This window comes from Nocardiopsis sp. FR4 (genome assembly GCF_009830945.1).
Classification (GTDB): domain Bacteria; phylum Actinomycetota; class Actinomycetes; order Streptosporangiales; family Streptosporangiaceae; genus Nocardiopsis.
Genome location: NZ_VWVV01000015.1, coordinates 114,084 through 156,498, shown reverse-complemented (window position 1 = coordinate 156,498; position 42,415 = coordinate 114,084). Strand labels below are relative to the sequence as shown.

40 protein-coding genes and 1 pseudogene (1 of these 41 running past the window's edge) are annotated in these 42,415 nt (G+C 61.6%); 16 read left to right on the top strand and 25 right to left on the bottom strand.

Annotation, left to right across the window (positions count from 1 at the left end):
• The 6 genes and pseudogenes from FYW95_RS16275 to FYW95_RS16250 form a co-directional block, all read right to left on the bottom strand.
• Window positions 1-114: LacI family DNA-binding transcriptional regulator (locus FYW95_RS16275; protein ID WP_159943650.1), on the bottom strand; the 114-nt coding region annotated here is incomplete at its 3' end.
• Between the two features lie 31 nt (window positions 115-145).
• The gene (locus FYW95_RS16270) at window positions 146-3,751 is read right to left on the bottom strand and encodes a LamG-like jellyroll fold domain-containing protein (RefSeq protein ID WP_160050496.1); all 3,606 of its coding nucleotides are present in this window, start codon (window positions 3,749-3,751) and stop codon (window positions 146-148) included.
• A 310-nt stretch (window positions 3,752-4,061) separates the two neighbouring features.
• Complete coding sequence (locus FYW95_RS16265) at window positions 4,062-4,298, bottom strand: GyrI-like domain-containing protein (protein WP_370462402.1); 237 nt, start codon at window positions 4,296-4,298, stop codon at window positions 4,062-4,064.
• A 152-nt stretch (window positions 4,299-4,450) separates the two neighbouring features.
• Window positions 4,451-6,061, bottom strand: coding sequence for a right-handed parallel beta-helix repeat-containing protein (locus FYW95_RS16260; protein WP_160050495.1), 1,611 nt, complete (start codon window positions 6,059-6,061; stop codon window positions 4,451-4,453).
• 147 nt (window positions 6,062-6,208) lie between these two features.
• Window positions 6,209-7,653: pseudogene (locus tag FYW95_RS16255) on the bottom strand (polysaccharide lyase family 1 protein).
• Window positions 7,654-8,706: 1,053 nt separating this feature from the next.
• Entirely contained in the window at window positions 8,707-8,934 is a 228-nt protein-coding gene (locus tag FYW95_RS16250; RefSeq protein ID WP_159943655.1) for an SDR family NAD(P)-dependent oxidoreductase, read from the bottom strand.
• Window positions 8,935-9,609: 675 nt separating this feature from the next.
• Between FYW95_RS16250 and FYW95_RS28270 the strand changes: the two genes are divergently transcribed.
• On the top strand, window positions 9,610-10,047 hold the full coding sequence (locus FYW95_RS28270; protein ID WP_160050494.1) for a helix-turn-helix domain-containing protein: 438 nt from the start codon (window positions 9,610-9,612) through the stop codon (window positions 10,045-10,047).
• Between the two features lie 55 nt (window positions 10,048-10,102).
• Here the strand turns inward: FYW95_RS28270 and FYW95_RS16240 are convergent, their stop codons facing one another.
• The 10 genes from FYW95_RS16240 to FYW95_RS16195 form a co-directional block, all read right to left on the bottom strand.
• A complete protein-coding gene (locus FYW95_RS16240; protein WP_160050493.1) occupies window positions 10,103-11,047 on the bottom strand; it encodes an LD-carboxypeptidase in 945 nt (314 codons plus the stop codon).
• Window positions 11,048-11,073: 26 nt separating this feature from the next.
• A complete protein-coding gene (locus FYW95_RS16235; protein ID WP_160050492.1) occupies window positions 11,074-11,697 on the bottom strand; it encodes a histidine phosphatase family protein in 624 nt (207 codons plus the stop codon).
• 4 nt (window positions 11,698-11,701) lie between these two features.
• Entirely contained in the window at window positions 11,702-12,235 is a 534-nt protein-coding gene (locus FYW95_RS16230; protein ID WP_160050491.1) for a hypothetical protein, read from the bottom strand.
• A 60-nt stretch (window positions 12,236-12,295) separates the two neighbouring features.
• Complete coding sequence (locus FYW95_RS16225; protein ID WP_160050490.1) at window positions 12,296-13,474, bottom strand: hypothetical protein; 1,179 nt, start codon at window positions 13,472-13,474, stop codon at window positions 12,296-12,298.
• Complete coding sequence (locus FYW95_RS16220; RefSeq protein ID WP_160050489.1) at window positions 13,471-14,679, bottom strand: hypothetical protein; 1,209 nt, start codon at window positions 14,677-14,679, stop codon at window positions 13,471-13,473. Before FYW95_RS16220 ends, FYW95_RS16225 begins: the two co-directional genes overlap by 4 nt.
• Window positions 14,669-15,469, bottom strand: a complete 801-nt coding sequence (locus FYW95_RS16215) for a hypothetical protein (RefSeq protein ID WP_160050488.1) — start codon at window positions 15,467-15,469, stop codon at window positions 14,669-14,671. The genes FYW95_RS16220 and FYW95_RS16215 overlap by 11 nt, the downstream gene beginning before the upstream one ends.
• Window positions 15,470-15,588: 119 nt before the next feature.
• Window positions 15,589-16,884 (bottom strand): adenylyltransferase/cytidyltransferase family protein, encoded by a 1,296-nt coding sequence (locus FYW95_RS16210; RefSeq protein ID WP_160050487.1) that lies wholly within the window; start codon window positions 16,882-16,884, stop codon window positions 15,589-15,591.
• Between the two features lie 3 nt (window positions 16,885-16,887).
• A complete protein-coding gene (locus FYW95_RS28935) occupies window positions 16,888-17,418 on the bottom strand; it encodes an SIS domain-containing protein (protein WP_160050486.1) in 531 nt (176 codons plus the stop codon).
• An 878-nt stretch (window positions 17,419-18,296) separates the two neighbouring features.
• Window positions 18,297-18,827 (bottom strand): hypothetical protein, encoded by a 531-nt coding sequence (locus FYW95_RS16200; protein WP_160050485.1) that lies wholly within the window; start codon window positions 18,825-18,827, stop codon window positions 18,297-18,299.
• Window positions 18,828-18,973: 146 nt separating this feature from the next.
• On the bottom strand, window positions 18,974-20,110 hold the full coding sequence (locus FYW95_RS16195) for a hypothetical protein (RefSeq protein ID WP_160050484.1): 1,137 nt from the start codon (window positions 20,108-20,110) through the stop codon (window positions 18,974-18,976).
• A gap of 424 nt (window positions 20,111-20,534) precedes the next feature.
• On the opposite strand from FYW95_RS16195, the gene FYW95_RS16190 reads away from it, so the two are divergent.
• On the top strand, window positions 20,535-20,774 hold the full coding sequence (locus FYW95_RS16190) for a helix-turn-helix domain-containing protein (protein ID WP_160050483.1): 240 nt from the start codon (window positions 20,535-20,537) through the stop codon (window positions 20,772-20,774).
• A gap of 20 nt (window positions 20,775-20,794) precedes the next feature.
• Here FYW95_RS16190 and FYW95_RS16185 read toward each other — a convergent pair whose 3' ends face one another.
• From FYW95_RS16185 to FYW95_RS16165, 6 genes are all read right to left on the bottom strand, one after another.
• A complete protein-coding gene (locus tag FYW95_RS16185) occupies window positions 20,795-22,654 on the bottom strand; it encodes a DUF7380 domain-containing protein (protein ID WP_160050482.1) in 1,860 nt (619 codons plus the stop codon).
• Between the two features lie 243 nt (window positions 22,655-22,897).
• A complete protein-coding gene (locus tag FYW95_RS16180; protein ID WP_201294886.1) occupies window positions 22,898-25,708 on the bottom strand; it encodes a restriction endonuclease in 2,811 nt (936 codons plus the stop codon).
• Window positions 25,692-27,320 carry a site-specific DNA-methyltransferase gene (locus tag FYW95_RS16175; RefSeq protein ID WP_236572205.1) on the bottom strand — a complete coding sequence of 543 codons (1,629 nt, stop codon included), beginning with the start codon at window positions 27,318-27,320 and terminating at the stop codon, window positions 25,692-25,694. Before FYW95_RS16175 ends, FYW95_RS16180 begins: the two co-directional genes overlap by 17 nt.
• 25 nt (window positions 27,321-27,345) lie before the next feature.
• Window positions 27,346-27,666 (bottom strand): hypothetical protein, encoded by a 321-nt coding sequence (locus FYW95_RS27740; RefSeq protein WP_201294885.1) that lies wholly within the window; start codon window positions 27,664-27,666, stop codon window positions 27,346-27,348.
• A 417-nt stretch (window positions 27,667-28,083) separates the two neighbouring features.
• Window positions 28,084-28,281: a DUF397 domain-containing protein gene (locus FYW95_RS16170; protein WP_236572200.1), complete on the bottom strand. Its 198-nt coding sequence runs from the start codon at window positions 28,279-28,281 to the stop codon at window positions 28,084-28,086.
• Window positions 28,278-29,162, bottom strand: a complete 885-nt coding sequence (locus tag FYW95_RS16165; RefSeq protein ID WP_160050481.1) for a helix-turn-helix domain-containing protein — start codon at window positions 29,160-29,162, stop codon at window positions 28,278-28,280. The genes FYW95_RS16170 and FYW95_RS16165 overlap by 4 nt, the downstream gene beginning before the upstream one ends.
• A gap of 253 nt (window positions 29,163-29,415) precedes the next feature.
• Here FYW95_RS16165 and FYW95_RS16160 point away from each other — a divergent pair, with 253 nt between their 5' ends.
• The 4 genes from FYW95_RS16160 (at window position 29,416) to FYW95_RS16145 (ending at window position 31,309) form a co-directional block, all read left to right on the top strand.
• Window positions 29,416-29,745 (top strand): hypothetical protein, encoded by a 330-nt coding sequence (locus tag FYW95_RS16160; RefSeq protein ID WP_160050480.1) that lies wholly within the window; start codon window positions 29,416-29,418, stop codon window positions 29,743-29,745.
• A complete protein-coding gene (locus FYW95_RS16155; protein WP_160050479.1) occupies window positions 29,742-30,065 on the top strand; it encodes a recombinase family protein in 324 nt (107 codons plus the stop codon). Before FYW95_RS16160 ends, FYW95_RS16155 begins: the two co-directional genes overlap by 4 nt.
• Complete coding sequence (locus FYW95_RS16150; protein WP_236572199.1) at window positions 30,065-30,658, top strand: ATP-binding protein; 594 nt, start codon at window positions 30,065-30,067, stop codon at window positions 30,656-30,658. The genes FYW95_RS16155 and FYW95_RS16150 overlap by 1 nt, the downstream gene beginning before the upstream one ends.
• A 321-nt stretch (window positions 30,659-30,979) precedes the next feature.
• Window positions 30,980-31,309, top strand: a complete 330-nt coding sequence (locus tag FYW95_RS16145; protein WP_160050477.1) for a hypothetical protein — start codon at window positions 30,980-30,982, stop codon at window positions 31,307-31,309.
• Window positions 31,310-31,405: 96 nt separating this feature from the next.
• On the opposite strand, the gene FYW95_RS16140 is transcribed toward FYW95_RS16145, so the two are convergent.
• The 3 genes from FYW95_RS16140 to FYW95_RS16130 all read right to left on the bottom strand — a co-directional run bounded on the left by FYW95_RS16140 (window position 31,406) and on the right by FYW95_RS16130 (window position 35,051).
• The gene (locus tag FYW95_RS16140; RefSeq protein WP_160050476.1) at window positions 31,406-32,524 is read right to left on the bottom strand and encodes a hypothetical protein; all 1,119 of its coding nucleotides are present in this window, start codon (window positions 32,522-32,524) and stop codon (window positions 31,406-31,408) included.
• A 461-nt stretch (window positions 32,525-32,985) separates the two neighbouring features.
• Window positions 32,986-34,488, bottom strand: a complete 1,503-nt coding sequence (locus FYW95_RS16135) for a hypothetical protein (RefSeq protein WP_160050475.1) — start codon at window positions 34,486-34,488, stop codon at window positions 32,986-32,988.
• A 98-nt stretch (window positions 34,489-34,586) separates the two neighbouring features.
• Entirely contained in the window at window positions 34,587-35,051 is a 465-nt protein-coding gene (locus FYW95_RS16130; RefSeq protein WP_160050474.1) for a hypothetical protein, read from the bottom strand.
• Between the two features lie 265 nt (window positions 35,052-35,316).
• Here FYW95_RS16130 and FYW95_RS16125 point away from each other — a divergent pair, with 265 nt between their 5' ends.
• The 10 genes from FYW95_RS16125 to FYW95_RS16080 form a co-directional block, all read left to right on the top strand.
• Window positions 35,317-35,541, top strand: coding sequence for a hypothetical protein (locus tag FYW95_RS16125; protein ID WP_160050473.1), 225 nt, complete (start codon window positions 35,317-35,319; stop codon window positions 35,539-35,541).
• Complete coding sequence (locus FYW95_RS16120) at window positions 35,538-35,747, top strand: hypothetical protein (RefSeq protein WP_160050472.1); 210 nt, start codon at window positions 35,538-35,540, stop codon at window positions 35,745-35,747. Before FYW95_RS16125 ends, FYW95_RS16120 begins: the two co-directional genes overlap by 4 nt.
• A gap of 82 nt (window positions 35,748-35,829) precedes the next feature.
• Window positions 35,830-36,660: a hypothetical protein gene (locus FYW95_RS16115; RefSeq protein ID WP_160050471.1), complete on the top strand. Its 831-nt coding sequence runs from the start codon at window positions 35,830-35,832 to the stop codon at window positions 36,658-36,660.
• A 5-nt stretch (window positions 36,661-36,665) separates the two neighbouring features.
• Window positions 36,666-37,769, top strand: coding sequence for a hypothetical protein (locus FYW95_RS16110; protein ID WP_160050470.1), 1,104 nt, complete (start codon window positions 36,666-36,668; stop codon window positions 37,767-37,769).
• Entirely contained in the window at window positions 37,766-38,458 is a 693-nt protein-coding gene (locus FYW95_RS16105) for a hypothetical protein (RefSeq protein ID WP_160050469.1), read from the top strand. Before FYW95_RS16110 ends, FYW95_RS16105 begins: the two co-directional genes overlap by 4 nt.
• Before the next feature lie 215 nt (window positions 38,459-38,673).
• A complete protein-coding gene (locus FYW95_RS16100; RefSeq protein ID WP_160050468.1) occupies window positions 38,674-39,285 on the top strand; it encodes an MT-A70 family methyltransferase in 612 nt (203 codons plus the stop codon).
• A complete protein-coding gene (locus FYW95_RS16095) occupies window positions 39,282-39,488 on the top strand; it encodes a hypothetical protein (protein ID WP_160050467.1) in 207 nt (68 codons plus the stop codon). Before FYW95_RS16100 ends, FYW95_RS16095 begins: the two co-directional genes overlap by 4 nt.
• A 204-nt stretch (window positions 39,489-39,692) precedes the next feature.
• The gene (locus FYW95_RS16090; protein ID WP_160050466.1) at window positions 39,693-39,938 is read left to right on the top strand and encodes a hypothetical protein; all 246 of its coding nucleotides are present in this window, start codon (window positions 39,693-39,695) and stop codon (window positions 39,936-39,938) included.
• A gap of 49 nt (window positions 39,939-39,987) precedes the next feature.
• The gene (locus FYW95_RS16085) at window positions 39,988-42,003 is read left to right on the top strand and encodes a type IV secretory system conjugative DNA transfer family protein (RefSeq protein WP_201294884.1); all 2,016 of its coding nucleotides are present in this window, start codon (window positions 39,988-39,990) and stop codon (window positions 42,001-42,003) included.
• 208 nt (window positions 42,004-42,211) lie between these two features.
• Window positions 42,212-42,415: the start of a replication-relaxation family protein gene (locus tag FYW95_RS16080; RefSeq protein ID WP_160050464.1), read on the top strand. It continues 657 nt past the right edge of the window; only the first 204 of its 861 coding nucleotides appear in the window; its start codon is at window positions 42,212-42,214; its stop codon lies off the right edge, out of view.

The window sequence follows — 42,415 nt, the reverse complement described above, 5'->3', positions numbered from 1 at the left end:
CTCGTCCACCTGCCGCCGCACCTCCGGGGAGATGGTGCGCTTCCCGGACAGCGCGTAGGAGGCGGTGCTGCGGGAGACCCCGGCCAGCCGGGCCACGTCGCCGATGGTCACCATCGTTCCTCCAGGGAATCGTGTCGGGGGCCCGTCACGGTCGCTCCAGGCGGCCGCTGGAGAACTCCGCGAGGGTGATGTTGTCGATCACCGGGGCGTACCGGGACCGCAGCAGGAAGTCCGGCCAGGTGTCGGAGGCGTAGGACCCGCCGTCGAAGTCGGGGCGTTCCTCAGAGGAGAACGTGATGGTGTTCGCCCCCCGCTCCAGTTCCACCGGCACGGTCAGCACCCAGAAGTTGTTCGCGTGGAAGGTCGGCGGGAACAGGACGGTCTCGGGGTCGGCGCCGTTGACCGAGACGTCGGCGTGCCGGGCGACCGGGTTGGGGTTGTAGTGGGTCGCCTGCGAGGTCTCCGGGTTGGCGTATCGGACGCGCATGGCGTAGGTACCGGCCCTGGGGACCCGGACGTGGAAGGTGAGCGTGTTCGTGTTCCCCGGGTCGCCGCCCACACCGGTGACCGCGGACCCGCCGTCGGCCAGGGAGAGTTCCGTGGTCTGCGCGGTGCCGTCGGCCCTGGCCTCCTCCGCCTCGTGGACCCACGTCGCCAGGTGTTCACCGGTCGGGGTGACGTCGAGGCGGTCGACCAGCAGGGCGGGGCCCGCACCTGTGAGGGTGATCTTGTTGATCCCGCCGGAGAGGGAGACCGCCACCGACGTGGGCGCCGGTCCGACGCGCAGGACGTCGCGCCCGTTGACGGCCAGATCGGCCCGGCCGTTGCCGAAGGCGTGCACGTCGATCCTGGCCTCGGCGTCCTCGGCCGAGTAGGCCCAGAACGTCACCGTGTCGCCGGCGCCGAGTTCCACCGCGCCCGCGCCGGACGCGCCGTGGCGCCGGATCCGCTGGTCGCGGTAGACCGGCCGGGCGCCGTCCAGCTGCGCCAGTTCGGCCTGGTAGCTGGCGGTGGTCGCGTCCGGATCCGGCAGGGCCAGGGTGATCCGGTCGATGATGGCGTCGCCCCGGGTGGCCCCGGATCCGTCCAGGCTGCGCGCGGCGAGGCTGATCACGTTCTCGCCCGCCTCCAGTTCGACACTGGTCCGGGTCTGGTTCCAGACCACCCACTTGTACGCGAGCGGCAGGAAGACCTCCTGCTCGGCTCCGCCGTTGACCCGTAGGAAGACGTTGGTCGGGCCCTGTTCCTGGACGAGGTCGTGGGTGTAGAGGGAGCTGGCGAAGACACCCAGGTCGTAGGTGCCCGCCTCGGGCACGTCGACGGTGAAGTCCAGGACGCCGTCGGAGCCGGTCCGCAGGCCGCCGACGTTGTACCCGCCGGAGGTGTAGAACTTCGAGACGTCCGACGGCGAGCCCTCCGGTCCGTTGCGGCTGTAGCCGCCGCCGGTGTACTCGGCGTCCTCGGCCTCGAACGAGCCGGTCCACCGGTGCGGCCCGGTCCCCCCGGGCGTACCGTCTCCGGCCGGGGTGAGGACGATCTCGTAGGCCGACGACTCCCTGAGCCCGGGGAGGGAGCCGCCGAAGTCGAAGGCGACGGAGCCGTCCCGGACCTCCAGGACCTGTTCGGTGACGAGTTCGGGCGGGCCCGAGTCGCCGAGTTGCCCGCTCCAGGGGATCTCCCGCACCCACGCGTGCACCTCGGTGCCGAGGACCTCCTCCGGGACGTTGCGGAACTCCACCCACGCGGGCCCGTCGGCGCCGCCGAACAGCGCCCGGACCCGGGCCCGTTCCTCGTCGAGTGCGGCCAGGCCCTGGAGGGTGTAGTTCGCCCCGGGCGAGGGCGGGGTCACCTCGACGGTGTGCCCGCTCATCTGGCCGTAGGAGTGGTACAGCCACCACTGGCCGTTGGCCCGGTTGGCCTCCACGGACGAGTCGGAGAGGTTGCCGTTCATGTTCCAGAAGGCGACCATCGCGTCGACCTTGGACTCCTCGATCGCCGACATCCACTGCACCATCTGGCCGGGCACGGAGGTGTGGTAGTTGAACGCGTACTCGTTGACGTTGATCGGCAGGACGGTGCCCTCGTACTCGGTGCCGGCGAAGACCTCCTTCTCCCACTGGCGGTACCGGGCCACGGACGTGCGGATCTGCGCGGGGTGGCTGAGCTCGTGCCAGGTGATGACGTCCGGGACCGTCCCGGCCTCGACGGTGTGCTCCAGGAAACCCCTGACCTGGTCGAACAGGATGCTCGTGTTCGGCCCGGCGACCCGCACGTCCCCCAGCCTCTCCCTGACCATGGCGTGTGAGCGATCCCACGCGGCGAAGTAGTCGGCGGGGTCGTCCAGCCAGCTGGTGCCGTCGTAGCTCCACTCACCGGTGCCGAACATGTTGCCCTCGGGCTCGTTGAACGGCTCGATGACGATGTTGTCCAGGTACTCGGGGTCGAGCCGACCGATCTGGTCGAGCTGTTTCTCCAGCACCCCCATGTAGTGGGAGAGCCGCTCCTCGGGGGTCTGGCCCGGCCACTGGTAGGGGAAGCCGCGGTAGTAGTCCGTGGCGCGGACGTAGACGTCGCCGCCGGTGGCTCCGGCCAGCGGGCCGACGACCTCCAGGGCGTCCGAACCGGGGTGCTGGGCGCCGTCCTGGGCCTTGGTGGCCACGGTGCGCACGTTCATGCCCTCGATGATGTTCTCGGTGGGCAGCCCGGGGCCGTAGAGGCCGTAGAGGGAGCCGCTGGCGCCCCCGTGGAAGGCCCCGGTGTCGGTGGCCAGGTCGATGGAGAGCTGCCCCTCCCGGATCACGGTGACCGACGCGGTCAGGGGCCACTCCCCCGCCGTGCCGGAGACGGTGAAGGCACCCGTGTCCGCGTAGGCGTCGGGATCCACCTCGTCCCACTCCGCGGTCAGGGGCCGGTCGTAGCCGTCGGAGAAGTTGGCGGGCACCGTCCGCGGCAGGTCCGGGGGCGTTCCGACGGGGGTGCGCAGGTCGAACGCGTCCTCCGTCAGGCCGGTCGGCACCGGAACCCCACCCGTGAGCTCCGCGACCTGCTCCGGCGACAGTGCCGCGTGGTAGACGCGGAAGTCGTCCACCTGGCCCTCGAGAAGCGGGTCGGGGTAGAACGACCTGCCGATGTACCCGGCGCCGTCCGACGAGCCGGAAAGCAGTTCGTCCGCGCCGACCCCGCTCGGCGCGGAGTCGACCGCGACCCCGTCGAGGTAGGTGGTGATCCGTCCCGCACCGGTGTCCAGCGTCACCGTGAGGGTCTTCCAGCCGCCCGCGGGAAGCGCCGCCGAGCCGGTGTTGTGGTCCTCGGCCCCTCCCCCGCCCGTGGTGACCGCGGTGCGCAGCAGCCCCTCACCGCTGTACGGAGTGGTGAAGAGGTACCGCGTGTCGTCGGTGCCCAGGGCGTAGGCCCACTGCCACGGGGCGGTGGCACCGCTCCACCGGACCCGCATGGAGACCGTGAGGTCGGTGGCGCCGCTGAGGACACCGGCGGGCAGCCGGACGTAGGCCCCGCCGGAGTCGTGCGCGCCACCGGGAAGGCTCAGTGCCGTTCCGCCGTCAGCGCCCTCGACCAGCGAGGCGGTCGCGGCGTTGACGAGGCTGGCGTGGTGTTCGTTTCCCGAGGTGTCCGCGATCGTGGTGCTGAGATCGTCGGAGTTGAAGTCGTAGTGGACGACCGGGTCCGGCAGGTCGACCGCGGCCGCGTGGCTCGCGGACGCCAAGGCGGCGACCAGTGTGCTGGCGAGCATTGCCGAGACCGCGCCGTTGCGCAGGTATCTCGGCCCCGATGACGACATCCTTGCTGCTCCTGACTTCTCGCTTGCGATGGCCACACCAGCGCGAGGGCGCGTCCTTCCAGGCCACAACCGTCGAACCGGTTCGACACACGAGCCGATGCGCCCCCCTGTCCTACGATTCCGTGTCCGTGGTGTGAAGCCCGTGTGCGTGGCGCCTAGTGTTAGCGCTCACAAAGAAGCGGTCAATCCGGGCTCCACCACTCTTTACCCTTTCGTTAACTTCCACGCGTCCAGGGAGCGCCGTCCCACCGGTTCGATGGCGCTACCCGGTCGCGGCGGCCACCGGCTGCCGCAGAAGGGTGCGCTGTCTCTCCGGCGCCACCCTGCGGAGGTCGCTCAGGTGGACCTCGTGGTGTCTGCCGGCCATGCGCAGGCCCCGCTCGGGGACGAACTCGTGGTGCATCCGCCGCAGCGCCTCCGCCTCGCCGCCGAAGGAACCGACGTGCGGCGTCTGCGCGCACCTCCCCTCGACGAGGGTCTCCAGACGGACCTCGTCCAAAGGAGTCCATGTCCCGGGCCCACCACAGGCCCTCCAGCGGTGGGCCCACGTAGTCGCGGCCGGGTTCCCGCTCGCTGGCGAACTTCAGCGCGTACGCCACCGGGTAGAGCGCCCGGGCCGCCCCGGCCTCCCCGGGTCTCGGTCCCGGCCGGTCAGGCCCCACCGGGTGGGAGCTCCAGGTAGTCGATGTTGGGCAGGCCGTCGGATCCGGTGGCCACGAGCCGGACGGTGTTGTCGCCGGAGTCCAGCCGCACCGTGATCGTCGCCCTCGCCCAACTGCTCCATGCGCCCGTGGCGGCGAACGGGGCTGACGCCGCGGTGGAGCCGTTCACCACCACTTCCGCCGGCCGGCCGCTCGGACCGCCGTTGGCGTACCCGACCACCAGGGTGACCGTTGCCGGGGTGTCGGCCCGCACCGTGAACCGCGCCGCCGCACCGGTGACGTTGTCGGTGTTGCAGAATCCGCCGCCGGAGTACCCGGGGTGGTCGGCGTCGACGGTGCCGTCGCAGGCGGCCGGTGCGTGCTCCGCCTCGTGGCGCCGGGGAGCCGGTTCGCCTACACCGTTGTCGTCGCTGAAGTCGGCGCCGAGGTTCGCGTGGTCACGGGGGCGCACGAACTCCGTGGCCGGGATCGAGCCGTCCGCCGCGCGCGGACCCTTGATGACGGCGGCCGAGGTGCTGACCAGGTCGGCGTCGCTCCAGTCGTCCTTGAGGTCCCACGAGTTGCCGTCGCCGCCCGAGGAGCCGAGGTTGACGCCCGCCCCGTCGGCCACCGACAGGTTCCGGTTCAGCGTCGAGGCCGACCGGTTGAAGACGAACCCGCTGCCGCCGTTGGCCCAGGCGGTGTTGTTCTCCAACCGCAGCGAACCCGGGTTGCCGTTGTCGATGAACCCGCCCACGGCGTTGTCGAAGGCGATGCTGTTGCGCACGACGTGGTTCGCCGCTCCGCGTCCGAGCTTGAAGCCGTTGCCGTCGCCCTCCCAGCCGGGGAAGCCCCAGCGGTCGACGCCGTTGCCCCAGGCGACGGAGTCCTCGATGCGGATCGGGCTGAGGAAGTCCCAGGAGTCGAACCCGTCGTCGGCGTTGTTCCACAGCCTGGCGCCGATCACGGCGTTGCCCGAGCCGGTTCCCTGCTTGATGGCCAGGCCGTCGGCGCTCTCACCGTTCTTGCGCGGGTCGCGGTTGCCGTAACTGTCGAGGTTGACGACCCGGTTGTCGCTGGAGTCGAGTACGAGGTGCAGACCGGTCTCGTAGTTGTCGCGGGTGACCAGGTCCCTGTAGACGTTGTTGCTGGACTCGATGGCGAAGATCCCGTAGGGGCCGTTGATGATCTCCAGGCCCTCGAAGCGCCACCAGTCGCCGCTGACGTGGATCGCGCCGCGCTCGATGCGCGGGTAGGGCTCCCCGAACGGGGCGGGGGTGTTGGGCATGTTCTCACCGTCGATGACCACGTGCTCGCCGTCGTAGGCGCGCATGGTGATCGGCTGCGAGGGGGTGCCGCTCTTCTGGATCCGGATGTTGACGCTCGGCTCGTAGGTGCCGCCGCGGATCTGGATCACGGTGCCGGGGGCGGCCAGGTCGACGGCGCGTTGGATGGTGCGCAGGGGGGCCGCCACGGTGCCGGGGGCGGAGTCGCTGCCGTCGACCGCGACGGTGAGCGTACGGTCCTGGGCGGCGGCGGGCTGCGCCGGCGCGACCGGGACGAGCAGCGTCAGGGCGAGGAGCAGCGGTGCGCCGCGGCTCCGGAGACCACGAAAACGCATGATCGGTAAAGCCTCTCTCGACAGGACCGGAGGGGGTGAGCCACGGCCGGCCCGCCCGGTTCGCTCGGGCGGGCCGGCCCTCAGGTCGGCTCAGGTGCTGTCCGCCGGATCGGTGACAGACCGTCGCCGCTGCCGTCAGCCGGCGTCCTACGGCGCGCTGGCGTAGGTCTCGAACTCGGCGACGCGGGGTGTGCCGTTCGAGCTGGTGATCTCGAAGTTGACCTTGCGCAGCGTCGTCGGGGCGAAGGTGATGGCACCCGCTCCGCTGCCGGTGGCCAGGACGGCGCCGGTGTCGTGGTCGACGACCCGCCAGGAGCCGATCCGGCCCCGGCCGCCTCGCGGATGTTGATCGCGGACACCGTGGTGTTGGAGCCCCACTTGACCGAGATGCGGCCGGTCGAACCGCTCGGCGACCAGTAGGTGCCCATGTCACCGTCGACGGCGTTCCCGTAGCTGGTGCCGCTGGCCTTGCTGGAGCCGTCGGCGCCGGCCCCGATGCTGAGGTTGGTCCCGCTGGGGGGGTCGGTCGGGTCCGGGTCGGTCGGGTCCGGGTCGGTCGGGTCCTCCGCCCGGCAGTTGCCGTCCGAGACCCTGTTGCCCTTGCCCGCGCCCGCGGTCTGCTGGACCACGCCCGGCACGCAGCCGGCGTCGTCGAGCCCGTAGGAGTAGGGGACGCTCACCGACGTGGTGGACTGGGGGTTGGGGCCGGCGGGGTAGTTCTTGTCGCCCTGGCTGGACCAGGTGACGTTGTCGAAGACGTTGCCGCCGACCTGCCAGTAGCCCCTCTCATTGGTGTAGAAGGTGCCGAGGACGTCCTTGGAGTCCTTGAAGTAGTTGTTCTCCACCTTCGCGCGGGCGCCGGCCCGGGAGTTGATGCCCGAGCTGTTCAGCCGCACGTAGTGGTTGTTGTACATGTGCGCCGTGCCGCCGCGCAGCAGGGGCGCGCGCGAGTCGATGTTCTCGTACAGGTTGTGGTGGAACGTGACGTAGCCGTTCGAGAGGTCGCTCTCGCTGGACCCGATCAGGCCGCCACGGCCGGAGTTGCGCAGGATGCTGTAGGAGAGGGTGACGTACTGGGTGTTGTTCTTCATGTCGAAGAGGCCGTCGTAGCCCTCCGACTCCCCGCCCGACGCCTCCAGGGTGACGTGGTCGACCCAGACGTTGCGGACGTTCGCCTCCATCCCGATGGCGTCACCGCCGTTGGACGTGGGCGAGCCGGACTTCTTGACGTTCCGGACGGTCACGTTCTGGATGATGATGTTGCTGGACTCCCGGATGTGGATGCCCACCTGGTCGAACAGGGCTCCGCCGCCGGTGCCGACGATCGTGACGTTGCTGATCTTCTTGAGCTCGATCACGCCGTCGGCGGTGTCGCAACCGGTGCCCGACACCTTGGAGGTGTTGCCGTGGTTGATGGTGCCTTCCACCTGGATGGTGATCGGGGTGCTGGTGCTGGGCCGGTTGCACAGGGCCTCGTGGATCTGGGTCCCGGTCGTGGCCCGTACCGTCTGGCCGCCCGCACCGCCGGTGGTCCCGCCGTTCTGGGTCGCATATCCCGTGGCGCTGCCGGTCTGCGCCGATGCCGGGGACATCGGCAGGGACAGACCAGCCGCCACCACGGCCGCAGTGGCCAGCGCCGACAGGAGTCGGCGCGTGTTGGATCGTCTCACTGCTCACCTTTCCTACTGGGGGGTACACGTTGACGTGTTCCCCCGAGCGTAGAGAAAGCGCTTTCCATGTCAAGGGGGGTTAATGCAAACGTTTGTAGGAACGCTGGGCACCTTGACTACCCTTCACGTCTGTGAACTGGGGATTCACCGGCGTCCGACATCGACTTCGGGATTGAGTACCTTTTTGATTGCAACCGTTTGGACTGGTGTCCCGGTGCCGCGGTAAGCCGGACGCGGACGTCCGGACGCGGTCGGGGGCGCCATGGGCGGCGGCTCCTCCGGGTCGGCACCCCGGGTCTCCGACGGGCCGGGAGACGAGGGGATCCTCCGCCAAGCGGCAGGCCAGCGGAAGGGCCGCTCCGCGACCGACCGCGCGGACCTGGAAAGCGTGAAGAAATCCCCGGGTTCATTTCATGTGGAGGGCATCGGCAAGAGATCAGTGTGCAGAAATACCGGCGAAAGCCGGAAAGCGGTCGGCTCCGCGCTCGCAACGGCGGTGCGGACGGCGGTTTCCGGCCAGTCGCGATCGACCCGCCACCGGTGTCGTTCCGACCGCGGAAGGCTCCCTATACCCGCGGACCAGACGGGGGCGATCCCCCTCCCCCGCCCGTGCGGCGGTCTGCCGTGGAGCGCCCCGTGAACACACCGCGACCGGAGACGGATGGTGCGACCGCGGCGGTCCGGCGGTCGGGGCCCGAGGCGACGGAAGGGATTTCAGGCGGCACGGAGTTTTCTCAGCGGGAAGGCCGCTCCGGTGAGTTCCCTGGAGGCCTCCCGCAGTCGGCGCGCGGCGTCGACGCCACGCGCCCCCGCAGCTCACCGGACCGGCTTCGGTGCACCTCGAAGCCCCATGAGACCGCGGGGACCGGCATATCCATCTCCGGGGATATCCGCCGTTGCGGCACGGAGCGCCGGCAGGGCGCCGCGTTCCGCGTTCCGCATGACCGAACCGATCAGTATTCGGTTCACCAGGAATCACAGGTTCCGTTCTTCGGGCATCAGATTCGCGGCCGAGATCCCGGCAGGCGCGGCCGTGGAGATCACCGAGGAACCGGATTCACTGAGCCGCCGTCGGAGTTCCGGGGCGAACAGGGAATCGGCGAGTTCGGACTGCCCGTAAGCGGAATACTCCCGGTGGGGCTTTTTCTCCCGGTTGGGGTCGGCGAAGTCGATCGTGCCTATTCGGGGCGCGAGCGAGGTCACCGTGACGCCCCTCTTCCGAATCTGCGGCAGGAGCGGGTGCGAGATGGCCGAGGTGGTTGGTCCCCAACTGCGGCTCGAAACCGTCGGCGGTGCGGGACACGGGCGGGAGCGACGGACCAGCGTTGTCGATGAGCGGGTCGATGGGCTCGGTGAGCTGCCGCGCGAACGTCCGGATCGAGGACAGGCCGGCGAGGTCGACTCACGGACCTCCACGTCACCGTTCGTCGTCGCGGCGGCACGCCCCTTTTCGGGGTTGCGGGCGGCGGGCAGGACGCGCGCTCCCCGTTCGGCGGGCCCTCCGGGGCCGCGCTCCCTCCAGGGCCCCCGTACACGCGTCGCCACCACCGGGAGCGGCGGGCGGGGCACCGAACAGCGGTGAAGCCCCTCCGGTGGCGGAGAGGGCTTCCCGGTGCTGTCCCCGGCGGACGGGTTTCTCGGATCCCCTGCGTTGGGCAAGGGGTCCGGCGAGCGGTCCAGGGCGGACCCTGCGCCAGGCGACCACAACCCGCGGGGTGGAGCCCAGCGTTGCAAGGGCCCGCTCCGCCCACCCGACCGACCCGCGCGGCCCCGGCCGCAGGGGGTACCCCGGAAGGTTCGAGGGGTCGCCCCCCGGGAAACACGAAGGACGATCCGGCGAGGCGGCCGAAGGCCCCCGAGCAGGATCGTCCCGAGTCCGTGGACCCTGGGCAAGCCAACTACAACCCTGCGCGGCTCGCTGCCAAGCTCGAAGCCCTCCTTCGTGAGCTTCCCGCCCTGACAGCACCCCTCCCCCGGCATGAGCAGCCGACGAAGAAGCCGGGCACCGCGAAGCGCCTCAAGCCCCAAGAGGTAGACGAGCTGATCGTCGCTTACCAGGCGGGCACGAACGTCTACAAGCTGGGAGAACGCTTCGGCATCAACCGTCAGACGGTGAGCGCCATCCTCAAACGCCACGGCGTACAGATCCGCAAGCGGGGTTTGACGGAGGAAGAGATCGATGAAGCGGTGCAGCTCTACCAGCAGGGCTGGTCACTGACACGGATCGGCAAGCGCTTCGGAGTCGACAGCCGAACGGTGCGGAGTCGGCTGCTGGAGCGCGGGGTGCGCATCAGCAAAATGAAAAAGCCCGCTTAAAAAACGGGCGTGCGATACGGCGTCACAATCTACAAGAGAGATGAAGTGACGAGCGTCAGCTGCCACCACGAATGTCCACAAGATTCCGGATCAGGGTAGGAGGCCTATGCCCCAGTTGAACCTCTAATCCGATTGGAATCGGTGGGTTCTCCAGCGCGGCGTGGCCGAACGTCGCACATGAGTAGATTGGGATCGTCTTTGCTATGCAGATTTCCTTCAAGCTCTGAATTATATAAGAACGCGCACGACTGCCACCTGAAATGTGCCCAACAACAATTCCCGTAACATCGTCGAAGAATCCTCGAAGAGAAAGTGCAACTAGCAGTTGCCGGTGAACACGAACATCCTCGTCAGCGCATTCGAAAAATAGCACCTTTCCTGCAGTCGAAAGTTCCCTTGAAAATGCCCCCGAAAGATAAGCGATCGAAAATGTACTGAGATTCCCCCCCACGAGGCGCCCCTTGGCGAAACCAGGAATTACGGGCACCCACAACTGATCTGAGGACAGCCCAAACACTGGCCAGCCCGCTATATAGCGAGCCACATCCATCAGGCTATGCCACGTTTGGTCGAGTTTCCCGGCTACATTAGGCCCGTAGAACGTAATCAGACCTGTGTCGAATGCGATCGCATTCAGGAGCACGCACGAATCACTGAAACCGAACCACGGTCGTCTTCCGAAAGCGAGGGCCTTGACATCAAGCGAAGAACCAAGGAAAAGGTCAATTGTTGCTTTGCCTCCCCACGCAGACAGGAACGCATCAATACCAGTATCGCAAACCAGATCCATGAGCGCACTCCGCCGAGTAGCAACACTTCCGGCCGCGTAACCATCCGTCGCACGCAGGTTTGCTGGCACTTTTATGACATGACCAGAATTTCTAAGTGATGTGATCCCCTGCGCCAATGCCATATGGCGCCGTTCGTTCAAGGCGTCACTAACAGCATAGATGCCAATTGAGAGGCTTCGGCGCCGAACTTCGGGATGGTGAGTATCCATAGCCACCATTAAGTCATTACAGGAAACTACACTATTGCCGGAGGAGCAGCGAAAGGATTTGGCCAAAGCTCAGCAAGCTCCCAGTAGCCCTTCCTTCGCTCCAGCACCGCGTAACCTCCCAGGGTAATCCGAAAGGCAAAGTTTCGATGCTGAGGAAGCTCAAGGATCGAATACACGAATGACTTAATAACACCAGCATGCGACACGATCACGACATGGCCAGGTTGGCGACGAGTTACCTCCTCTACGAACCGTGACACACGTCTGAAGACCTCCTCATCCTGTTCGACTCCGTTGCAGCCCTCCCAGTCCTGAGTCAAATCCTCGCACCGCAATCGAAGCGCTTTCCTCCGTCGGATGATTTCTTCACGCGACAAGCCTTCCCAGTCTCCGAGATCGCGCTCCTTCAGCTCATGTGATACCGCCACTTTGAGATTGAGGGCCGCGCGCAGCGACTCAGCAGTCTGTATGGCCCTCACAGCAGGGCTAGTCCAGACCACTTCGCACTCCACCTGGCCAATTTTCTCCACTAGTGCATCACACTGCTTATTTCCGCGCGTCGACAACCCCGGATCCCCTGCGGATAACAGCTTTGCGCTTTCGTTCACAAGGGTAGATCCGTGACGAATCAGAAATAGCTTGTCAGCCAACCGGCTACTCCCACTCAATGAGACGAGTGAGCGTGTAATTAGGTCCCGACAAACCCAACATTGGCGTCCATGAATCACTGGAAAGACGCAGAAGTGACGGTGGCAACGCCGGCAGTTCAATGCTCGTCGAGTAAGTCAACCCTACTGTCACATGCGGACGGAAACGATCACCGACGCCATTTGCAACGTCTCCGTTGCCGCCAGTGGCCGCTAGAGCTTCTTCCTGAAGCTTCCGCATGGCGCCAGTGCTCAGAACGGGTATCTCGATCCAGTTGTCGCCGTCCGGACCTGGAACGATCGAGACTCCAGCGAGCGTGAGGGTACCCAGCGTAAGGTCACGCAACTTGTAGGTTTGCTGGTTGAGCAAGCCAAGATCAGCGTCTTTCCACTGGACGATAGTTATATGCGGGAGAGCATGTTCCCCGAGCGCGAGTTCGGAATCTACGCGCTCATTGACTGCTTCTGAGAACGCAACAAGCTGGATCGCGATCTCGTCCGAGGGGACAAGAACCAAAGTGTAAACGGTATTATCTGTCACCTTCTGACACCTTTCATATCAATTAATATTAATGTATCGCAAAAGATCACTTCCTGCAACTCACCGAAGGGGTGGTTTGCATGTTCGTCTAACATACTCGATCCGACGTCCGTACATGGGCTGTTCCAGCGGCATCTCGTACCACTCTTGGCGAGGTCCGAAGTAGTTGCGCGGCGCCAGGTCGGCCGTTGCAGCTCTTATGCTGTCGAGCAGTTGGTCAACGGACACAGTGCCAAGCAAGGCAGATCTCAGGATTAACGGCATCAAAACATACTGACTCATAAAGTCATCATATCGTCGCGATCGTTCTTCAAATACACGAGATTCAGAAATCGTTTGTACCATTGGAGTCGACCGCAGGTACTCAGGATCACCCACGAAACCTTGGCAATCTCGGTAGACAATCAACACCTTACCCAATTGCCGAGCTAGCAAAATGTTCTGTGCATGCATCTCCGGCATGAGTCCTGTTCGGACGCAGACGTTCCAGTAAGATTCAAGTAGTGGAAAAATTAGGTTGTCTAGCAACCACGCCGTCGTATCCTTTGGATCTTGTCGATCGATATTGGCGAATCCCCAAAGGTCAACTTTCTCGTCTGCGTAGCGAGAGAGCAGGGAAAAGAGAGGAACCATACTGTCGATTTCGCCCTGCACACAGGAGGGGGCGACGTCGCGAAAAATGCAGCCAAGCTGTGGCATTGCGCCGCCAAGCATGACCAAACCGCTGCGTTCTGCCAGGTGCGGAATCGATTCCGCGGTAAGAATATTGCAAACTGCAAGAGAGTGTTGAACCTTCCTGCGATCCAGGCCCGAGCCAAAGCGACCCAAGACACCCGGATAGGAGAGTTTGAGCCAAAGAGAATTCACATAATCATCTGCGACTAATAATGTGCGCCCAGAGGCACTGGGGACAGCCCGAACGCGCGCCCGCACAGAAAATTCTCTTCCGTCCGCAAAGTAATATCCTATCGAGTCAGGATGGATAGGAATGCTGTTCATGGTTCGACACATAGAGGCCATATTGGATCTGTTATCGCCATAGACCTCAAGCTCTGCGGCTGGAGTTGTGACCAAAGGAACTTCAAAATCTGGCAGGCCGAACCGCGGGGAATATCCCGCGCTTGGGCCGTTAACAAATGAGAGCCGGTTTGGTGAACCATCGTTCGCGTGACGTTCCAAGAACATTAGATTTTCGAGCCACGAAGGAGGCTGGACTGAACGCTCGTTGATGCTATTCATCGGAACATCGGTTCCAGATTCTCCACGTACGAGGATCGTGAGACGTTGGCTACGTCCGGGTACGAGTACCAGGTGTCTGCGCTACGGAAATAGGAGGACGCGTCGATCCACTTGCCACGAAAACGATCAGCACTTCGGCAAATGAGCAAATTTTGATTAGTTGACCATACTGTTGCAATTGCCGCTATCATGGGAGCAAGAATATAGCATCCCAGTTTGAAGTCGTAGGAAAATGATCTCCGCTCGTATAGATCTGGAGCATCTTCATCGATTGTCTTGTAGCTTGTGAATTGACAGCTCAAACCTCGGCGGCGGCGAATCACCATATCCTTAAACAAGTCACCCATATCTCTAAAAACTGGCGCACATGTCGAACCGTTCAATCCAATGGAATAAAGAACGTTCTGGGCATTACACTCGGGCAAGAGGCCCCAATCACGAGCCAAAAGCACATAGCTGTCGATCAGCTTTCCAATTACATTCTCAAATGCCGCATCCATAGTCCAATCGAGTCGATCACGCAGCTCGGTTAGCAACGGATAGGTAGGATTTCGGCTCGTTTTCGCTAGGATGGAGAATGCTGGGATCAGTGGTTGCTGAAGCAGGTCTGCGCCAATCGTCCTGCCTAAAGTTCCCCAACCACGAGTGCTTGAACCAAGCCGCGGTTCGCAAAACCAGCCATAGTCCTCAGGCAAATAATATATGCCGCCTGCCAGTGCGGACGCCTGCTCTAGTGCTGCACTCGCCTCCAAGCTTGCGAGCCATTTGAAGTGATACAAGTCCCGAGAGAACCGTCCAATTTTCCCAGGGAAATGTAGCTTTAGGAATCCTAGTACATCTGATTCAGGACTCAGGACAGCAACTGTTCTAACTGATGCCGTGGGAACGCAGCGCAAAGTTGGACTTTCCAAAACATCGCTGTGACCAGCGAGCGGATGCACTGGAACAAGTACGTTGGAGGAATCTGAAGGCAGCCACTCTGGCAAGCGACCAACTATGGTGACCAAGTCCCTCGGGTACGATACGAAGGGGATCTCAATGCCTTTGCTACCTTCGCTTGCAGAGTACTCGACATCACCGATACTGGGAACAAAGCCACTGGGCGAACCATCGTTGAGATAAGCCTCGCAGTAAAGCAATAACCTACTGAAGTTTCCTCGCAGGAGACTCTGATCCCATGCGAAACGCAGCTCATCACTGAACACTTCCGCTTCCTTCGCCGCTCGTTACCACATCGCGCACGTTGTCTGCTTCGTTCGCAAAGAACTCGAGATACCGCTGGATAAATGTATTAATATGTCCCTCTTTTTGGCTTGCGTCCAACTCCAACCAGACACTCTGTGATCCGCCGCGCATATTTGGAGAACCGTAAAGGAAGACGAACGTCCGGTTGTCGATCTTCAGCACGCCCACCGTAGGATAGGACTTAATCTGAACTACACGAACTCTGTCCTGATTTTTCGCCCCGGCGTGCAGGCTGAGTATCGTTTTGATTTCTTTTGGGAAATGTTCAGGCCAAGTGGAATCGTAAGCCAGGCCCTGAGACTCATGCCACTCTCGTTCTTCGGTGATCCGATTCATCACTCCGCGGTTCTGCGGACTGCCGAGTATTACATTGACAACAAGCGAACGTTCGGACGTGAGGCGTTCTGCGATACGCATTAGGAGAATTCGGTTCATCAGTACACTCAGTCCTAGGCCAACACCGGTGATCTCGGTCCGAGCATCCGCGATTGCATTCTCCAATGCGGCGACTATGCGTGGCTCCTGCGAAGATTCATAGGTTGCGAGAATCCCCTCGCGCTGGAGGAACTGATCGTACTCTGATAGTTTTCCGCTAAATCGCCGTTGGTACTCGTCCAATAGAATGCCTACCAGGGCAGTTCCAAAGATAGTGCCAAGAGCTGCGGTGAGCACTGTCCCTACTACTGCATCAACAGCACGATTGAACAGCGGCGGGTTGGGTGCGAGGTGAGTTTGCTGGACTACCTGCACGATGGTGAGGAAGATGACTGCGAAGCTAGCTATCGTCCAGATGTACGCGCGAAACCGCCGCCGCTCAGTGTACATCGACCTGTCAGAATGACGATTTCGGATTCGTCGCCTAGCAAACACTATGGCTCCATGTTGTCGTGCCTCGTTGCACCTAGAATAGTGGTAGAGATTCCCGAGAAATAGGGGACTGTCAGCACAAGTCCGCCAATCTGTGCCATAATCGTCGCTTCGGTTATCTGGGAAGCTTTATAGTCGCCTCCTTTGATAAAAAGGTTGGGCCGCAGGGTCATCAAGTCGTTATTCGGCGTAGGCTCATCGAACTCGATCACATCATCAACATAGCCGGTGTCAAACAGTTGTTGCCGTCGAGTTGAGGCTGTTCGTATAGGCCGATCCTGACCCTTCAACATTCTGACCGAACGATCAGAGTTCATTAGGACCACTACCCTCTCTCCAAGCGCGCGACATGCACTTAGTAGGGAGATATGGCCAGCGTGAAGTAGATCGAAACAGCCGCCGGTGGCGATGATAGGCACTTTTTGAATTTGGAACTCATTCTTTCCGTGGACACCTATCGTAAGGTGCTCGCTGCGGATCTGTCGTATGGTGGTCATCGTCGCAGTCCGGACGCTCCCTCGTATGTCTTTCAGATCTGGGGCACTTGCGAGTGCTGCGCTAAATAGATCACCAGCACCCACAACTTTCCGGTTTTCGTACGCCACCGTTGGGCAAAAGAATCCGTCTGTATCCGGGCTGTATCCAAAGGCTCCAGCTGAGCCTACGGTCGTGACACAGGCATTCCAACCATGGTTCTCAGTAAAGGCTTGGGCGCGGCGAAGAAAGGTGCATGCTTCATCTGAACTATGGTCAGACCGGTCCAATGTCGCATAGTATCTGGCGTTGGCCGTGACGATGGAACGACGGATAGGTAAGATGCTATAAAGATGGGGATCCCACACTATTGTCTCGAAATCTTCCATCAACTCCCTGACGCTAGCCACCACGTCGAATCCATAATCCTGGACGAGCAACCGGCTAGTAGAAGGAAGTTGGAGAGAACGACTATTGAGGGTTTGTCGGCAATCACGACTTCGACCTGAATTGACCTGTATTAGTTGGTTGTTAGCATTGATCCAGATGCGTTCTGGGGCCGGGGTCGTCCCATCACCCAGGGCGATCAAACTACTCTCATCGTGGAGGAAACTGCTGATGGCCTTGTCGATGAGGGCTCTGGGAAGGGCGGTGATCACTGTTACGGGCTGTCCCGTTGCTTCTAGCGCTCGTACGCTATTCCAAACTCCACCCAGAGTTATATCGTCGTTGAGCCGAAAGGTGGTCCGCTGTCGCGAGAGGAGCGGTTTTGCCGTCCTGTCTATAATAGTGTCACCGACGACGGTGATGAGTTCCTGGATCACACATCACCCTTTCAACAGTTGCGAGCAGAACTCGTGCAAGAGGCGAGTCATCTCCTCTTGAGCGACTTGAGTGCTGGACGTTTCAATTTGAACAACGACGTCAGCATACTCGAAGAGTGGACTGTCGCGAGCTGCGGTGAAAGCTACCGTTACCAATCTCGCTCTTCTAGCGAATTTGGCGGCCTCGAGCATATTAGCGCTGCGCCCAGACGTTGTTAAGAGAATAATCGTATCACCAGGCTCGGCAAGAACCTCTAGTTGGACGGAAAACGTCTGATCGTATCCACGGTCGTTTGCTAGGGCACTTAGGAGGGCACTATTTGACGTCAAGCTGATACTGCGCCTCGCGGTCGGATAAGTGCCCATTCCTGTCACCAGTTCTGCAGCCATGTGTTCGGCTAACGCCGCGCATCCCCCATTACCCGCCCAGAAGATTGTTCTTGTTGATGCCTCATTTGGTATGGCCAGCTCGGTGAGGAGTGATTGGATAGTCGGTTCTAGACGGGCTGACGGTTCATACTTGAGAGTCGACATCAAGGAATTCGCTCTCTTTTGGGCTGCTGGAACGTACGACAGCAGCAAATCAGGGCTACTCGGAACTTGACGGCACGAGTTTGCAAGCCGAGCGCGATGAGGGCAGAGCGTGCCTCCGCCTGGGCTACAGGTGGCCAACGATGTCTTGATGGTGTGTATCTGAGGGCGGCGGTATCAACTAGTTCTTCACGCACTTCACGAACACCATCTTCGACTCGTTCGCCAGCCATCAAGTGACGTGCGGCTGTGATGTCAAGCTTGCCAGGATGTGTTTTTGTCGATTCTGATTGAGTCTGAAACAGAATACTCCGGCGCGAAGGGCTAATAACTCAGCAATGGAATGTCCTATTCCACTGCCTCTTTGAATTAGCATCAACACGCTGCATCTCCTCCAGATGCCGCAAACTAGCATCCCTTAACCAGCTAACCCTTCATGCCTCTTAGTATCTACCCGCTCCCTCACCCCCGCAACACCAAGTCTTGCACCCCGAGGTACGTCATGACCTCACTGTGGAGGAAAGAAACCTGTCATCTCGGACATCTCAGCAACCCTGATACATGCAGGGCCAGAGCCGCTGATGCCTCATCAACAGGCTCCCGCACGCCAATCCATGCTCTGATCTGCAACTTTGTCCACAGAGCACGGAGCTCCGTCTTCAAGAGATAGCTCCCCAACCAACCCGCAGAGGTAGCAACCCACAAACCTCACATAACACTCAGAGAACCCATAAGATATGTTTCGTCACCAATAATCACTAAAGCAACTTTCAACCCAAGCTGCGCAACAACACCATCTTCCTCGTGTAAGGCATAGACCCTCACATAGCACGATGCCCTCGCCATATGGCGAGGGCATCCAGGGAGGTTGAGGCGTGAGTTCAGCCGAGCCGCTCCTTCGCCAGCTCCTCCAGGCCGTAGCGCTCGACGTGGTCAGGGTTGCTCAGGTCGATGGTGCGCAGCCCTTCGCCCTGGAGCCGCTCGTTGATCTGGTCGAAGTTCTCCCGCACGATGCGCTTCTCAGCTTCGGAGGTCCTGCCCTTCTTAGGCTTGCCTGCGTGTTCGAGGGTGGCGTAGTCGATCTTCGCAGCGGCAGCAGCCGGCCGCGCCGAGCGAGTAGTGACCGTCTTAGCGGTGGTGAGCAGCTTGTCCATCGGCTGGTCCTGTGCCAGCGCCTCGAACTCTGACAGCTCTAGCACCACCGAGCGAGGGTCTTCGCCCTCCTGGTGGATTTCCAGGTGCACGAATTGCTTCTCGTTATCGAGGTTTTCTACCTCTTCAGCCAGTGCCTCAATTTCCACGACGTCTTCCCCGAGGATGGGGTGCCCGCGGACGATGATCTTCACGAGATCTTCGTCATTCTCAATGAACTTACCGGTCAGATCCGAGACACGGATGACACGCTGCGCCACTGGGGTTCCTTTCCAAGGGGTTTTGGTTAAGGCTAGTGTAGCAGCAAAAGCGGCCTATTGGCTTTAAAAGTGCCAGGGCAAGTCTAACCACACAACAGCTATAGCTATACGGTACCCGCTTGGATTAAGCGACTAGAGCAAGGCGACTAGCTCGCCGCTTCTTCAAGCAGCTTTGCTTTCATCTCATCCTCCAGCACCCACACGAAGACAACTCCTGAACGAGGGAAGATCCAGCCGTCAAATCCAAGCTCGACAGTTAGCTTCGGCACAGAGGCCGGACTCTTGCTGATGCGTGCCTTCTGAGCACTGGCGATCAGATCCAAGCTATGCACGTAGCGAATACCGCTACCACCGTAGGAGAAGCTGACTTTGACGCCCTTAGCCGGACGTGGGAAGTCGAGCGCCAAGAGGTGACTGTTGCGCTGGATGAGTACTCGGTAGGTGTAGGACAGCTTCACCTCCTTGGAGCCATCAGGGGTGACGCCAGTGTCCACTGTGTAGGTCTGGGCGCTCTTGCGTGATGAGCGGCGGATCCGCCGCTCATCACCGTTAACGGTGAGCTGCACCAGCTCGAAGGCTTCCGGCGAGGCAGCTGTCAGGTCACCAACTGGCTCAAAGTACCAAGCACCCGTAGTCGTTGGATCTTCTAGGAGTGCCCGGTAGTCGCCCATGTCAGAGACAGCCGAGAAGCGCATGACTGGCTGGCTCGGGATGACGCGGTACTCCCAACGGACGGTCGCGACGAACATGGAACCGCGGCCAGAGGCCGGGCCGCCCGTCCAGGGGTCGAGTGAGACAGACACGTCAACGTCGTACCAGCGCTCGGGGGCACGAAGCACCTGCTTGCTGAGGTCGCTGTAGACGTCATGCGCCAACTCCTCATCCTTGAGCTGAATGGCCAGAGTGTTACGTGCCACCTGGTCAAGCGTCTCGGGTGAGGAGACACGGGCCAGGTCATCGGCGTTGAAGGCGAACCCTTGGATCACAGCATCACGGATGGCCGGCGCCTGCTCAGCTACAACTTCACGAAGCCGGTGCATCGCCTGTTCTTCACCGTGTTCGCGGTTGATGTACTCGAAGGCAACCACAACGAGGCCGGTCGTCAACAGCGCTATACCGACGTCATTAACGACAGCAGAGGACAACAGCTCCCACCCTGGTTGCCGTTCGGCCCAAGCGGAGAGAAGCAGGAGCGCGACTCCAACCACGATGGCTACCACAGCAAGCAGGGTCAGCTTGGTTTTGTAGAGAGATCGGTAGAGGTTGGAGTTTCCGCTTCGCATATATGATTTTAATTATACCATTAAATGCATAAATTCAAATGAGAAGCAATCTCCGTCGAGAGTCCGCAGCACCAACCTTCCAGCAAGCCAAGGAGCAGGCACGACCGAAGCCCTGGACCACAGAGACCCAGGGCTTCAGCGGACGGCAAGGGAGTGTCGTCCTGGTGCTCGCTGCTACGAGCTATGAGTGAGCGGATCGGCTACTTGCCACCGCCGGTACCGCCACCGTCACCACCTCCGTAGATGCGGACCATGGTCACACCTCCTCCCCATGTCAGGCAGGGCAGCGCACGTATGCCCTGTTAGGGGTGGGTTCCGTACGTGCGGACACGCACAGCATAGGACACATAGTCTCTATACGTATAGTCATTAGACATACTTTCTCTGGACGTAGGGTCTTGGGACGTATGTGGTTGGGCATGTTATGACTGCTCAGCCCATATCCAGCGCCGCCCAGACCTTCGGGGCACGGGTGCGCGCCCACCGCCAGAACCTCGGCAAAAGCCAAGAACAGCTCGCCGAAGCTGCTGGACTGCATTGGACGTTTATTGGCCAGGTGGAAAGAGGAAAGCGCAACCTGAGCCTGCACAACTTGCTGAAGATCGCGGCGGGATTACAGGTGGATCCTGGGGAACTAGTGCAGGGGTTGCGGCTCGAGGAGTGAAGTCGGGACTATTTAGTCCGTTACGACGTCTTCCCGTTCGGGGTAGCAAGCGACGCCTTCACGGCCTCGATATCACGTTCAGTCGACTCGTCCGAGACAAGTAGAACCAGTAGTGCACATGCCCGCAACGCCAAAGCAGCCGTCTCGCGATCTACCTCATGCATAAAACCATGGGCAATAAGGTTGCGAACGTTGTGCCCGTCCTTCAGTAGGAACACCCGGAGGAATCGACCCCAGTCTGGATCAAAATCGTTCTCCTCCAGCTTGTCCAAGAAGACCCCGAGCCCGGGAAATTGCCCGTCCGAATCTCCGACCGCAGCCCGATACATAGGCTCGTTTAGTTCCAGCAAGAGAGAGCGAGCTGACGCCTCGATCTTTGGAACTGCCAGATGCACACTGGCTGCAAACTCGCCTACCCAGTAGAGCTGAAATGCCTTAGCGAGCGCCTCCGCCAAAGCAGAATGAGTTCCAGTCTCAGAGATACAAGCTTCGAGGTCCTCCTGGGAAGGGACACCAAATCGCGTACGCATCACATCTAGTGCACTAGACAGGAGCACGCCGCTAAGCTGGATTTTTACACTCTCCGCATGAACGCGCTGGCGCTGCAAAGAATCCTCTTCGCCAGACGAAACACGCTTAGGAAAGCCTTCCGGGCCGAACTTAACAGTCGTGGCTAGCTGCTCAACAACCGAGACACCCTGCTGCTTGCGAGCCAGCTCTTCGTTGCTCGAAACACTGCCACTGGGGCATTCGCTTTGGAGCCAAAATCGCAAAGCTTCTTGCCACGACCGAGCGCGCCCATAGGGGATCAAATAGTTGCGAAAGATTTCAGATGGGACCTTGAACTCGGTTTCCAGAGTCTTCCACTCCACCGGTGGAGCAGACTGCAACCTCGAAACCGCTACCTCTTCAAGGTGCCAGACACCGAATTGGCGCGCTGTTGATGCCGCCTCATTCAGATAATAGACCTTGATAAGAGCTTCTCGTGCGTTGTCGGCTTCCTTCAGTAGAGCATGAATCTGCGCCTCGCTAGCGCGCTGTATACGCGCTTCATCGCCAGCGGCCCTTCTCCGAACGATATCGGCAACTTCTTTAACGACATGTGATTCCGTGTAGGCCTGCAACGCGACATCGAGAAGGTCATCAACTTTTGGATCTGCTGGCTGAGCTTTTTTCCTGCGCGACGGAGCCGCGAGCGAATCCAACAGCGGCACGGCCACATAAGAAGTATCGTCGGTCCGCAAGGCGTTTTCTGTCATATCCATCATGGCAGATACAACCTGCTGTTCCAGCTCAGAGAGTCCTACTGAGCGAGCAAGAGTCAACGCCCTCAGCAGCCCCTCGCCTTGCTCATAAACTTGAAAGCTTCCCCCCACTGTGTCCAGATAGGCGCGAACAGCTTGCTCAGCGGCATCACGACGATTCCGTGCCAGCTTGAGCGCAAATAGGATATCTGCGCATCGAGCCCGAGCCACAGGATGCGTCACCGCTGACGTGAGATCAACCCACAACGCTCGCGTCTGATCATCGGCATCATTCAGTGGCCGCGGAAAGTAAGAGGGGCCTTTCAATGGAACGAGGGAAGTGTCCGGCTTAGACGACCCGATCGGTGTCGACTGCAATGAGTAACTAAAGGTCATTAGCAATTCACGCACAGCCGCAGAGGAAATCTGCGGGTTCAGGCCTGTCGCAAGCTGCCTCAAGCGGATACTTACTGCGTGGAAGTCATGAGCATCTTCGCAAGCTGAATCAACAAGCTGCACAAAAACTGGCACGAGGTCAGGATCGTGCACATAAGGCAAAGGTCCCTGAGTAACTTCCTCCGAAGACGTATCCTCGGTGCGACCAGTGGCATCGTTCACGGCTTCAGCATCTTCCATGTCAAGCTCCCCACCCGACCACTTGCACAGCCTTGAGAAGACAGTCAATAAGAAAACCCGTCGAAGACCTGGCACTCGGGTATCTCCTCAAGTACTGGGACCGCTGTCGGGTTTTCTTGCCAGCACCCCTACAGACAGCGCCGCTCACGCCGGATAAAGTCATCCAGCGTGAGCGGCGCTCTTCGCCTCGACGAGCAGCGCAACGTCCAAGTCGGAGTAGCCGGCCTTCTCACCGAGGCACGCTCAGGCCGCTTCTCCCCCGGTGCCCTCGGTCACACCTCCGAGTAGTAGGCCGTGCTTGTCGGTCGTGTGCTCGTAATCGACGGCGCCTTCGGGGCCTGCAGCGAAGTGTCGCTTGGCGAAGCGAATACGCATGGCCTCGTCCCACTCAAGGTCTGCCAGATTGCGTGTGCCCTTGGTTTCACGCACGAGATAGAGCCGCTGGGCACCGTCTTCGTCGTACACAATCGCCCAGTCAGGCGAGTATTCGCCCACAGGCGTCCGAACCTTGAAGCGGCGCGGGAGCTTGGCGAACAGCTTGACGTGCTCGCGGTCGTTCTCCAACTTGGCGGCGAAAGATCGTTCGACGTGGCTGTCGTAGTCGACGTGGTCGAAGAGGTTCGCACCATCATCCGGCGCGGGCACAACACCCCTTTGCGGATCAGGGTTGCCCGGCATCGGCTGTGGCGGATTCTTGGACTCGACCTCGAGGAACACTACCTCGGCGTCCCACCAGCTCTCCTCGTCCATCGGCTCATACGTGACGCCCTGCACCATCTGTTCGATGGTCTCGACACGGATGGCGCTGGCGACGATGCGTGCCCAGCGATCTGGGTCGTCGAGGACATGCCGAGCGTAGTCCCTGCCTGGATGGGTCAGGATCGCCCGGACGATGCCGACAATCGTGGGACGGGTGAGCTGGAGCGGGAACTTGCCGTACTGGAGCTGGTCCTCAATAAGTTGCACCACGTCGGGTAGCCGCTGCCCGACAACCACGATGCGTTCACCCCGAGACTCCGCCACGGTCGTATCAGCCGTGATGACCTGTCCTGTGTCGTCGTACACCAGGTCGGCAGACTGCACTACGTTGGCCCGGCGCTCGATGAACGCCAGCTCCTCCAGGTGCTCCGACTTGGCCACAACAGCAACAAGTTCGGCCGGGTCAACCGTGACGCGGTAGCGAGCCTTGTAGCGGATCCGCGTCCAGAGTTCAGCGAACTCTGGACTATTGAAGAGGGCCGGGCGCCGGCGCACGGTCACCTCGGTGTCGGCGTCCTCGACCTCTGGCCCAGAGTCACCATCACCGCCAGCCCCACCGCTCGCGACGTACTCAGCGTTGAGGCCGTCCCGGAACTCAGTGAACGACTCGTCGACGATCAGGGTCAGTCGATTCATCGACGGGTCCATGACGCGGCGGCCAGACTGGTCAACTGGCAGGCGGAGCCCGCGGCCAATCTGTTGACGACGCTCCAATTCGGAACGGGTGTGGCGCAGGAACCCAACTTGGAAAACGTTCGGGTTATCCCACCCTTCCTTCAGCGCGGAGTGGGAGAAGATGAACGCACGCGGGTTGGCGCGGTCAAGGATGAGTTCCTTGTTGGCGATGATCTCCTGGTAGGCCCGCGCCTCGTACTCAGCGTCAGAGGCACGCCCTGCGGTGTCCTTCAAGATGCCCGTCTTGGTCGACGGGAAGTACGCCACGCGAAGCTCAGCCGGATTCGGCATGTCGTCGACGGCGTTCCCCGCGCGCAGCCACTCCTCGCGATACAGCTCATCGAACATCGCTGGCAGCACCGCCTCGCCGCCCACATAGTCAGCGACGTGCTCGACGAAGAACAGCGACAACACCTTCACGTCGCGACCCATGGAGTCAATCTGCCCCTGGCGGCTCAGGTGCTGGCGGATCGTGTGCCGGATCTGATCACGCCACACCGCCAGGTGATCCACGCCGGTCTCTTGGCCGGCCCTAACCGTCAGGCCGTTCTCAAAGATGACCCGGTCGGGCTTCCGCTCCATGCCCTCGACCACCAGGCCGCGGTACTGGGCGAGCCCGCCAGATTCCTCGAACAGATCGGTCCCGTTCTGCAGTACCACCGGGGTGCGGCGCGCACCGTTGGCGGATGCGCGATCGATGATCGCCTCGCCCATCAGGCGCTTACGAACGCTGCGGAGTTTGTCCAACCGCACGTATGGCTTGCCGTCTTCGCCCGCGACGATGCCCTTCACCGACACACGCTTGACTAGACCGGCCTCGGCAGCCTGCTTCGGCCCGAGCCGGTGCACCAGGTTGAACGGTTCCTTGTGCGTGGCGCTGTAGCGCAGTGCCACCAGCGGGTTCAGCGTCGCGATCGCCTGACGACGCAATAGCGTCGCCATGTTCTGCGGCTCATCAATCAGGACGACGGGGCGGGCCTTCGCGATCTGCTGCACGCCCGTCAGATCGTCTCCCCACAGCTGAGGCTGCTCAGCGCTGGCGTACAGAGTGTTCTTGTTCGGCTTGTCCAGGGACTGCACACTAGCGACCAGGAACTGCACCGTGCTTGACGGTTCAGCGAAGTCGCTGAGCGCCGAGTTCTCCCCGAGTACGCCCCAGCTGTACGGGACGTTCGGATACTTCGCCCGAAAGTGCTCCTCGGTCTGCTCGAACGTCTTCACTACCCCGGCACGGATCGCGATCGAGTGCACGAGGATGACGAACTTCCGCAGCCCGTACTGCTCCGCCAGCCGAAGCGCAGTGGAGATATACACGTACGTCTTGCCGGTACCGGTCTCCATCTCGACCGAGAAGTTCGGGAACGCCTGTGCCACACCCAACAGGTCCGTCTCGGTGAGCAGGTCTAGCTCACGCTGTACCGTGACCGACTCCCTCGCGGTCACCGCAGCGAGGTTGTCAACCAGGATCTCCCGCTCAAGCCCGAAGGCAGCATGCCCATCCGCGCCCGCCGCCTGCCCGGCAAGCGCATCGCGTGGAGGCACGAGGGCACCCTCAAACAGGTCGACCACTGCAGCCACAGCGGCCGACTGGTGCGGCTGATCATCAAAGCGAAACTTCACGGGGCACCCGTTCCAACAGAATCAACTTCGACTGCAGGCGCGGCGCAAGGGTCAGCGTCACTGAGTCATCGACCTTGTCACCACGAAGGATCAGCGTGTCGTCATCGCTCAAGTTCAACGCGTCCGCCGCGGCGAGCGTGAAGGCCTCGAGGGAAACCAGAAGTCGCCCGACCGCATCATCTGCTTCCGACGGAACGAATTCATAAACCGTGACGCCGTCGACATCGTGCGTTACTACCCGGGCATCCAACCGTGTCCCAGTGGCTTTGAGTGCTATTTCCCACGCCACGTCGATCGGATTCGCACCGTCCACCACCGGAGAGCTCTCCGTGTAGTCGAGCACCTGCTCCAGGTACGTCTGCCCTGTGAGCTCGGGGGTCGCCACGATCGGCTTCTCAACGATCAGGTTCGTCGGGCGCGTACGGAAGATCCGGAAGCCCAGGTCAGGTGTGTCCCCTTGCAGGGCCTTGGCGGCACGACGCAGCCGCTCTGCCGTGATCTCGAAGATCGTCTTGTATCCCTCATCGAGCGCGTTCTTGCCCGACTCCTCCGAGGCATCAGGCTTCTCTGGCACCTGAACGAGGATCCAGTGTCGTGTGCTGCCGTCCCTCTGGTTCTGCTCCCAAACAGCCTGTCCGGTTGAACCGGAACCCGCGAAGAAGTCGAGGATCAAGTCACCATCATTGGTGATGGCGTGGAACAGGCGAGCAAGCGCATCAGTGCTCTTCGGGTAATCGAAAACAGTCACGCCACCCATGAGCTTATCAAAAGCTTTCGACGCAGCCCGGCGGTCCCTATAGAACACGGAACCCGGCGCCCACTCCTCATGTTCATGCAAGTAAGATTTGATCTTCAGGCGCTGATCAGTGTTCTCCGGATAGTAGATGCGCCCCTCTGCATCCAACTGTTCCATTCGCTCCCGACCATAGGCCCAGCCGTTCCGATGCGGCTTATAACCCTTAAAGTCGTAAACGAGGTTCGGTCGCGGATTTGGGCTTCGGAGATTATCCGGAAAGTAGACGCCTCGATCATCGACATAGTTGAAATGTTCATGAGCCTTTGACGGGTGCTCCTTCGGGAGCTTTCCGAACCAGCCCAGGAGCGCGCTATGGATCGACACATAGTCAGTGCCATGCTTTTCACGAAACTCAGCCACCTTCTCGTAGATCTCGTCGAGACCTGACTTTCGCTCCCGCCAGCGAACGCCCTGCTCACGCAAGTAGGCGTAGTCACGGGCGTAGGCCAGCGCGTAGTCGTGGCCAGCAGAGATCTGCCGTGCGTCGTTCTTGCGGCCACCGTTCCAGACGAAGTTGCCAACAAAGTTCTCGGCCCCGAAGATCGCATCGAGCAAGAGCCGCAGATGATGTACCTCGTTGTCGTCGATCGAAACGAGGATGACACCGTCACGGCGCAGCAAGTGACGGGCCAGCGCGAGGCGCGGGAACATCATCGTCAGCCACGGCGCATGCTTGCGCCCACTGGTTTCAATCCGACTCGTGGTTGCATTGCCCTGCTCATCGACCTGGCCGGTCTGCTCGAGGTACTGGCGCTCGGGGACGGCGAAGTCGTCGTTGTAGGTGAAGGTGTCACCGGTGTTGTACGGCGGGTCGATGTAGACCAGCTTGACGGCACGCGAGTTACCCGTTCTTCAGGAGCTTGAGCACCTGCAAGTTGTCGCCCTCGACCAGGACATCGCGAGCTGTTCCCCAGTTCCGTGACGCGTCCTCGTCCGGCACCAGGGTTGCCGTCGTCGCTGAGCGAGCATCCTTCCGTGCGCGTTCGATACCAGGCCAGGTAAAGGCGAAGGCCGGTTCGGCTTCCTCGCCCAGGCCAAGTGCAGCCAGCAGGGAATCACGGTCCAGCTCGCCGTCGCTGAAGGCGCTTGGGACGAGATCGCGAAGCTGTGCAAGCAACTCGTCGCGGTGATCCGGGGTCTGACCCGGTACCGAGGACGTCATCGGATGACCTCCTCGTGGCGAGCACCACAGTTGCGCACTGTTGCACTGGGGTCGTATGACCACCGGTTCGGGGGTGTTGTCATGCTGCGGCTGTTCTCCTCCACGCCGACGGCGTGCTACGTCTAGTTCGGATCCGCGGCCTCACGCTATCGGTGGCTGGCTTGGGGGCGAGCGTACGTCTGCGTGTGACGGCCCCGTGGCACCCTCCCCGGCTCATCACACTGCTGCAGGGCCTCCATCGACCGCTGCCACAGCTTCAGCGCCTACCTAGGTGAGACGGGAGCCCACCCTATCGATCTTCGCTGACGAAGCAGGTGGAAGATGCCAACCTGATTCAATCACGGAGAGCAACGAAGCGAGCGCCCACCTCATCGGAGATGGGCGCTCGCTTGTTGTGGTCCGGGGGAAGGCCGAGGGCTATACGCCCGTGGACTTCACATCCTCGATGAACATCCCCCACTCAGCGAACGTGAAGGACAGGTGCCCTGCCTCCGGGTTCTTGCTGTCGCGCATGAGGGTTGCGCCAGGCACGTCCGCCACCTCGACGCAGTTGCGCTCACCGTTGCTGAAGCTGCTCTTGCGCCACACGGGCGACGCCTGGTCGTTGCTGCTCACTGCTTCATCTCCCTTGCCACCGAAGCAATCATCTGCTCTGAGTCCGCTTCGTCGAGCGAGGCGTCCCAGATGTTCGTGAAGGCCGCTTGGTAGCGGCTCACCTCATGGTCTTTGTCCAGGTACAGCGCTCCGGTGAAGCCGTCGACGTAGACGGTCGGCGGCTCTGACGGCTTGCCATCCCCGTTGAGCGGGAAGCCCAGCATCACGAAGGGGCCGGACATGACGCCGTGATGCAGGCCAGCGGAGAAGGGCAGCACCCGCAGGGACACGTTCGGCAGTCGCCCAACCTCCACCAGGTGGTCGAGCTGCTCGGCCATCATGGCAGGGCCGTTGACCGAGCGCCGCAGGACGGCCTCGTTCAGCACGACTTCCAACGTGGGCGGCGCCGTGGTGCGGGTGATGAGGGTCTGCCGTGCCACCCGCACATGCACGCGGCGCTCGATTTCTTCCGCGTCCTCATCCGGCTGTGACGCCCGGATGATCGCCCGGGCGTAGCTCTCCGTCTGGAACAGACCCGGCACGAGTTCCGACTCGTACCAGTTCATCGTCGAAGCGGCCTCTTCGAGCCCTATGTAGACGTCGAAGTCCTCAGGGATGACGTCGCCGTAGCTGTGCCACCAGCCGCGGGCCTTCGTTTCCTTGGCGAGCGCCATCAAGGCATCGGTCAGGTCAGCCGGCGCGCCGTAGATGCGACACATCGCCTCCACGTCGAGGCTGCGCAGCGAGGTCTGTCCCGTCTCGATACGCCAGATCTTCGCCTCCGACCACTCCAGCTCCTTCGCCGCCTTGCGCACGGTCAAGCGTGCCTGGTTGCGCAGGTCACGGAGGTAGCGGCCGAGCTGTCGTCGGGGGACCGTCGAGCCTGTTGCACCCGTCGTCATCACACTTCCAATGCTCATTATGAAAGACATCTTACACCCGGAATGAAAGCATCCGTACGCACGCTTCGTAATGCGTTTCTTGGGTTCGTACACCCGTTCCGGAATACCCAAAATGAAGTCTTGCATTTAGGGTATTAGCCATGCAAGACTCCGACCATTAACCGGCGTGGCACCCCAGGTGGCACGCCAAAAGGCCAGGTGGCCCAAAGGGGGCGGCCATCTGGCCCCTCCCCAACGCTTTTAGGTGGCTACTGTGAGTGACAAGCACCGTGCAGCGTGCATCGCAGAGCAGGTCAAAACCCTCGATACTCCGACAAACTCCGCAGCGCTTCGGCGCTTGAATGACGCCCTGGAACTGTTCGGCATCACGCCGAGCATCGACGAGGAAAACGGCGAGGCCGTTTTCCTCCACACCGACACCGTCAGCGTGTGGGTGCGCCGCGAGTACTTCCACATCGAGCACGTAGATAATGACGGGAACCCCAGGCGCCACGTCACTGTGCGCCTTTCCCGCCTCCCGGATGCGGCACGACTGGTGGCCACCTACGAGGGGTGCCTCTCCGCGGCTGGCGGTGAGACATGAGCACCGCCCTCAGCCGCCCACTGGCCTACGGCTACCTGCGCATGCCCGCTGCTGCACAGCGCCGCGAGCTGCTGCTGTGGCACCGGCAGTTGAACACCTACGCCCGCGGCCAGGATTTCATCCTTGGGCAGGTGTTCGTGGAGACGCCTACCTCTCCGGAACCTGCCTTCAACCGGTTGGTGGCCCAGCTCAAGCAGGGCGACGCCACCGAGCTCCTGGTGCCGACGCTGGAGCACTTCACCCGCTTCCCGAGCCTCCAGGACGGCATCGTCCTCATGCTCGGCGAGCTGGGCGTGCGTGTGTGGCTGGTGGGTGACTGATGGCTCGCAGACTGACCCTCGTGGCGTTACCGAACGCGGTGGGCATCGCCCGCCACTTCACCACGGTGACACTGCAAGGACTACTGCAGACGATCGTCGACAACGCCGAGCTGGTCGTGTCGGAGCTGGTGACCAACAGCGTCGAAGCCGGTGGGCTGACGATGGAGACGCCCGCCGGGGAGATCAGCTCCCGCCACCTGGTCACCCTGGCGCTGGCCGTCAGCCCCACCCACCTCTACATCGAGGTCACTGACCTTGCTCCTGGAGGCCCGACGCCTCGCTGCCAGGACGACGACGCCGAATCCGGCCGCGGGCTGTTCCTGGTGGAGGCCTTCTGCGAGCGCTGGGGCGTGACGCCGCACCAGCCGATCGGGAAGACGGTGTGGTGTGTGCTCTCGTTGAGGCCGCTGGCGCCGGCAGACGCGGCAGAGCGCACCACACCGCTCCCGGTTCAAGCTCCTGTACTGCCTCGTCGCACCTCGCTCCGACATCGCGACGACGTTCCTCCACTGCTGCCGAACGCCCGCCCGTGGAAGTCGCCGTTGCCGACTGAGGGCATCAAGAAGCTCCTCGAGGGACTGGCACGCCTGTAGGGGGAAGTAGTAACCGGCTTCCTGATGCGCATTCCACAACGGGAATCTTCGTGTCGCCGCCTCGATGCTCGCCGAGGGGTGCACCAGGGGAAGCAGGGCGTGTGTTCGCCTGGAGGGTTCGCCCCGGATGTTCGAGCGAAGCCACGGTTTCCTGCAGAAGCCAGATACGTCATAACAGAAGGTGCCGAGAGCGAGCAGGGCCGTAGAAGAGCAGCAATCTTGCTGGCCGCCGCGCCTCGGCGCCTCATCGGTTTGGTGCGGCTTCATGAGATGAACCTGTCCAGGTTCGTCGGCCGCACCTCATTGAGGAGGTCGCTCACCATGAGCGAACAGCCCACTGGATCGAGCGAAGAGAAGAAGTCCACCGTCGCTATCCGGGTGTCCCCCGCGTTCAAGCAGCAGCTTGACTCTGTCGTCGCTCTCACGAACATGACGCTGAACAACGCGGGTGTCGAGGCCCTGGAGGACTGGGTCGCCAAGATCCTGTCCGACCCCAAGGTGCGGGAGAAGGCGATGGAGAACCTCCAGGCCGAGGAGCAGGCGCTCAACGAGCGGCGCCAGGCGCTCCAGAACATGCTCGGTGGTGGCGAGGCCACTGCCGAGGGCCAGGGGAAGGACGCTTCGCCCCGATCGACGCCGCGCAAGAAGTAGTGCGGCGAGCCGCTGTACCCGAGCTGACGCTCGGGTGTGGTGCAAGGCGGGAGTCTGCTTGAACCTACTTTGTGGGTTTGGGTGGCTCCCGCCTTTTCAATAGCGTTCGGCTGAGATTTCCATCTCAGGAAAAATTCTCCTCACTTCAGCAACGTCAAGACCCATGCCGATTATTTCATCCTCACTGAAAGTTCCATCGCTGTTTATTCCGCCGCTGATCATACTCCAGCCATCATCCGCCTCCCGAAAAAGGATATCGACACGACCCGAGAGACTGGCACCAGGGCCGAATGCTTCGACACGAGCAAGACCTTCACGGCAATGCACCTCAAAGATATCTGAGTTGTAATTGTACTCAACGTATGGCAAAAAGTCAGACTCCCGACAGGGATGCGCATCTGAGGGCGAGCTTGCTATCGCCGATGGTGTTTCAGTGACATCGCTAAGTGGAGGAGAGGAGGGGGCCACACCGTAATCCATATCCTGAACAATTTTACAGACAGCATCATCTTCCCTTGATGGATCGCACTGTCGAACATTTGGCACTTCGACCTTCAGCACATCCGTTCCGAGGAGTTCTCGGCTGCCCTCCTGTTCCATATAAAGATCACCAGATGGTAGATCTTCGCCTTCATCCCCCACAATCACCAACCGCGTGCCTTCATCAAGGTGACGCATTGACATGATCTTGTCAGTTCTATCTTCGATTTTCTCCCAAACACCTTGAACCAGCCGCCATACGGAAGGCGGAGTAGGTGCATACTCGGAAAGTACATCACACGAACCAGATAGCATAACTGCATGAAGCTGGCCATTATTTGCCCACCAAAGGTCGAGCACTCGAACATACCCGTTCACCGCAGGAATTCGATCTACGGGATGCAGACTGGAAATATCTGTTTCTACCACTTCACCAGTTTCCGGCTGAGCAATGAAGACCGCATAACTTCCAGAGCAGCTATGAAGCGACGGGCGAATCGCACTTGTTACTGCAAAGTGAACATTTCCATCGGTTGTATAGGCAGGGCGAACCTCTCCGATCCCCCTCATCAGTCTTCCCTGATCCACGACATCAATCTGATGAGGCACTGGAAGGGATTTATCGAACTCTATCTCTTGCACAGAACCATCTACCCGAATCATGAAGAAGCTATCTCCATCTCGATTCATTCCAATGGCAAGCACATAATCCTTTGATCCAGCAAAAACCCTCATGTCAGAAAAATATAGAAGATCTAGTTCATCTGACGCCAAAGACACAGGAAGTTCACCAGAACCCAGGTCAAAGCGAAGCAGTCCTTCGACTGTAAGACTGTCCTCGCCATTTCTGGTCGCGATAAGTGAGTCTCCCCCGACTGGAGCGATGCTATGACAATAGGAGCAGTTAAACCGTCGAGCATTGCCAGTCCGTGTATCAACCGTTACAAGCTCTCGACTACTTGGACCAGCGTCAAGGTCGCCAGCCGATATGAGAGATACATGTCGGCCGTCCAACGACCAGACCATTCCACCGTACCTGTACTCATAGGCGACGTCTTCTCGCGCTACCTCCACTTTCCCTTCCATGACGACCAACTCCTCTTCGGTCACAAAGGAAAACAAACTTCCCTGCGAGGTCGAAGTGGAATCAGACGAAAAAACAGAGAGAAGGAAAATAATAACAAGGACACTGGACACTACTCGGGGCGCCAACCCGCCTCCTGCCACATCTCGCAGTACCCTTCAGCCTCAACCGACTTTATTGTCCATTCAGGCGGGGCAGACTCCCAAACCTCTGAGTATCGAACATCCTCGTTCCTGCCACCATTCTCAGAGAGACCTAGTTCCGTTGGATCCTGGGGGCACGCTACACCGCTTACACGAAAAGTTTGCGCCTGACCCTCATTGGAAAGAACATGAGAGTATTCTTCTCCTCCAACCTGATAGTCAATGGCAACCTCAAAATCGAACGCACCCCAGTAGGCATTGAACTTTGCCACCACCGTTCTCTCCTGATCAGGAGGCACACTGATAGATTGACTCTGAAAGAACGGGCTCCCCTCTCGTGGATCCAAAGAACTTCCTGGAAACCACTCGCGCGCAACAGGGTTCGTCTCATCAAGAACGAACTGCATGTTACTTATGTCATCTCCGCCCGCGCCGATCGCTCTCAATAGCAACCCACTTGCAGCCGCTGTTGGCGGGTTCTTGAAGACAGGACGAAGGTTCGTCACTCGCACTTCTTCGTCAGACTCTCCAGAAAGCAAAATATGAATCTCCATCTGGCTGACGTAGTAGGCGCCTGCTTCGACGGCGATTTCTCCGATGTTTCTTGCATCAGAGGAAGCGTTGGCTTCCTCGATAGCCCCTATGGCGGCATCTTTTTCTGAATCCGGAAACGCCAAGAGCATGGCACTTGGATTGCCTGACCATGCAAGCGAGATGTCAAGAGGGTCTCCATCGCCTCCCCCACCATCAGACAGGAGGCGGACTCCAACGAACCCGATAAGGAGGATAGCTACGACTGAGGCGCTAGCTACAAGAAGCACACGCTTACGTCTCCGATTTGGAGCTTTTCCTGAGATCTTCGTCTTCACAGACGCAGATCCGTGCACCACAATATTGAAGAGGCCGATTATTCTATCCGAAGATGAATGCGATCGACCCTTACTGGAGGATTCATACGGTGTCTCATTTTCCTCGACCCTGGAGTCTTCTCTATCACTCTCCGAAACATCTGCACCTCCCTCGATCGCTTGCCTTTCAAGCTTCAGTAGAGCATCTGCGAGATGCTCATAAAAACGCTCTACAATAACTCTCCTGAGTTTGTAGTCATGATCAATCTCCGGGATGCCAGATTCACTCTTAAGAATTTTATAGTAGTCTTTGTATCCATAATCTCCACGCCCACCGTCTTTCACAGGAAGATCCCCGCGAAGACCACTAAGCGTCATACCGATCTGCCGCCATGTAATTTCGCATCCTTTCGGTTTCTCATCAGGCAGTGACTGAATGGCCGCGCGAGTCACTTCATACCGCGCGTACGGCCGCCCAGACTTTACCCATTTTTCTTGCTCAACTACTCGGCATATGTGTGCAAGAAGAGGGAATTTATCTTCCTCGCCGGGCTCGCTGAACACCTTCGCAAGAGGGCGGTTGAAGGCCACCTTCAGCTCAGATACCAGGCGATCTCGCTCCATGACAGCCGTCCTCCGGATCTTGGGGCCTGAGCTGATTCTAGCCAAGCATGCTCCGGATGTCAGGAGGTTCTAACACCTCCGATCGCGCAGAGACGCTTCTAGCGCATCCTTGCATCCAAGTCGGCTGCTTGTTCTGCTGAAAGCTCCTCTTCCAATCTCAATGATATTGAGACAGCAACCTGGGCTGCATCTATGGCATTTTCATGACGGTAGACATAAGCCAGCACGTCACGAGCTAGCTCGAAATTTCTCTTAGCTATAGCTGGCGTCAGCAAAGCGGCCATAGTGAGAGCCTCATCCGTGCCTTTTTCCTTCAACAGGAGGTAGGTATCTTCTGCTTTACCTTGCTCCCGATCCGCCAAGTCTTCAAAGTCATCGACAAAGAATTTCTCTACGTTGAGCAAGGGCTTATCTGGATCAGAAGTATCTTCATGGTTTCCTGCGTACGCGAGACCGGCCCCAATCTCCGCCATCTCCTCCGGGTTCAACTTGTCGAAGTTGAATATCCCCGTTCTCTTTTCACCCCTCTCTGGGTTGTGTGGTGCTTGTTGAAATTCCGTCATAGTACTTACATTTAACGACAATAAAACATTTAAATCAATAGTCATCCCATGAGCACATAACATGACCTCTGTGGATTGAAGTCCACTGACCTGCAAAAACTACACGGCCAAGTTGGCGGCCACTCTCACGGCCACGAATTGGCCGCCAAGTTGGCCGTCTACGACCTTTCACGGCCACGGGGTCCTGGAGGAGTCTCGAATTGTCGCCAACAAGGGCGACAGGAGAGAGGCGCCTCCCTCCGCGCACAGCGGAAAGGAACTCCCCATGGAAGGCTGCATCGCAGCAAACCTCATCGGTGTCGTGCCGATGACGGCCGCATTCATCACCGGCTTCATCCTCTGCGTTGTGCTGGGCGCGACGCTGCGCGTTGTGACCGGAAGCTGGAAGCAGACCAGCCGTCTGCCGCTGGCCATCGAGAACAAGCAGATGCGCGCCGAGAACGCCGCCCTCCGGCGCATGCTCGGCATGGAAGCCGGTGACGCCAAGTGACCCGCACCTTCAACCCCGAAACGGTCGGCGAAATCATCGCGCTACGCGGCAACCTCGCCACCACCTATCTGTCCCTCGTCGACGTTCTCCGCGCGTTCGAGGCCAATACGGACACCAATACAACCACCCATCGTGAGCGTTTGCGCGCTGAGCTGGACGCCGTCGACGTCGAGCCGCTCGCCAACCCGGCTGATCAGCGCTGGTGACGGCTCCTTGGGCCGGATGCCCTCTCGCATCCGGCCCGCTTCCTCTCCCTGTTCTTCTTCCTCCTACGCAAGGAGTCTGTCCATGTCATCCACGCTCACGTCGGCGCCGCTGCGCCGGCCTTCTCGCCGCGCACGGCTCATGGCGGCGGCTGCCGCTGCCGGAGCTGTGATGTTCGCGGCTTCCGCCTGCGGCCTGCTCGACGACGCTCCCGACCCCGCGGTTATGGCCGAACACCAGGCAATGCTCGCCAACTGCCAGGACACCGCGCCCGGAAGTCTGGTTCTGGTGGATGGAACCGGCAGTTCCAACACTGAGGCCATCACCGCCGAGCGACTCGACGCCATCGAGCACATCGCCCGCCAGACCGCCGTCTGCTCCGGCTACCTGCGCGTCGCTGTCTTCTCCTCGTCCAGCGCGGCGACGACGGCCCTCTACGACGGGGCGCTGCACCCGCACGGCGCCACGGACAACGCCCGTATCCGTCGTGTCCCGGCCCTCATCGAGGACGTCATTCCGGGTATCCGTGAGGGCTACGAGCCCGCGATGGCCGAGCTGCCGGGCGGTGGGTCGGACATCCTGGGGATGCTCCGGCTCGGTGAGGAGTTCGCAGGCCAGCTCAGCACGGACTACCACCTCGAGCTGTACCTGTTCTCCGACGGCTTCCACAACGTAGGGCACAAGCCAGGGAGCGAGGCCCTCTCCCTGGAAGAGGCCGAGGCCTTGGCCGCCGAGACGACGATGCCGGATCTGTCCGGAGCGTCGGTGACGGTGGCTGGTATCGGGAGGGTGGCCGGTGACCCGGTGCCCTCCGACGTGGTCGAGGGGCTGGTCTTCTACTACCAGGCGCTATGTGCGCAGACGGGTGCTGAGGAGTGCCTCGCTGTGACCGACTTCAACGTGACGGCGCGGTGACCGGCATGGGGAAGCGTTTCTACTTGCCGGGCTCGTCCGCTTCGGCGGATGAGTGGACGGCCGAAGCTGACGCTATCGGGTTGGTGCGCGTGGATGAAGCCAGTGCCCTCCCGCGCCCGACCAACGTCGGCGAAACCTACGCCGAACAGGAGTACCGGGCACTCGGTGACGAGCAGCTTGCTTCCTGGGCGGCCGAAGGCGAAACGGCAGCGCGTGAGCACCTGGTACAGGCGCGTGGGTTGGATGTTCAGGCCACCGCCGTTGAGCGGTTGCTCGTCCACCAGGAGGAGGACGTGCGTCAGGCGAAGGCGGACTACCAGCACGCCGCGCGGGTGCTCACCCCCTACGTACGCCGCGAGACGGGCAACAAGCTGCGCTACTGGATTGGCTGGCACGCCCTCGTTCTCGGTGACATGGCCGGAGTAGCCTCGGCCGCCATCATCCACGGCGATCTGCCCGTCTTGGCGGTGAGTATGGCGCTGGCGTCGGGTATCGCGGCGGGCAGTGCTGGGCTGGTGGGGTCGGAGGTACGGCACCTCCGCAACGCCCGTGCTCGGCAGCGTGACGAGGGTGACCTCACCGATGATGAACAGCGCTACGCCCGTTTGTTCAGCGGCACTCGGGACAAGGGGCTCGGCTATGTCGGGCTCGTGGGCGTCGTTTCCCTGATCGTCGTCGTGCTCGTCGCCGTGGGGATCTTCTTCCTGCGCGGCAGTGTCGAGGGCGCGGCAGCCGGATTGACCTTCGGGATGCTGGCGGCGGCCACGGCACTCGGCTCCTTCCTGCTGGGTTACTCGGCAGCCGATGATGTGGCCGATGTCGTCTCCGGCTACAAGAAGCGTGCCCACGAGGCGGAGCGCCACTTCCGGAAGCTGGCCAAGGACGTATCGCTCAAGGAGCGCGCCGAAGCCGCGGAGACGGCCCGCTCGACCTACGCCGAGCACCAGGCGCGCGGGCAGGCGGCAGCTCACCGGATGGCGTCACTGCGCCACCGCATCCAGCGCAACAACACCGGCGTTCTGGGACATGGACTGCCTTCGGGGGAGTCCGCCCTCGGACGACGGTGGCGTCCGGAAGCCAATGGCCACATCCAGGAGATGCCGCGATGACCTTCCTGCCTATCCGGTTGCAGCCGGGACGGTTGCTCGGGCCGGCGCCCGCAGGCGGTGGGGATCGTCCTTCCGCAGCCGGGTTTCGGCTCGGGTCGCCGGGCGCTCCGTCCCTGGTGCCGACGCTCCTGATCTGCCTTTTCGACAACTCGGGGTCGGTGATCAGCCCCAGTGGCACTGACCCGCTGTCCAACCGTTTCGCCGAGGTGGAGTACGCCTTCGCCGTCGTGGCGAAGCGAGCCGCCCCGCACGAGCTGGGGGCGGTGCTGCACTTCGACTCACCCTGTCGGGGCGACGTCGCACCGGTGGCGCTCAACCGGGGCGGGATAGCGAAGTTGCAGGGCGGTTTGGTCGTGCCGGGCGATGGAGCGGGCAGTAGTGCGCTCCTCCCTAGCTTGCGCCAGGCGGTCAAGCTCACCGAGGGGTATCCGCAGCACGCAGCGACCCTGGCGGTGCTGAGCGACTTCAGCCTCCTCGACGCCAACCCGACCGCAGCGCTGCGCGAGCTGGCGATGTTCCCCGGTGAGGTGCATGCCGTGGTGCTCGGTGGCCATCTCCGGAGCGATGCCTTCGATCCCCGCATCACCGTGACGCACGTGCAGCGCGAGGATCCGCCGGGCGCGGTGGCACGGGCGCTGTTCGCCAGCCTGATCACGCACCGTCGAGGCGGACGCCCGGCGTCTCCTTGAGTGTTGGCGTCGTCCATTCCACAACGCAAATTTTCCTGGTGGTCAACCTCAGATAAGGGGTCGGTTCACCGAAGGGGCGAGGGATGGCGTTCGGGTGAATGTTCACCCGAACGACCGACCGAAGCCACGGTTTCCCTCACCCCTGCTTTCCGTCATAACTAGCCGCATCCCAACGCGTCACAAGTAAGACGCTGGGAAGAAAGGAGAACCGTCAAGTGACTACTTATCAGCCGCAGCCACCACGGCCACCAAATGAGGTGCCTAGCCGCTTTAGGACGGTCTTAGCTGATCCGCCATGGAACCTCCAGCAGCAGGGCGACAAGGGCGCTTCGCGCCACTACAGCCTCATGACTCTGGAGCGCATCAAGGCCATGCCCGTCAAGGACTTGGTCGAGGAAGACGCGCATGCCTGGATCTGGACCACCAATGCCACGCTCCGCCAAGGCTACGAGGTGGCCGAAGCCTGGGGGTTTTCGGTTCGCAACCAGATCACGTGGATCAAGTTCCGGCTCGGGCTGGGTGCCTACCTGCGCAACGCCACTGAGCATCTGCTGTTCGCCACACGCGGCCACGCACCGGTGCAGTTCCGCTCGCAACCGACCTGGATGGTCGCGCCAGTGCAGGAGCACAGCCACAAGCCCGAAGAGCAGTTCCCCATGATCGAGCGGGTGTCCCCTGGCCCCTACCTGGAGTTGTTCGCCCGGCGGCGTCCGCCGAGCAACGCGGCGTGGTTCGTCTGGGGCAACGAAGTCGATGCCGACATCTCGATCCCCGGCTACCCGGTGCCGAGCGACCGGCTTCACGGTCACAGCGGTGACCCACGGTGAGCGACGAGGGGCTGAGCCCGTTCCGAAATCCCGCGCAGTGGCTGCTTCGTACCAGCCTGCTGGTGCTGGTGGCGATGCTGGCTCTGACCTGGTCGCTGGAACTGTTCAAGGACTTGTTGCCGTGGCTGCTCGGTATCGCCGTGGTGGTCGGCATCGGGTGGGCGATCGTCGCCGTCATCCGGTGGCGGCGCTCCCAGTGGTAAGCGCAAGCGGGACAGTCACGTAACAGAGGTGCGCGTGTTGTGAAATGGACATTTTCCTTGACACGCTCGCACAGCTACCTCATAAGTAATTGCGGTACGACGTGTTGACCGCAGTCAACATAAGCAACTTAAAGCTCGACCGTTTAACGACCCACTAGCAGAAGGTCGCCCAGACGACGAGCACAAGCGGAAAGGAGTTGATCTATGCCAAAACGAAAGAAGAAAAACCAAGGGCGCACCCCGCGTCAGGAACGACGCTTCGTCGTCCGTGGCGTCAGGCGGGAAAAGCCGGACCTGCGCAAGCTCGGCCGAGCGCTGCTCAGTCTGGCGCAGGCCGAAGCCGAACGCGAAGCCCAGGCACAACACACCGCCCAAGCGGTAACCGAGGACGAGCGGGAAGACGCCCCGTCTGCGGATGGAGGTGACAAGGATGACCCTCGCGGCAGCTAACCCGCTCTCCTTCGCCACGCTACATCTGCCCCGTCCACTGGATGCGGGTATGGTGACCGGCTTCCTGTCGCGTCTGGCAGCCGAACCGGGGTTGTCGCCGGTCGTGCTGGAGGCACGCGCCGACCACGACGGCATCCGTCATCTGGTCGGCGCACCGGTACATCACCTTTCCCGACTGCGGCGCCTGTTCACGGACATCCTTCCCGGCGCGATTCTGACGGGTACGCCTGCCGCTGTTCGTCCGACGATGACGGCCACCGCGCGGCTCCGCCTTCGTCCGGCCGGAATGCCGCTGCGCGCAGATAGCGCCGAAGCCACTTCGCGGGCGCTGCTGGCGGCCCTGGCGATCCACCTGTCAGCGGGGGAAGCCCTGGCCGTACAGGTGGTACTCGGCGGACGGCGTGCTCCACGCCTGGTGCCGAAGACGGTCGCTGACCCCGGCACCTCTATCCCTCAACTCCTGACTCGAGGCGAGCGTCCGGCCGACTCCGAAGTGCGCCAGCAACTGAAAGCGCGTCTCGGACAGGTCGGCCTCAGGGCGACCATCCGTCTCGGCGCCGCCGCGGGCGATGCCGAGCGACGGCGTTACCTGGTGCTGAAGCTTTTGGGGGCGATCAGCACGGCGCAGAGTGCCGGGCTCCGGATCGAGCTGGTACGCGAAGCCGCCCACAAGCTCAATGACGCCGCCTCGCCGTGGTGGTGGCCCTTCGCCCCAGGCGTGAGCGAACTCGCCGGATTGCTCGGCTGGCCGCTCGGGGAGGGCGACCTCCCCGGGATGCCGCCGCTGCATCCGAAACCGCTCCGTGCTGCTAACGATGTCCACGCGGGCGAACGGGTCTTCGCCCGCAGTGCCGTGCCTGGGGACGATCGTCGCTTGGGCATCTCCGCCCAAGACCAGACCTTCCACGGCGTGGCCTACGGGCCGAGTGGCTCGGGCAAGTCGAACGCGCTGCTGCACCTGATCATGGCCGACATCGCCGCGGGGCGACCGGTAGTGGTGCTCGACCCCAAGCGCCAGCTCATCGACGAAATCCTCGCTCGGCTCCCCGAGGAGCGCATCGGCGATGTGGTCGAGCTGAACGCCGCCGACGAGACACCTGTGGGCTTCAACCCACTGGATGTCAGCGGTCGTGATCCGGATGTGGTGGTCGACGGCATCCTGGCTGTCTTCGAAGCGGTGTTCGCTGACGGCTGGGGACCACGTACCGCCGACATCTTCTCGGCGTCCCTTCGCACCCTGTCCCGCGCCAGTACCGCCAAGAACCCGGCCACGCTGCTTGACCTCCCCCAACTGCTCACCGATGCCGCCTTTCGCCGGCAACGGGTCGGACGCGTGCAAGACGATGTCGCGATGGCCGGTTTCTGGGCCTGGTACGAGGGGCAGTCGCCCGCCGCCCAGGCCGCTGCTATCGCCTCACCGCTGAACAAACTAAGACAATTCCTTCTCCGCCCGGCCTTGATCCGGATGCTGGATCAGCGTGAAGGACGCTTCCGGCTGCGGGACGTCTTCCGTGACAACAAGGTCGTGCTCGTTCCCTTGAACGAGGGGCTTATCGGGCCGGGGACGGCATCGCTGCTCGGCAGCCTGATCATCGCCGAGGTGTGGCAGGCCACCCAGGAGCGGGCCAGCGAAGCCGACGTGAGCAACAAGCCCGGCGTCGTCTACGTCGACGAGGCGCTCCGCGGTGCGGTGGACATCAACGCACGGAGCAAGATCCAGTTCGCCACTGAACACGGCGACGCCCAGGCCGCCGCCAAGCTCGCCCCCGAGTTGACGGCCGAGGACTTCATCGCCCTGCCGCGCTTCCACGCCTACGCCAACCTCGTTGCGAACGGCCGTCCCTCCGGCTGGGCACTGGTGGAAACCCTGCCGCCGCTTCCCGGTACCCGCGATGTCGAGCAGGTGCGCCAGATCATCCGCGACAACTACGCGCCTCTCTCCTCCGAGGACGTACCCGACGCCGAGCCCCAAGCTCCCGCTTCTGAGGCCGACGAGGAAGCGGCGCCGCCCCCGGGTGAGGGTGACCGGATCGGGCGCAAGCGGCGCACGGGAGGCAAGCGATGAGGTTGCCACATCACCCGCACGACAGAGGTGAGGGCCGTGGGTTCGCTCGTCGGTTCGCCCCTGGCCTCGCCCATGCCTTCACGTCGACCACAGATTTCCGTCCTCCCTGGTCAATCCCGCTTCCGTGTCCCTTCCGGGATAGGAATGACCGCCCTTCAGGCGGTCATCACCGCCGACGGCTTGGCTCTGTCACGCGAAGGAGGCTCCTATGACCCGTGACAACGTTGCCGATCTGCTGCTGTCCCTGTCCGACCGTGACCGCAACATCCTTGAGTCCCTTCGCAAGTTCCGGCTCCTCACGACCGCCCAGCTCCGGCGGCTGCACTTCCGCCACCAGGAGGAGCCCACCGACCCAGAGGACGGCGGTGCCGACGGTAAGCGCAAGAAGGGGCACACCACCGAAGGTGCGGCA

What these genes read in the sequence shown, in the direction of transcription:
- FYW95_RS16270 (WP_160050496.1), bottom strand. Translation starts at nt 3,751, where the DNA reads ATGCTCGCCAGCACACTGGTCGCCGCCTTGGCGTCCGCGAGCCACGCG.
- FYW95_RS16260 (WP_160050495.1), bottom strand. Translation starts at nt 6,061, where the DNA reads ATGCGTTTTCGTGGTCTCCGGAGCCGCGGCGCACCGCTGCTCCTCGCC.
- FYW95_RS16240 (WP_160050493.1), bottom strand. Translation starts at nt 11,047, where the DNA reads ATGGATACTCACCATCCCGAAGTTCGGCGCCGAAGCCTCTCAATTGGC.
- FYW95_RS16225 (WP_160050490.1), bottom strand. Translation starts at nt 13,474, where the DNA reads ATGAATAGCATCAACGAGCGTTCAGTCCAGCCTCCTTCGTGGCTCGAA.
- FYW95_RS28935 (WP_160050486.1), bottom strand. Translation starts at nt 17,418, where the DNA reads ATGTCGACTCTCAAGTATGAACCGTCAGCCCGTCTAGAACCGACTATC.
- FYW95_RS16195 (WP_160050484.1), bottom strand. Translation starts at nt 20,110, where the DNA reads ATGCGAAGCGGAAACTCCAACCTCTACCGATCTCTCTACAAAACCAAG.
- FYW95_RS16190 (WP_160050483.1), top strand. Translation starts at nt 20,535, where the DNA reads ATGACTGCTCAGCCCATATCCAGCGCCGCCCAGACCTTCGGGGCACGG.
- FYW95_RS16185 (WP_160050482.1), bottom strand. Translation starts at nt 22,654, where the DNA reads ATGGAAGATGCTGAAGCCGTGAACGATGCCACTGGTCGCACCGAGGAT.
- FYW95_RS27740 (WP_201294885.1), bottom strand. Translation starts at nt 27,666, where the DNA reads ATGACGTCCTCGGTACCGGGTCAGACCCCGGATCACCGCGACGAGTTG.
- FYW95_RS16165 (WP_160050481.1), bottom strand. Translation starts at nt 29,162, where the DNA reads ATGACGACGGGTGCAACAGGCTCGACGGTCCCCCGACGACAGCTCGGC.
- FYW95_RS16155 (WP_160050479.1), top strand. Translation starts at nt 29,742, where the DNA reads ATGAGCACCGCCCTCAGCCGCCCACTGGCCTACGGCTACCTGCGCATG.
- FYW95_RS16150 (WP_236572199.1), top strand. Translation starts at nt 30,065, where the DNA reads ATGGCTCGCAGACTGACCCTCGTGGCGTTACCGAACGCGGTGGGCATC.
- FYW95_RS16145 (WP_160050477.1), top strand. Translation starts at nt 30,980, where the DNA reads ATGAGCGAACAGCCCACTGGATCGAGCGAAGAGAAGAAGTCCACCGTC.
- FYW95_RS16140 (WP_160050476.1), bottom strand. Translation starts at nt 32,524, where the DNA reads ATGAGGGTTTTTGCTGGATCAAAGGATTATGTGCTTGCCATTGGAATG.
- FYW95_RS16135 (WP_160050475.1), bottom strand. Translation starts at nt 34,488, where the DNA reads ATGGAGCGAGATCGCCTGGTATCTGAGCTGAAGGTGGCCTTCAACCGC.
- FYW95_RS16130 (WP_160050474.1), bottom strand. Translation starts at nt 35,051, where the DNA reads ATGACGGAATTTCAACAAGCACCACACAACCCAGAGAGGGGTGAAAAG.
- FYW95_RS16125 (WP_160050473.1), top strand. Translation starts at nt 35,317, where the DNA reads ATGGAAGGCTGCATCGCAGCAAACCTCATCGGTGTCGTGCCGATGACG.
- FYW95_RS16115 (WP_160050471.1), top strand. Translation starts at nt 35,830, where the DNA reads ATGTCATCCACGCTCACGTCGGCGCCGCTGCGCCGGCCTTCTCGCCGC.
- FYW95_RS16110 (WP_160050470.1), top strand. Translation starts at nt 36,666, where the DNA reads ATGGGGAAGCGTTTCTACTTGCCGGGCTCGTCCGCTTCGGCGGATGAG.
- FYW95_RS16105 (WP_160050469.1), top strand. Translation starts at nt 37,766, where the DNA reads ATGACCTTCCTGCCTATCCGGTTGCAGCCGGGACGGTTGCTCGGGCCG.
- FYW95_RS16090 (WP_160050466.1), top strand. Translation starts at nt 39,693, where the DNA reads ATGCCAAAACGAAAGAAGAAAAACCAAGGGCGCACCCCGCGTCAGGAA.
- FYW95_RS16085 (WP_201294884.1), top strand. Translation starts at nt 39,988, where the DNA reads ATGGTGACCGGCTTCCTGTCGCGTCTGGCAGCCGAACCGGGGTTGTCG.